Here is a 57,671-nt window from a genome sequence, read left to right as displayed (position 1 = left end):
TTACCAGCGCTATTCATAATTCCGGTATCTCAGCAAATGATATTGATGCCATAAACGGCCATCTTACTGCAACTACAAAAGATAGTCTTGAAATTGAAAACTGGACTAAAGCACTTGGAAGAACCGGAACTGATTTTCCGTATATCAACTCTTTAAAAAGTATGACTGGACATTGCCTTAGCGCCGCGGGAAGTATCGAAAGTATTGCTGCAGTTTTACAGCTTCATGAAGATTTTATATTTGGCAACATTAATTGCGAGGATCTTCATCCGGAAATTATTGCACTTGTTGATCCTTCAAAAATTCCTTTAAAAACAATAAGCATTACCTCTACTATAATTGCCAAAGCAAGTTTTGGATTTGGTGATGTAAATGCCTGTATCATCTTTAAAAAATTTCAAAAATAATACTATGAACAAAGAAGAACTTATAGCGCAATTAAAAGTACTTATAAAGCCGTACACAACAAATACAGAAGCTTATGACAATCTTACCGAAGATACTGACTTCATTAATGATCTTAGTATCAATTCAGCAAATCTCGTCGATATCGTACTTGATATCGAAGAGACTTTTAATATCGTAATTGATGATACTGACATGCAACGTATGCTTGATGTTAAAACTGCTGTAGAAATTATAGCAACTAAACTGGCCGCAAAATGATTGGCAATGATGTCATCGATATCATACAATCACGTGCTCAAAGCAATTGGCAGCGCAAAGGTTTCATACAAAAACTCTTTACTGCTAAGGAACAATTAATGATTTCAAATGCAACAGATCCTGAAATCATGGTCTGGTTATTTTGGAGCATGAAAGAAGCAGCTTATAAAATTTACCATCGGCAAACAAATCGAAGAGAATATATTCCTAAAAAGTTAACTTGTTCTGTACTCTCACAAGACAACAATTGCATTATTGGAAGAGTGAACTGTGCTCAAAATGTCTATTATACAAAAACAATTCTCTTGCAGGAATGTATTCATACGTTAGCGGTGAATTCTTTAGATGATTTAAAAAATGTAATTGAGATCGAGAACAAGGGTATTATTAAAGATAATAATGGAATTCCGTACTTAGCTAATACGTTTCAGGATGTTTCTATTAGTCATCACGGCAGGTTTGAAAAAGTAGTAACATTAAACCTTTGAGTTACTCACTAATTTGGAATAAAAAACCAATATTTACTAATAAGAAATGGCCTCCTGCTCTCCCTGTAAAAGTCCTAATGAAAATTAGTTTTTTTTTGCCCAAAATTCTAATTTCAGATTTCCCTTCAAAACGGATCAAAACGTAAAATTGGCAAAATCAGTTCCAAATATCATTACAATTTACCATCCATAATCAATGCTTAGTTTATTACTATTCAAATCTATAGCATAAAAATAAAAAAAATCGGAACACGATTACTCCTGTCCCGATTTAATTCACTTCTTTCTTGGCACTTCTGAAAAAACTGCAATCAGTGCCAAATGAGATTATGCTATAGTATATTTTTTTTCTGTTACAGTATTGGTGGTTTCAGTTGTTACATTATCTACAAATCGCCATTCAGCTTCAGAACCTGATGCTGTAAATTTAAGATAGGTATATCCTCGCTTGTATAAATTTGCATATTCTAAATCATCTATCAGCACTGTAAATGCCTGTGCTAATTCTATCGCTTTTGCAGGGTCAGATGTAATTCCGAGATAAGCTTCCAGTCCTGGTGATGAAACAGAACTGCAGGCTATTTCAGTACCTATAAATTTCCCCTGCATATCGGTAAGTTTCCCCATCCAGGCATTATGAGTATCGCCGGCCAGCACCACAACATTTTTTCCAGAAAGGATGGCATACAATTGTTCGCGTTCTGCAAAATAGCCATCCCAGGCATCCAGATTATAGGGCAAAGTCGTTGTAATTCTCGCAATTTCCTGAGCGGTTAAAGAAGGGTCATTTTGTTTATGTCTCATTTTAATAACGACAAGTTCAGAAATTGTATTTATAAGAGCCTGCATAGTGGCCGGCTGCGCACTTCCAAAATGATCTACCTCTGCTAAAATTTGGTTCAAAAGCAATAAAAGCTCTGCGGGAATCAGCATTTTTGTCATCAGGATCTGCTGGCCTAAAACTTTCCATTTAGCAGTATCTGCATTGATTTGCGATCCCAGCCATGTCATTTGTTCGCTTCCAATTAATTTTCTGCTGGTGCTTAACAAATCTGTTCTAAATTTTGTCTGGTCAAAATTTCCGCCAGTATCAATATAATCAGAATAACTCATCTGCTTATCTCTTGCTATAACTCGGGTATCCATCATATAAAGCGAAAGAATAGTACCGAAATTAAAACTTCTGTAAATTCTAAGATCTTTTCCTGTTTTAAGCGGAATATATTCGCTGTAGGCCTGAAAAGCCGCCATTTTTCTCATCTGAAAATCCCCTTCTGCAGGCTGATGATTGTCTGCACCGGATTTATAGGTATCGTTAGCAAACTCATGGTCATCCCAGACACATATAAAAGGTTTTTTCTGATGAAGAAGCTGAAGATTTTTATCTCCTCGATATTGTCTGTAGCGCTCTCTGTAATCGCTGAGACTTGTAATCTCCCTGGCTGGTTTATGTTCTCTGCCCAGCGGGTTGGTAAAAGGATTTGTTCCATACTGTCCCGGTGCATATTCGTAAATATAATCTCCAAGATGAACCACTACATCAGCATCTGAAGAAGCAATCGCTCCATACACATTGAAAAGGCCTGCCGGAAAATTAGAGCAGGAAACAACAGCCATTTTTACATCATTTACACTATCTGTTTTAGACGGCAGTGTGCGTGTTTCTCCGGTAACAGTGACCTGTTTGGTTTTGGCATTATAAAATCTGTAATAATATTTTGTATTGGATGTAATATTCTGAACATCTACCGCTATTGTAAAATCATTCATGGATGATGCCCCCGCCTGCCCATTTCTTAGTACTTCGGAAAATCCGGCATCCTTACTTAGCTCCCAGGTTATCTCAGCATCTGAACCTGCTGAATATCTTGTCCAGATAATCACTCCTGTTTCAGTCGGGTCAAAACTGGCTACTCCTGTCTCAAACCCTTCATTTTTCATTCCATCTGGTGCACCGCTGTTATCCGTTTTATCATCATCACTACAGCTTTCAATAAGCGGAGCGATGAAAACTCCTCCGGCAACCAATAAAGAATTTCTAAGAAACCTTCTTCTGCTTAAATCATTGTTATTTTCCATAAAAAAATTTTTCATCAAAAAAACAATGTAATATCAGAACAAAAGTTATGGCATTTTTAAAATTACCTTACATTAATATTAACAATCCATTTACTATAATAAATTATTTATCTGTTCAAGATTTCTAAACAAAAATTATTACTCAGAGCTCTGTCTGCACTAAAGCCAGATGACCGGTTTATTCCAAATCTAATGATCATATTAATAAAAAAAATGACCGATTTATCAGTTTTTTCCACCAACAAACAAGCAGCTTTTATCTGAAAAATCCGTAAATAACTACAATAAACTTATAAATTTTATAATAATAGCTTAACTTTAAAGACTCTAAATTTGATTTTTAACAACCTTATTTCTTAAAAAATGAAACACTTTTACCAAACGCGCCATCTCATGGCTTTTTTAAGTCTTTTTTGTTGCTTCTCAATGTCCTTATTTGCTCAGGGAACATCTCCGGTAGCTCAAAATTTGCCTTATGTACAAGATTTTTCTTTATTAGAACCTACCTCAACCACATATCCCTCAGGATTACAGGGTTGGACAGCAAGTACAGTTCCCGGAAGTTCATACAATACCAACGCCGTTTTAATAGGAGACAGAGCCCTGACAGCCAGCAGCTCTGCTTCTACTACCAGTGGTAATGTTCATAATTATAATGGGAAAATTGGATTTTTAAACTCTGGCTCGTTAGACTTAACCATTGGCTTAGCAATTAACACAGTAGCAAAGTCAGGTATTATAGTACAATATGATGCTATGGTAATTCGCAATCCTTATGACGGAACTGCCAACACCCGTATTAATGAAATGGTTTTGCAATATCGAATCGGTAATTCTTCTATTTTTACTACTTTGCCTACAACTTCGTATTTAAGCAATACCTTTAAACAAACGACTTCCGGGATTACTTCTCCTTTAAATCCCGTTACTATTTCTGTAATTTTACCACCTGAATGCGACAATCAGGAGGTTGTTCAATTAAGATGGATTTCTAAGCAAAATTCAGGATCAGGCTCCCGTCCTTCTTTTGCTATTGATAATATTACTATTCAAAATGATATTACGCCACCTGCTTACACTGATGGGTTTCCTAAAATAGAAAATATCCTATCCAATGGTTTTGATTTTTCGATTGGACTGAATGAAATTGGAAAATCTTATTTTGTATTATTAGCCTCAGGAAGTTCAAAACCAAGTGCTTCTCAAATAAAATCAGGTTTAGATGCCAATGGAAATACGGCCTTACAATCTGGTATTTTTGATGTTACGGACAGCGCTTTGACTTATACTAAAAGTATTTCGAATTTAACTCTTGGTACTGATTATGTTGTATATGCTATTTCGGAAGATTTTTATGGCAACCTGCAGACCGATAGTAATCAGCTGAATGTTACGACTTCTAGTGTTTTAGTGCCTTCAATATCAACAACAAAGACTGCATTGGATTTTGGCTTTGCAGAACAAAATTTTGCATCAAAAACAAGCAGTTATCAAATTCAGGGACAGCATCTTAGTGATGTAGTGACTGTTAGTGCTTCAAATAATTTTACAATTTCAAAAAATCCAAATGATAATTTTCAATCTTCTTTGGTCTTTGACGTGCAAGATTTTGATACTAATAATACTCCTACTGTTTATGTACGATTTACACCTGATGCAACGGGTAATTTTTCAGGACAAATAGAGCACCAAACTTTTGGGGCAAGTACTAAAACGATACTGGTATCCGGTGTAGGGATCAATCCTTATTCTCAAAATTTTAATGATGTAAACGTACTTACAAACAGTGGATGGACTGCTTATAGTGTAGCAGGCGATAAAATTAAATGGGCTAGTACAAGCAGCCGTTTTAATAGTTCACCAGCTGCAGTATTAATAAATGGCTACGCTGAAAACGGAGCAAGTAAAGATTGGTTAATTTCACCAAAATTACATTTAGATAGCTTCTATAAATTCCCATTGTTATCATTTTATTCCCGTAAATTCTACTCGGGTCCCAAATTGAAATTAATGGTTTCTGTTGATTACGACGGAATAAGCAGCCCTGAAACTGCTACCTGGACAGAACTTGAAGGTGATTTCCCTTCAACTACCGGAGTATTTAAGGCGTCGCAGTTCATCAATTTAGCTGCTTATAAAACCGATAATACGTATGTGGCCTGGGTATATGAAACTACCGCGTCAGGTGGAGATAATGCCGCTGAATGGACAATCGATGATGTTAGTATTACCAATGAAGCAACATTTTTAGCTTCTAATCCTAATTTGAATTTTAGCGAAACAAACGCAAATTCAACATCAGATAGTCAATCCTTTATTTTCATGGCTGGAGGTTATGGTGATTTTACGATCACAGCTCCTTCTAATTATCAATTAGCTCTTGATAATACCAATTTTCAATCCAGTCTTGTTATTTCTGCAAACGATGCATTAGTTGGTAAAACTATTTATGCGCGTTTTGCCCCTTCCGTAAAAGCATTAAATTTAGAAGGCTCCTTAACAGTTACCTCTACGGGACTAAATCAGCAAATAGGTCATTTTAGCGGTTCCTCTTTTCCAAAAGCTGAAACCTTCGATATTGTAAGTTACAATTTAGAGTTTTTTGGAAGTGATGTAGTTGGAACAAGTGGGGAATTTGGTCCAATTGACGATGCTTTGCAAGTTGATAATGTAGCCAAAGTAATGAATAAATTAAATGCCGATGTTTATGTAGTTCAGGAAGTATCTGATGAAGCTGCCTTGGAAACTTTGATTCAAAAAATAAGCATCAATGGTAAAACATTCGACAAGAGCATTTCTCCAGCCTGGTCTTATTCCTTTTCGCCACCAGATCCTTTATTCCCTCCTCAAAAACTAGTCGTTATTTACAATACACAAACCACCAAAGTAAACAAAACCCGTGTTATGTTTAACGATTTGTACGATAATATTCGTGCAGGAAATACCACTTTGCCTAATTATCCGGGAGGTAACAGTTCTAGTTTCTTTGCCTCAGGACGTTTGCCTTATTTAGTGAATATCGAAACTAACATTAACGGGGTTAAAAAAGAAATGAACATTATTGATCTTCATGGTCGTGCCAACAGTGGAACTGATATTTCGAAATACAATATGCGTAAATACGACGCTGAACTTTTAAAGGACAGTTTAGATGCAGAATATCCCAATGCAAACTTTATGATTCTGGGAGATTATAATGATGATGTCGATGTATCTGTTATTACTCCTAATCCTTCGTCGTATCAAAAAATGGTAGAAGACACTGATCGTTATAATGCTTTAACTTTAGAAATCAGTAAATTAGGAGCCTATAGCTATTTATCTTCCGGCGGCTTTTTAGATCACATTATTATTTCTAATGAACTGACAAACGAGTATATCCCAAATTCTGTTGCCGTTTATGACCCCCGTTTGGATATTGCCAATTATGTAAATACAACATCGGATCACGGACCTGTTATTGCACGTTTTGATCTTAAAAAAGCAGCACAAAGCATCAACTTCCCTCCCATTACTATTACAGAGGCTACCTCTTATGATCTGAATGCTACGGCCACCTCTGGTTTAGCGATTACTTATGTAAGTTCCAATGAAGCTATTGCAAAAATTATTCACGGGAAAATCCAAATAATAAGCGCCGGAACCGTAACCATTACGGCTTCTCAATTAGGAAATGAATATTATTTAGCCGCTGCTGCTGTTAATCAGTCGCTAACCATAACTGATAAAGAATTACCTGTTATTATAGCACCGGCAACAATAACGCAAAGTAATGATACAGGAATATGCGGAGCAAAAATTACGTATGTAGCCCCAATAGGAACTGACAATTTCCCAGGAGCAACTACTGTTCAGACAGCAGGATTAGCTTCAGGGAATGTATTCCCAGTTGGAGTAACAACCAATACATTTGAAGTAACGGATGCATCTGGCAATACAGCAACATCTTCATTTAATATCATTGTAACGGACACTGAAATGCCAATATTAAGCTGTCCGGAAAACATTATCCAGAAAAAAGAGGGTAAATTACATGGAGCGATCGTAACCTATTCTACTCCTATAGCAACTGACAACTGCTCCGGTATTACTATTACACAAACATCAGGACTGGCATCAGGAAGTGTTTTTCCATTAGGTACTACTACCAATACTTTCAAAGTAGTTGATGCGGCAGGAAATACAACGAGCTGTTCTTTTACCGTAGATATTGTAAAAGCTTTACCGCCAGATCATGGAACAAACGGAGGATTTTCAATAAAAGCATATCCTAACCCTGCAACTGATTTTGTCAATTTTACCATAAAAACGGATAAACCAAAAAATATGTCGTTAAAATTGTATGACCTCTTAGGCTTTTTAGTTGCAGCACCTGTAGAAATAACAGGAAACGCAACTCAAAACACAGTGCAAATCGATGTAAGTCGTCTTAGAAAAGGTATTTATATATATACTTTAAGTACAGGCAACAAAATACTATTTATTGATAAAATAATCAAAAAATAAAAGAACTTCCCTTATAGCAAAAATGCCAGATTCCTTTACAGGATCTGGCATTTTTTTGTAAACTAAAATTTTGGGGTTCTCCTCAACTTGACTGCAAAGCTGTTTACAGAATTACTTTGTAAAAAGGGCCTCTACTATTTTACTATAAATAGCTGTATTTTGGTAGACACCCATAAAATTTTGAGCTCCAGGGCCGTAAGCAAAAACAGGAACCGGAACTGCGGTGTGGTCGTTTGTGCTAAAACTTCCGTGCACATATCCTTTTTCTATATTTCCGTCAATTAAAGAAAGTCCTCCTGTTTCGTGGTCAGCAGTAACAATTAAAAGTGTTTCCGGGTTTTTGTCTACAAATTCCATTGCCTGTCCAACCAATTTATCAAAATCCAGCATTTCACGCACTACATATTCGACATTATTCTGATGTCCGCCATAATCGATTTGAGCACCTTCGGCCATTATAAAAAACGGATTCTTTGACTGTGAGAAAGTGTTGGTTGCTTTAGCCAGAGATTGGGTCAAAAACGCACCTCTTCCTGCTTTCATTGAAACTACTGAAGCATCGTCTAAAACTACAAATCGATTATTTTTAATAGTATCCAGACTGCTGAACTTGTCCGAAAAAGTATATCCCTTTTCTATCAATACCTTAGATAAATCTTTTCCATCTTTTCTTGAATAAAACTCCTTTGGTCCTCCTCCAATCAAAATATCGGAAGGATTGGATAAAAAATCCTGAGCTATAGGTTCACTATAACTTCTTTCGGGTTGATGGGCATAAAAAGCGGCCGGTGTCGCATCTGTAATATTTCCTGCTGAAATAATAGCGGTTTTATAATTTTTCTTAGCCAGTTGTTGTGTGATTACCTCCAGAGACCTTCCGTTTTCATCGACACTAATAAATCTGTTATTGGTTTTATGTCCTGTTGCCATTGCTGTTGCTCCGGCAGCTGAATCTGTGATATAACTATCTGAAGATTTGGTTATAGAAAGTCCCTGAGTAGGAATATTAAACAAACTTAATTGCCCTTTATTTGCTGTATAACCGGCATAAATCTGAGTCAATCCCATTCCGTCACCAATTAATAGAATTACATTCTTAGGCTTCTTTTTAGAAAATGCCAATCCATTTTTAGGAATATAGGCCTCATGAAACTCGGTATTTTGATAAAAAGTAGTTTTAATATTTTTAATGAATTGTGTCAAAGTCGGAACGTTATCAGTTGCAATATAATCGACATTTAAATTCATCAGAGTCATCCAGGTATTCACATTATCCTGCGTACCCCAAAACCTGATTTTTTTATTTTGATCGTGCACCTTCTTAATGATCGCTTGCACTTTTTCAGCATCTGCCTGTGTCATTACACCTTTGCCGTTCCAAATCGTGATTTCTTTTAAATCTTCACTAATCATTTCGACACGTGACAATTGTTCCGGAGCATAATTTTCGTTCAGTCTTCCGTCAAAATAGATAAACTCAGGATATTCTTTCCAATTCGCAACAGATGGTCTGTTTCCGGAAATAACTACTTTTAGATTTTTATTCGAAATCAGATCCGGATATAACTTAAGCTGCTGAACAATTACTTTTAAAGTTGCATCGGCCTCTGATTTTACATCGATCATTAAAATTAAAGGCTTACTACTTTGATATGCCTTTCCTGCTAAAGTCTTTAATTTATTGGATAAAGGATCCAAATACATACTTTTAAGCGTGTTATAAGTCGTAATTTCTTTTGAAGTATGGGCAACGGGCAATTCGTTATTTACTAAAAAAACATCGGCTTCGATAACACCGGCTTCATTCGAATAAGCTTCGTAAAAAGGAAGTTTATCTGCATAATCATTATGCGAATGAATATTGCTGGAGCTATACTGCTGCGCTTGAGCAAATGTGAAGAAATGGAGGCAAAAAAGGGCTATTATTTTTTTCATTGAAAATTTATTTTGATTGCTATTTAAAGTTGTAGGTAACTTTATAACGAAAGTAATTTGTTGCAGTTACATCGTTTTTATGAATCTATTAAGGTTGTATTACTAAATAAACCAGCCTTTTTTTTTAAAGACTGGCCAATTTTATATAAAATCATTTGTTGCTTTCTTTACAACTGCAAGCTCCACAACAAGCTTGCAGCGTAAAAAAACAAAACAAACTAACTGAAACTACAAACTACCAGCCTTTATTTTGAGTAAGCGCTCCTTTACTCACTGCAATTTCATCTGGTGGTATTGGCCAAACATGGTGAATAGCAGGATTAAAATTACGGGCAGGATAAATAACACTTCCATTATAATGGTGCAGAGGTTTTGCGTACGTAGTCTGAGCATCTCCCCAACGCACTAAATCAAAATGACGATCTGTCCATTCTCCCGCTAATTCGCAGCGTCTTTCTCTTTTTAAATCTGTTAATGTTGCACCCGAGATACTTGCTAAACCTGCACGGTTTCTTATCATGTTTATTTCGGTATCGGCACTTAAACCTTTCATTAATTTAGCTTCTGCTAACATCAAAATTACATCAGCATAACGTAAAAGAGGTACATTTAAAGCTGTTGAAGGCTTATCTCCGTTTGCATTTACATAACGAATATCAATTCCACCCGAAGTTGTTTTTGGATAACCGAACGGTTCCATATACTTTTTGAACTGATAGCCAGTTCTGTTACTGGAACTTACAACATATTTTCCTTCGTTAAAAGTTACTAATTCACCAAAATACATGAACGTGTCTCCTTTTTGTAAAATTGTAGCGCTGCGTCTTTTATCAGTAGGATCATAAGTATCAAATAATTCTTTGGTGGGATAAAAATTTCCCCAACCGTTGTAAACTCCCCAACCTTTATCTTCCAGACATACTCCCGGAAAAATAGAACCCAATCCTGTGTTTTCAGCACTTGATGTTACAGACCAAATATATTCTGCAGACCAGTTGTTTTTTATTTTAAACACATCTTCAAAATTATCAAGCAACTTATGTTTTCCGCTGCTTACAATCAGGTTTGCGTACTTAATTGCATTGTCCCAGTCTTTTGCATACAAATAGGTACGCACTAAATATCCCCAGGCCGCTGTTTTATGAGCACGTCCGTAATTATCGGGTGTAAGCTCGTTAAAATACGGTAACAAATCGGCTGCTTTTACTAAATCTGCTGCAATGTATGCGTAGTTTTCTGCCACATTTTTAGCGCGTGGTACATATACATTTGTTGGATCTTCCCTGTCCTGAATTGGGATCCCGGCGCGATCATCCCCATAATGATACGCTAATTCTAAATGCATTACAGCATGATTAAAATAAGCTTCTCCCAGCATCATGTTTTTCGTTTTTTCGTCTAAGGAAATTTTAGGAATATTGCGAAGCACATCATTACAACGTTTCATTACTTCATAGTGCAATCTCCAGATATCTTTGGTATCAGACTCCGCTCCGTCAACAATAAAATTCTTGATACGTTCTGCATTTTGTCTTGGTTTGGTTCCTATATCATCACTGGCATTATTGAGCCAGAAAAAACCACGGCCGTACATATTGTCATCCGAATATAAGGCATAAATCGCATTTACTCCCGCTTTTGCATCAGCTGGCGTTTTCCAGAAATTTCCGCTTGACGGCGCTCCTTGCGGAATCACATCAAGTTCACTTTCGCAAGCCGAAGTGCCTAGTAAAAGCACAAAACTCAATAATAAAAGACTTAAATTTTTCATTTTATTTGTTTTATATTTTTTTAAAAAGTAGCATTTACACCCGTCATATAAATACGGGAAAGTGGATATTTACCCAAGTCAAGACCAAAGTTGCTTAGACCAACTTCAGGGTCCATTCCGGAATAATTCGTAATTGTAAATAAATTTTGTCCCGAAATAAAAAATCTAAGTTTCGCTTTTCCGTTCAGCCAATTTTCTTTAACCGTATAACCAATCGAAACATTTTTTAATCTTATGAATGAAGCATCTTCGATATAAAAATCAGAGATTCTCCCGAAGTTATTGTTGTTATCTGTTGAAGAAAGAACCGGAATATTGGTATCTGTATTTGTTGGCGACCATGCGTTTTTAGAATCCGCCAATAAATTATATCCTGGGAAAGAAGCGTTCAGACCTGTATATTTTACAGCATTAAACATCTTGTTTCCTGCTACTGCGTTAAAGAAGATATTCATATCAAAACCTTTATATCTAAAGTTCGCATTTAAGCTGTAAGTTGTTTTTGGAAACGGATTTCCAAGTACTACTCTGTCACTGTTATTGATAACACCATCTGCGTTTACATCTTTAAATTTAATATCTCCTGCAACTGCATTTGGCTGATATACTGTACCAGAACTGTTTACATATGCTTTTGCATCGGCATTACTTTGAAATAATCCGTCTGTAGCATATCCGTAATAAGCACCAACCGGGCTTCCAACCTGATAAATATTGGCTAAAGGCAAACTACGAACGCGACTACTATTTAAAGGTTCAAGAGAAGTTAAATCATCTTTAATAGAAACAATTTTATTGCTTAAAAATGCAGCATTTGCCGTTACATCAAACTTAAATTCTCCGCGCGTTTTTTGATACGTCAAACTAGCTTCAATACCTTTATTTTCAACATCTCCAGAATTTACAATTCTACCTTGTGGAGTTCCTGAAACACCCGGAAGCTGATCCCGAACCAACATGTCTTTGTTCTTTTTTACGTATGCATCTACAGATCCGATCAGGCTATTGTTTAACATTGCAAAATCCAAACCAATGTTTGTCTGCTCTGAGCTTTCCCATTTTAAGTTAGGATTTGATAATTCACCTTCGGCATAACCGTAATTAATTACCGGAGTTGAACCAATTAAAGCCTGAGTCTGATTCAATGGTACACTAAATTGGTAAGGTCCAAGATTTCCTAAATTTCCTATTTGTCCCCAACTTGCTCGCAGTTTTAAATTGCTTACGATTGGGTTAATGTTTTTCATAAATTCTTCTTCAGAAATTAACCATCCTGCAGAAACAGAAGGATAAACTTTCCAGCGATTCTCTGATAAAAGTTTTGAAGTTCCGTCACGGCGAACAATTCCTGAGAATAAATATTTTTGATTAAAATCGTAATTTAACCTTCCAACATAAGATGAAATAATTTCATCAGAAAATCCTGCTGCGGTTTGCTGAATTAATTTTGCATTTAGCAAATAACGCTGCGATGGATCTTCGTTATCAAAACCTGTTCCTTCGACCGTATAAAATTCTCTCTTTGTTTCCTGATAGGTATATCCGGCTAAAGCTTTGAAATTGTGTTTTCCAAAAGATTTTTCGTAAGAAATTGTTTGTTCCCCTAATAAATCAGTGGTTGTAATTGACTTTTGCGTTAATCTGTTAAAGTCAAATATTTTTCCCGGCTCTGTTATTTTTACTGCAAAGTCTTTTGCATTATCCTGAATCCTGGTGTAACCCCAATTTGTTTTTACTTTTAAACCTTTGATGATTTCCCATTCTGCATAAGGATTGATCAAAATGGTCGATACAGGATTTCTGTTATCCAATCTTTTCAAATAGGCAACTGGATTGATAACATCTCCATAAGAACCAATATATTTCTCCGGAACTCCGCCAAATTGTCCTGAACCATCTTCTCTGTATATTGTTGCATTTGGCGGATAAAAAATGGCTGCCAAAATTGCACCTGTATAACCGCTTGATGTATTGGCACTCTGACCGTTAGTTAACGAATAAGATAAATTTTCTCCAATGGTGAAATTTGGCGCTAATTTAAAAGAGGAGTTTGCTCTTGCTGTATAACGCTCACCAAAAGTATTTAATAAAATCCCTTCATTTTTTCTATAACTTCCTGAAACAAAGAAATTAGATTTTTCTGTTTTACCATTTATAGAAAGGGACAAATCCTGAATTTCACCAGTATGAAAAATTTCATCCATCCAGTTTGTTTTTGTAGTTCTCGCAGTTGGTTCAAATGCAGGATCAAAAGCCGGAATTCTTGGCATACCTGCATTATCTCTGGCTAAGTTCATAGCATCGGCATATTCAGCTGCATTAAGAACATCAAGCTTTTTGGCTACGTTTTGAAAACCTCCCTGATAATTTACATTTAGATTAATACGCTCCGAAACTCCTTTTTTAGAAGTAATTAAAATTACACCACCAGAAGCCCTTGCACCGTAAATTGCCGCAGAAGCAGCATCTTTCAAAACACTTATTGAAGCAATGTCATTTGGATTTAAGGTATTCAAAGAACCACTGTAGATAATTCCGTCCAGAACAATCAAAGGCGTTTCGGCATTCAAAGAACCAATTCCTCGAATATTAATTGTAGGTTCAGCCGTTGGGTCACCACCATTACTAAGCACCGTAACACCCGCAACTGTACCTTGTAGTAATTCTGCAGCACTGTTGTATGTTCTGCTTGAAGTTTCTTTCATAGAAACAGATCCTACGGACCCTAAAACTTCACTCTTTTTTACACTTCCATACCCCATAACTACAACTTCTTGCAGTTGTTTCACGTCGGCTACTAATTTGATCGTGATGTTTTTATCGGCCGCTGTCACTTTCACCTCCTGATCAACATATCCAACATACGAAAAAATAAGAATGGCTTCAGATGCATTTATTTCAATTTTAAAAGTCCCATCAAAATCTGTCGTTGCCGCTGCATCAGAACCTTTATCTTTAATACCAACACCTGGCAGTGGCATTCCATCATTACTGCCGTAAACCGTTCCTGAAATGCTGATTTTATTTTGACCAGCATCAGAAATTTTGTGGCTTTTTTTGATGACTATATTATTGCTTACAATTTCATATTTGAGCGAAAAATTGCTGCATATTTTATCTAATGCCTGCTCTATTGTGACATTATTCAGTTTTAAACTAATCTTTTGATTGGTATTAACCTGATTGGTTTCATACATAAAATGTACATCTGCCTGCTTTTCTATTTTCTGAAAAACATTTTTGATACTTTCATTCTCTACTCTTAAAGTAACTCTCTTACCGATATCTACGCTGGCTGCTTTTGCTGTTAATCCGATAAAGAATAAAACCACAAAAAGAAGTGCTTTGATCAATACAGATTTTTTAACGCTCTTACAGTTTACGACAAACCGCATTTGCTTTTTAGTCATGTTTTTAATTTTTAATTGTTCTTGATTATTGATTGGTTTTCTACGTAGATTGTTTCTTTTGATTCTTAAAAGTTATCGTATGATGTAAGTTCCCGATTCCTGTTTATAATCAGCGTTTATGATATTGCACACTAAAGCAACAACCTCATCAACAGGTAGTTCTTTGAAATAGGCGCTTATTTTTAAATTGTTTAAATTCTTGTTTCCAATTTCGACCGTTACATTATAATTGCGATTAATTGTTGCAATGACTTCTGGCAAAGGAGCATCTTCAAAAACAATGATGTTTTTTCGCCATAGCGAAATGGAATTCACCGGAATATCTGTAAAGGCTTTCAGTTTATTATTTTGCGATTTAAAAACCACTTTCTGACCGGGAGTTACATACACATTCTCTTGGGTAACAATCGATTTTACATTTACTCTTCCGGTTAAAACAGAAACCTCTTGTGTCGTATGATCCGGATATGCCTGAACGTTAAAGCTGGTTCCTAAAACTTTGGTATCCATTTTATCTGTATGAATAATAAAAGGATGTTTTTTATCCTTGGCAACATCAAAAAAAGCTTCACCGGTTAAATAAACTTCTCTTGTATCTCCTTTAAATTGGGCAGGATATTTTAAAAGACTTCCTGCATTTAGCCAAATTTTAGTTCCGTCACTTAACATTATTTTAGCGTGTTCTCCAGGCTTTGTAGCATATTGTTTGGTAATTGTGCTTACAGATGATTGATAAACAAGAAAGGAAAGCCCCATTAATAATAACAGAGAAGCTGCTATAGCCCAATTTTTATTCTGAAGAAAAAACACCTTCTTTGATTTTTTTATTTTTCTGATTTCCATTTTTAATTTTGAACGATCAGATTCAATAATTACAGTGGGATCAAAAAAATCTTTCTGGTTATCGTACCAGTTATTCCATATTTCTTCTCCTTTTAAGGAAGGTTTACCTTCTAAAAAAAGCTTTATATCTTGATGTAAATTTTTAAGCATTATAAGTTGTTTAACTCTTTATTAGTATGTCTCGGAAATGTTGATTTCGGGTAGGTTGATAAGGTTACGCTTTTGTTAAGAAAAAAAGCGCAAACCTTAAATTTGTAAATCTGTTGTTAGTTGAATTCGCCCAAATAGCTTCGCATAAATTTTAACGCATAAGCAATATGATACTTTACGGTTTCGTGCGAAACATTAAGTTCTTGGGCTATCTCTTTATTAGTGTAGTGTTTAATGCGACTCAGAATAAAAACTTCTTTGGATTTTTTGGGAAGTAAGGAAGTGGCTTTATCTACCGCTTCTTGTAGCTCTTCATAGTAGATAGAAGCTTCAGTTGTACTAGTACTGCTATACTCATTATTGCTTCTCTGGACAACCTCCTTGATATATTGGTCGGTAATAGTATGTGACTTTATATAATCTAAAGTCATATATCGAACTGAAGTGTAGATATAAGCTGAAAAATTCTTTTGAATAACTAAAGTCTTTCGACGTTCCCAAATCGTAGTAAAAACCTCCTGAACAATTTCTTCAGAAACCGGAACAGATTTCATTCGCATATAAACAAAGCGAACCAATACATCCCGATAACGAAAGTACAATTCATCAAACGCTTTGTCCTTCCCTTGTCGTAATAATTCAACAAGTTCTTCATCAGTAAACTTCTTATACATAACACATTTGTTTTGCATTATTTACTGAATGTACGAGGGTAGTAAAAGCACCAACTCTCATTATTTTTTTTTGATGTATTCTTAATTTTAAAAATGACATATAGTACAGTGTGTTGTTTTATAATATGTCTTCAAAATTAGAAATCAGGGTAGGTCGATAAGGTTACGGTTACATTAATAAAATGTTCCGATTATAAAACATTGTATTAACATTACGTCTCTGAGATGTTATGAAGTCATTTAGAGAACACAAAATAAAACACTCAGCAAAATCAGGGAATTCAAGTTTTTTAATAACTTTCTTTTTCCTTCAAAAAGTTAATACCCTCTGCTTGTTGAAAATCGCTGCAATAGGAAAGTTTTTTGGACATGGAAACTAAAAACGCACTAATACGATCCTGCAGCACCTTTTGCACATAGCGCCTAAAAAGAAAATCCCATAATGGAGTACGGACCAAAAATGCATACTCACATCGCATCAGGGTGTGGCCGGGACTCAGGACGAAAAAGCAAAACTGATAATCCAGACTGCGAAGCCCGTAAAGACGCAGCAGTTTAAAATCAGTAAGACGCATCAAAAAAGTACTACCGAGAGCAGTTGCTGCTTTACTGTAAACATGCCCTCAAAGTAAATCAGACGCTGAGAGCCCTCCCCATGGGAATTGCGGTCAAAAGCAGGGTGAACAAGACCTTTATTTGATCTCTACAATCATCTCTACTTCGACAGCCATCTGCTGCGGTAATGAAGCCACTCCAACCGAAGTGCGTGCATGTTTGCCCTTCTCGGCAAATATTGTGGTCATGAGATCCGAAAAACCATTGATAACCCTGGATTGTTCGCTAAAGGAAGGCGCCGCATTGACATAGCCGTTAACTTTGACAATTCGCTTGATTTTGTCCAGACTCCCCAGGTTTTTTTTAAGTACTGCCAATTGATTAATGGCTGTAAGCCTTGCTGCCTGATAGCCCTGATCGGTGGTTAGATCTTGCCCTACTTTTCCCTTGATGTAAGTACCATCGGCTTTAAGGGGGCCTTTTCCTGAGAGATAAATTATCTTTCCTACCTGAACCATATCCACATAACTCCCTAGCGCATCAGGAAGCTCTGGCAATTGAATCTCCAATTGCTTGATTCTTTGATCGGCAGTCTGTGCCGAGAGACTAAAGTTTGCCACACAAAGCAGTAGCAGTAATATATTTTTCATTTGAATTAAAATTAAGGTTATAAAAAAGTTGCACAAACTAAAAAAGGCTATCTTTTCAAAGACAGCCTTTTTTGATTATATAGTGCTTATTGAATGAATTTGATTAATTCTGAATTGAATTTAGGAAGCTCTTCAATAAATAAGGCATGACCGCTTTTCTCAAAAGGCACTAAAGTTGAATTGGCAATTGATTTATGCATCTGCTCTGCTAGTTCATAAGAACATATTTTGTCCTGAGTACCATGTAAAATAAGAGTCGGTATTTTGATCTTTTTCAAATCTTCTCTCAAATCAGAATCACGAAGTGCTTTTAGAGATTCTCCCATAGCAAAAGGAGAAGCCTGTGCCTGAATTGTACCCAACCATGCACCTAAACCAGGAGATACACTGCTTTCATTGGCTGGAAAAATCTTTCCGAAACTCTCAAATAACTGTGGTCTGTTGGTATTGTTTAGTGCGATTAAACCGTTTACATCTTCCTTAGTCCAGAATCCATAATTGAAATCCGCTCTTTTAGTCCATAGTGGAGCTGCTGCACCAAACAAAGCCAATTTTGAAACATGGGCACCATTGTATTTGGCTACATAATGAATCACAGTGGCACCTCCCATAGAGAATCCGCCGATAGTTGCATTCTCAATTTTAAGTTTGTCTAAAATTACTTTGATGTCATCTGCATATACATCATAATTGTAAGCACCACCCGGTTTGTCTGAAAGACCAAAACCTCTCAATGTAATTCCGATCACGCGATACCCTTTTTCAAGAAGCGCTGCATACTGGTATTCATACATTGCATCACTTAGAGGCCATCCATGAATCAAGACCACCGGTTTACCTACTCCCAAATCTGTTACGTGCAATTTTACATTTTTTTCTACTTCAATAAATTCTTCTCTTTCTAAACCTCCGGGTTTTCTTTGGCTTTGAGAAAATGCAGTTGCTATTACTACTAAGAACACTGCAAGACTTGTTACGATTGTTTTTAAATTGGTTTTCATTTTTTTTACGTTTTAATTGTTAAATTTTAATTTTCTAATTGGTTACTAATATTATGATGTCAATTCTATAAAGCAAAGATCTTTTAAAGCTTTTCGCGATGAAATGGCAAATTTTCGCTTTATGATGGATATTTTTTTCAACGTCTAAGTTTTACTTCTTATTGACAGGACAAAATTGCTTAATCTTGTAATATAAATCAAATTAATAATTTTTATACCTTATAAATAACACTTATAAGATAGAAAAACAGTATGTTAAAAAAGCTTAAAAACAAACTAAAATAAAAGAAGCTGCCTCAATTTTGAGACAGCTTCTTTCATTTTAATTGTAGCAAAATTATCATCCTTTATTTACAATTATTTAACAATCAACAAATTAAAACAGGTATTTTTACGCTAAATTCTTACATTAATTGTTTTTAATTTTACTACTGAAAAAATTACCCTTATAAGCTCCTCTATTGTACAACTCTTTCTGTACACCATAAAATTCCCAATTCAAGCCTTAAAAAAAAGTGGAGTCCTGAATCCACTTCAAAAAACAGGGGCGACTTCTGAAAAGCCATACGAGTAGGACTAACACAAAAAATAAACTAATATTATGGAAACCAAAAACACAAACGAGCAAGAGGATGTTGCTGTTATCAATGAAGCAAACAGCAATTTTCAATTTAGAACACCAGCTGGTATTCAGGATTTTTACGGTGATTCTTCAAAGCAAACTGCGTTGAATGAACTGTGGAGTGCAAATCTGGATGAATTTACGCAACAGGGAATGTTAAGCAACCCGTGGAATTCTACCAATACTCCAGCTGTTACAAATTACTACAATCCGGTAAAAAACAATCCAAAAAGTACTGTCCACAATGTTACCTGGTTTGCTTTTCCGGGAAGACTAGCTTTTAATTTCCCGGATGCTTCGCAAGATCAATTAAACCAAATGGCAGATACCGGTAACATGATAAATTTAATTAATAACAATCCATGCACCACACCTACCAAAACTATACCTTACTTTCCTTATGGTCCAAGAGGCTGGCAGGATGAGTATTGTGAATGGGCAGTAACCCGTAATTCCCAAAATAAAATTACACGTATTGATTTTACCTGTGAAAATCCGGAATACTGGAATAGTCTTTGGCTTATTGATCCCAACAAGGTATTAACGCTTTATCAGTCTATATTAAATAAGCCGCAAATCACCTTAGAAGATTTAAGTTTGCCGGGTGCCGTAAACCCTGTTACAGGGGGACCAATTTATAATCCATTAAATAAATGGAACAGCGGACCGGTATCAAACGATAATTTGGGAGGTGCCATACATTTAACCAGCACACCTAACACTTTGCAAACAGAAATTGGGCTGGCTACTGCAGCAACCGTACAGCGTAATAATCCGTCAGGTACAACAGGGAATACGGCCTGGCCTTCTAGGTTATATAATAACTTACTATGTGATGCCCAATACGGACAAAAAAATCGAAATAGTGATCCCAATATTGGAGGTACTGTAAACAATCTTGTTACTGGTCATACAATAATCCCAAATTTACCTTCACAGGTAGTTACTCTTGCAGATCCACCGGGGCTTTATATCCAAATGCCTGATTTCACAAATTATAGTACTCCCGATGGTACAGATGCTGCTACATTCTGGAATATTGTACGCGGATCTAAAAACCTGAATGATCAGTATGGTAACCAAATGCCGGGTAATTTTATATTACACGCTGTATTTGAAGTTCCGGCAGGTAAAAACTACACTATCAGCGATATATATATAAATAAAGAAAAAATTCAATGGGGATCTCAAGTCGCGTCAACTTTTAAAATGCAAATTGTTGCCAGTGGTTATGATAGTCCAACAGTTCCACAAGGTTATGATGCTGTGGGTACGCCCGATGTCACTTTTGCCCAGCCTTTACAACTTTTTTATCAGGATTATTTTAATGCTATGTACAATACAAGTGTACCAAATCCTGTGAATAATCCTATTTCTCTTTTGAGTAACAGTACCTTCATTCCGCCAACAATCTTTAATTCAGCAAACGGAGTCAATATGGTGTTGATTTGCGATACTTGTACTGCCAGTGCTGGTAATCCTTCTACTTATCCAACGGTAAGTTTTGACGATCCTAACATTACAGCAATTGTAAATTCTGTCCAAAGTGATATTACCTATGCTGTACCGGGAAACAGTATGCCCAACACCTATACTGCATTATTTATTAGTGTAAGTGTAGGTCTGAATGCCGCTGCGGGTCCTCATGGAGTTTTTATTACCAATCCCGGGCAACAGCAAAGTCCCGCAATGCCCGCATTGCTTACTGTATCGCCTACAAAAATACAAGCCAATGTTAAATGGCAAAATACAGGTGTAATTGTACAACCTGAAACTCCGGTCAATGTTGCTTATCAAGATGGTCTTTGGACAGCAAATCCATATGACAATGGTGGACAATTGTATAATGCTTCGGGAAATCCATACTTTATTGCTGCTCAGGCAGGCTATACAATGCCGGGTCAAAATGAAGGCTCTCTAATTGGAAAAGTAAACGGAACCATCTTTTTTATTGGTATGGGCGCTACTGTACCCGCAAACCTTCAGGGTGAATTGCAGTTGTGCATTAATGATGATTTAAATGGTATCTACGGAGCAGGCTTTGCAGATAACATTGGCTATATAACAGTAAAAATTACAGTTGGATAATCTTTACCAGATCTACTATTATGGGGGAAATGCAGGTCAGAAGAAATACTTTAAGCCTTATAATTTTCCCCTTTTTATTTCATTTAATACTAAAAACAATGAATTTAAAAACTACATTTTCTAAAAAAATATTCTGGATAGGTCTTGCCATAATTCCATTGGCAGTTATTGCTGCAAAAACAGAATTTGGAAATAAAAAATCTGCCTACACATCTATCCCTGCATCACAAACTAATACTTGTAATTGTTATTCTACAAGTTTACCAAGCACTATTATCCCTATCAATTTCAATAATACAGTTCCAGGTGATTTATTTTCATTTACGGTTCAGCCACAGGCAGATTGTTTTGCCTGGCAGGAGTTCATTGCCTTAAACTGGCCTACTGATCCTAATGCCAGTTTTGGTGCACCAAAAGATCTTAACTTTGTACAATGGGAAACTTATATGCCACGAGAAGTATTATTTCCTGATGATGGCTCAAAACCACCTGCATGGGGAACTTTAGTCTCAAATGAATATAGCAGTCTTTTCAAATCACAAAAACTTTTGCTTAAGAAAACACAAACCAAGCTCCTTACATTTGTCAGTAAAATTGAAGAAAATGATGCCGAAGTAAATTTTAGCCCAAATCAGGCAGAGCCATTTAATAAACCAAGTTGGCTGGGTGCACAAAACAGTACCAATGTATGGTACGAAATTATGCTGAACAAAGACTATTATGATTTTATTGTCCAAAAAGGATTTTATAACGCACAAGTACAACATGACACCGTTAAACTAAACCAGCCCATTAATTTTCCTCAGGGTCAATATGGTACTAAAATTGTTGGTGCAATTGAATTAAAAGCAGCGTGGATGGAAGTTACAGATATAAAATCTCCCAAATGGCAAAGGTATAAACTATCAAATGCCACTGTATTGGATCCTATTACAAAAAAACTAAGAACTACTGTGGTAGCACTTGTAGGGCTTCATATATTGCATAAAACCCAAAATCAGCCTACATGGGTATGGGCTACTTTTGAACAGATCGACAATGCTCCAGATCAAAGCAACTTAAGCGGTACACCACCATCTCAATATGGTTATAATTTTTACAATCCTAGTTGTACAAATCAAAATGTAACTATTAAAACTGCTACCGGAGATTCAACTAAAGTGGTCAGCTGCAAACCAAATACACCTCCCCCCTATTATCTTAATCAGGCTGGCCCTGTACCCACACAAACTACACGGATAAATAAAATCGATCCAATCGACGCGGCTCCTATCAATGCTCTGATGCAACAAAACATCCAAAAATTTTATCCTAATTCAGTTTGGCAATATTATCAGTTAGTAGATGTGATCTGGTCACAACAACCTGAGCCAGATCCACAAAAACCTATTCCTATACCAAGAAAAATAAATCAATCATCAATGTCAAGCGGGGCGTCTATAGTAGCTAATTCAACAATGGAAACCTACGTACAATCAAGTAAAACCTGCTTTAACTGCCATGTTTATAGCTCCATAGCTCCTTATCCACCAGATAGTACAAACAATAATAAATTTGGTGATTTTAGTTTCGCCCTCTCTTTTGCAAAATATCCCTCGGCACAAAGCAATCAAAAGAAAAAGTCGATAAAAAAATAACGGGCTGTATCTATACCTACCTTTAAAAAGAAGCTGCCTCAATTTTGAGACAGCTTCCATTTTGCTTAACCGGCGCAAAATAATTTTATTTTTTATCAGAGATTTGAAAGTAGCTTGTTTTGATATTAAATATTTTATTCTGAAAGGTTTTAAAGCGATATTATGTTTTTTCCCCAGTGCCCCGTTCCTTTTTGTTTCATCAAATGCCCTAGTGAAATCAATCCATAATTATGCCTGTTTTTTTCTTAAAGATTAATGAGACCATTTTTGACTCGACTTTTCATCTACCACCATTTTTATAAGTCCTCCTTTTTTAATGTCCTCCAGGCTTATTTTTAAATTCTTTAAATCCGAATCGTTAAACCTTACTTCTTGCAGATAAACATTCTTTTTAGAATTATTAGCTACCTGAATTGTAAAGTCTTTTCTGTTCAATGATTTCGGTAATTTTATGGTTACTTTATCAAACAGTGGACTACTTATCTGGTAAGACGGATTTATCTCGGTTAGGCCTTTTACATCAAATAAACCAATAGACGACATTACATACCATGAACCTAATTGTCCCTGATCTTCATCTTGCCCATAACCATAGCCATGAATTCCTTCAGTTCCATAAAATTCATCACAAATAGCATGTACCCATTTTTGAGTTAAATAGGGTTTTCCAGAAAAATTGAATAACCATGAAATATGCAAATTAGGCTGATTTCCATGATTATAGAGTCCTGATAATCCTGCAAACGCATCAATTTTAGTACCGCCACCGAATACATTTTTTTGAGAAGCTTCGAAAATCTTTTCTAATCGGTCATTAAAAGTGTCTTTACCAAGCGTTTCTACCAATTCTTCTATATCGTGAGGAACGTAAAAAGTATACTGCCACGCATTTCCTTCCTGAAAACCTCGCCACGGTTGTGCAGGATCAAAATTATCGACAAATTTTCCGTCGGCATATTTAGGACGTATAAATTTACTTTCTTTATCATACAATAATTTCCAGCCTTTGGACAATTTTATTAATTGCTCGTAGTCCTTAGTTTTTCCTAATGATTTTGCAAATTGTGCCACTGCAAAAGCACTATAGGAATATTCTAATGTATGCGAAGCTGAAAATCCAGAACCTGCAGTAATAGTATTAAAACCGATATCGTCTATTTGTGGTGAGTAGCCCTGTTCTATAAATTGCTTCACATCCATTTTTCCAGCACCTTCAATCCTGTCTTTCCATGTAATTTCATTTTTTAATGCCGCTTCATAACCTAGCGCGACATCAAAATTTTGAATACCTGAATTATAAGCAGAAGCGATTGCTAATCCTGTAAAATTTGTACCAACACCCGAAACATATTTACTATTTGCAAGTCCGTCTCCAAGCCAGCCAGCATCCTTATAAACAAGTAGCTGACCTTGTACCCAATCAGCATAGTAATCCGGATACGCCAAGGCCCATAATTGGGTTAAATTCCAGAATCCTCCCCAAATTGCATCTGTATTATAACAATTGTGTTTAGGAGTCCCGTTGTTGTCTAACGGTATTTGTCCAATAGCTCCATTGTTCATTGGGTAAGCTCCATTGACATCGTTGTATAGTCCTCTTCCCAATAGGGCATGATATAAGCCTGTATAGAATTTAATTTTATCTGTTTCATTTTTCCCTTCAACAGTAATTCTTCCCAAATATTCATTCCATGTGGATAATGCTTCTTTTTTTGCCTGATCAAAATTGGTGTTTTTAGCTTCGGAATTTAAGTTTAGGCGGGCATTAGCTATTGAAGTATAAGAGAGTCCTACTTTTACCGTAATTGCTTCATTCTCTTTGGTATCAAAAGTTAGATATAAACCAGCTCCAACTCCGGAAATCTCCTTTTTGTCGGCTTGTGTCTCTTTCTTGTTGAATACTCCAAAAACTTTCGGTTTTTTATCCAGAACAGCAGAAAAATACATAGCAACTTCGGCACCAGCCTGATATTTTTTTACATATTCTGGATTGGTAATTACATATCCTTCAATACGACCATCTTCGGTCATCATTACCTTTGATTCTTTTACTGCACCGCTTTCTCCCTGTCTGTTTCCTATATCAAAAATAATATGAGATTCACTTGATTTTGGGAAAGTGTAACGCTGAAAACCTACTCTTTTTGTAGCAGTCAGTTCTGCTTTTATCGCATAATCTTTTAATAAAACTGAATAATATCCGGAAGTTGCGTATTCATCTTTTCTGTCAAATCGGGAACGGTAACCTTCATCTGGATTTTCAAGCTTTCCGGGAATTGTTTGTAATTTACCGACAGAAGGCGCCAGGACTATTCCTCCAACCTGAAATTCATGCAGACAGGCAAAGCCCTCAATAGAAGTATCACGATCATCATACCCTGTCGCTTCCCAACCTTGCTCATTACCATAGTGGGCATTAGTAGAAGGTCCTAATTTTGCCAATCCAAATGGCACGGCAGCCGGAGTATAAAAAAACCATCGGCTATGAGCTGTACCTATATTTGGATTTACATAATCGGAAAGTTTTTTTTGCTCTTTTTGGCAATAAGCCGCATTGAATATACAACTTAAGCTTATAATTAATATGCTTAAAAACTTTTTCATAATAGAAATTTAAGTGATTTATTTTTATTTATGTGACACGGTACAATTCCATTATACCTGCCTGATTTTAAATGCCTCTTTACTTCCTAACAATAAACTTGTAAATAGTCTGAGAAGTAAAAGTTTCCTGAGGTCCCACAACAGTATTTGGAAAAGCTGGCGTATTAATGGAATTTGGATAATGTTGTGTTTCGAGACAGAAGGCACCATTTTTAGTATAAGCCACACCGTTTCGTCCTTTTACTTTTTCAGTCAGCCAATTTCCAGAATAAAACACCACGCCCGGTTCAGTGGTGTAAACTTCTAATTCTCTTCCGCTTACTGGCTCGTAAGCTTTTGCTGCTAAAGCTAATTTGCCTGTTTGGTTTCGTAAAGCAAAAGTTACATCGTAACCGTGCGTATATTGCTGTACTTTTTCTATATCCTTTCCGATCGTTTTGGCTGAAGTAAAATCAAATGGAGTACCTTTCACATCCAGAATCTTTCCGGTTGGCATACTACCATCTCCGTATTCCAAAAATTGATCCGCCAGAACGGTTAATTCTGTATTTAGAGCTTTGCTGTCCTGTCCGCCAGAAAGATTGAAATAAGTGTGATTCGTGAGCACAAGCGGAGTTGCTTTATCAGTAGTTGCTTTGTAATCAATAACCAAATCATTATTGTTTTTGAGTGTAAAAGTCACCACAACCAATAAGTTACCAGGAAAACCTTCTTCTCCATCTTTGCTTAAATAAGTCATTTCAACGGCAGGTTCATTCTTTTTCGATATCTCTTTGCCTTCCCAAACGCGTTTATCAAAACCATTTACACCGCCGTGAATGTCAGAAGACAACCTATATTCTTGTCCGTCAAGTGTGAATTTTTTATTTGAAATTCGATTAGCAACACGGCCAACGGTAGACCCCATTAGGGAATTATCATTACCTGCATATTGAGAAAGTGAATCGAAACCCAGTACCACACTGCTCATTTTACCGTTTTTATCTGGTGTTACGATATTGGTAATTGCTGCTCCATACGTAATTAACTGAACTTGCATCCCCGTTTTATTTTGCAAGGTATATTGAAAAACATCATGTCCCTCAACCTGTCCAATTTGCTCTTTGCTGATAAAAGATTTTTTAGCAGCATTCGAATTTTGAGAAAATACATTCTCACTTACTAAACACGTCAACGATAAAAAAGACAGGCAAACAATCAATTGCAATTTATTCATGATATTTTATATTGTATAGAACGTCTATAAATTATTTTTTAGCAGCTAAATTATAGTGGTCTTGAAGATAAGCGAATCGGGCTAAAATTTCAAGCATTCCGCCGTGTTCTACTAAATTATATACACCATCATTTCCTGTAAACAGTCCTTTTTCATTTTTGTTTTCCTTCAGGGTATTGTCAAGACACTTTTTAAATCCGGAGATGTATTTTAAATCTTTATTATATTTTAAAAGATGCTGATATCCACGCAATAACACGGCGTTAAACCAGTAACCATCTCTAAATTTATCATCTGAATAAAAATAAAGCAACGAACTGTCTGCTATTTTATTGGCTCTTTCCAGATACTTTTTGTCACCTGTGATTTCATATAAATAAACGTTTGACTGAAGCATTGTCCCTGAATTATAAGAAAACACAACTTCTCCAATACTACCATCTTTTACTTTTATATTATCGTAAAATAAGCCTGTAGGTGTTTGTAGTTTTTCATACGTCCAGTCATATATTTTTACAGCATTTTCAAGGTAAACTTTGTCTTTTGTTGCTTTGTACATTTTAAGTGCAACAATAATTCCAGGTCCGTTTGAACAGGTATTTTTCGTTTCAAAATCATTTTCTCTCCAGTACAATCCGCCTCCAAGCGCATTGTCTGATGCTGTCATCATAAAATCATACATCGACTTTCCTAAATCAAAATAAGCTTTATTTCCAGTTCGTTCATAAATTTCCAAACTTGTTATTCCAATCCATTGATTATCATCATAGTACCGTTGTCCTTTGCTCAGATTTACGATGTATTCTCCATATCCCGGTTTTGGCGGAGCCGGATCGTAATAAGGCTGCATACTTTTAAAAATATTATCAACTAAAGCCGCTTTCTTATCTATTTTTTCAATTTCATTTGTGGCTTCAAACATAGCGCAAAGTGCCCATAACCAGCTATACTCTCTTTTATGCCCAAATTTTGTTTCTCTTTTTGCAGGATCTAAATCGACGAAATAATAACCAGAAACGCTATCGTGAAAATTACTTTCAATTGCAGTATGGAGTTTTTCCATCTCACTTTTATAATAATTATTCTTTGAATTATCACTTTTTCTTATCACTGCAAAACTCGAAAAAAGCGCCGCTGCCACAATAAGTATTATACTCCTATTTAGTTTATTCATCTGTAAAATATTTTAATTTCAGTTTTTGGTTTTATTCTTTTGACTTAAAATATATAAGTCCGCTTTTATTTTTAAGTTGCTGTACAAACTTACTAAATCGTTTTACTAATTAGAATTAAAATTATAAATTTGATATAATTTTTATTATAAATTTTAAATAAATTTATTTTTATCTATAATTTTATAACTAAACAATATCTTACGACCGTGTAATTGCATATTTTGTAATGAAATGAGATATTTCATTCTTACGACATAAATACGAAATCAATCTTCTTTTTATACTTAAATTAAAGTGGTAAAAAGACATATTTTATAAAGATTAATAATTTATGTTTTTACATGATTATTATCTCAGGACAGGGCATTTTTATTTGGAAGATTTTTGGATTATTTTTTAAGAGTAATTGCATTGTTTTTCTTCAAACACAGCACAAACATTCCATTTATTTTAAAATAACAAGAATTTTTTGATTAAAAAACCGCACTTAGAAATTTAATTTAAAAAATTAAATCTTAAAATTTTGCATTTTCCTAACTTATTACAACAAGATTGAATTTGCATTAAAAAAATATTTACTAAAACGTTTTATTAAATGACAATTATAAATTTTTACTATTTATTTAATACATACAATATTGATACATCAGTTTTTTCACTATTATTGTAATTGATTGATAATTAAATTATCTTCAATAATTAATCATCCTTTTTAATATTTTGTAATGGAAAGAAGAGAAGCACTTAAAAAGTTTGCTTATTTGTTGGGAGGAGCACTTTCTGCCACAACGATGGGCGTTTTATTTGAAAGTTTTACTGTATTTGATCCCCTAAACAACACTTATTCGTTTTCAGCCACTGATGAAGAAATCTTAGCTGAATTTTCAGAAATAATTTTACCAACAACAACAAACTCTCCCGGAGCGAAAGCAGCTGGAGTTGGTGCCTTTATTCCATTAGTTATAAAAGATTGTTATCCTCCGGAATTACAACAAGTTTTTAAAAATGGATTTGACAATATGCTGGCAAAAAGTAAAACTAAATTCAACAAAGAATTCTTAAGCCTTAGTAGTGAAGAAAAAAAATCATTAGTGACTGATCTAAGGCAAGAGTCTATCGATAACAATAAAGAACCTTCATTCTTTTTGATTGCGAGAGACTTAACCCTACTAGGCTATTTTTCTTCAGAAATTGGCTGTACAATCGCCAGAGAGTATTTACCAATACCAGGCAAATATGATGGTAATGTCGATTACGTTCCGGGACAAAAAGCCTGGGCAATATAAAGACAAGCCCTTTTAATTAATTACTAAAAAGACATTCGTGAATATCAATACTGATCTAAAGAAACAAAATACCTATGACGCAATTGTTATAGGTTCAGGAATAAGTGGTGGATGGGCGGCCAAAGAATTAACTCAAAAAGGTTTAAAAGTGTTAATGCTGGAACGTGGAAAAAACATCGAGCACATTAAAGATTATGACTCTGCAATGAAAGCGCCCTGGGAAATTGCCTACTGCGGAAAATTAACCGAAGAACAAAAAAAAACACATCCGGTCCAAACCAGAGATTATCCTTATACTCAGGCAAATGAAAGCTGGTGGGTAAACGATTTAGAGTGCCCTTATACAGAAGACAAACGTTTTGATTGGTACAGAGGTTTTCACGTTGGTGGAAAATCTTTAATGTGGGGACGCCAGAGCTACCGTTTTAGTGATCACAATTTTGAAGATAACCTCAAAGATGGTCATGGAAATGACTGGCCAATCCGATACAAAGATATTGCTCCCTGGTACGATTATGTGGAAAAATTTGCTGGAATAAGTGGTCAAAACGAAGGTTGGGATTTACTGCCAGACGGTCAATTTTTGCCTCCAATGGATATGAACTGTGTTGAAAAATCTGTAAAAGAACGTATTGAGAAGCACTATAACAAATCCCGTATTTTAACCATTGGCCGTACTGCAAACCTGACTGTACCTCATGAAGGCAGAGGAAGCTGCCAATACAGAAATTTATGCAGCAGAGGCTGTCCCTTTGGCGCTTATTTCAGTACACAGTCTTCTACATTGCCGGCTGCTATGGCTACAAAAAAACTAACTGTTCGACCTTATTCAATTGTCAATCATATCATTTATGATAAGGATACAAAAAAAGCTAAGGGCGTAATGGTTATTGATTCTCAGACTAACGAAACCATGGAATTTTATGCCAAAATTGTTTTTGTAAACGGTTCCACTCTAGGTTCAACATTTGTTTTATTGAATTCGACTTCTGAGGCTCATCCTAATGGTTTAGGCAATGGAAGCGGACAACTTGGACACAATTTAATGGACCACCATTTTAGATGTGGTGCTGAAGGAACAGTTGAAGGCTTTGAAGATAAATATACTTATGGACGAAGAGCCAACGGTATTTACATTCCAAGATACCAAAATTTTAAAGACGATAAAAGAGATTACTTACGTGGTTTTGGCTATCAGGGTGCAGCAAGCAGAGGCCACTGGCATAAAGAAGTAGCTGAACTAGACTTTGGTGGTGATTTCAAAGAAATTTTATCGAGACCTGCTGATTCATGGACTATGGGACTGGGCGGTTTTGGAGAAATGCTTCCGTATTACGAAAACAAAGTATATATCGATCATACTAAAAAAGACAAATGGGGACAACCTGTATTGGCAATCGACTGTGAATACAAAGAGAATGAAGCGAAAATGCGTGAGGATATGATGTATGATGCAGCTGAAATGCTCGAAGCTGCAGGTGTCAAAAATGTAAAAGCTTACGATAATGGCTGTTATCCGGGAATGACAATCCATGAAATGGGAACAGCTCGTATGGGGAATGACCCTAAAGACTCTGTACTGAATAAATGGAACCAAATGCATGAAGTAAGTAATGTATTTGTTACTGACGGTTCCTGTATGCCTTCAAGTGCCTGCCAGAATCCTTCGTTAACCTATATGGCGCTAACTGCCAGAGCTTGCGATTATGCTGTAAAAGAATTGAAAAAGAAAAATATTTAGATCCAAGGATATTCAATTATGAGAAAATTAAAAATGGGAATGATTGGCGGTGGTAAAAATGCTTTTATCGGAGCAGTTCATCGTATCGCTGCCAATATGGATGGATTAATCGAATTGCACTGCGGTGCTTTTAGTTCTAATCCTGAAATATCCCTAGAATCGGGTAAAGAATTGGGTTTATCGGAAGATAAATGCTACGAGTCTTACACCCAAATGATAGAAACGGAAGCAAAACTCGCTCCTGAACAAAGAATGGATTTCGTTTCAATAGTAACCCCAAATCATGCCCACTTTGCTCCTGCAATGCTGGCATTAGAAAATGGTTTTCATGTTGTTCTAGACAAACCAATGACTTTGAGTCTGGCTGAAGCAAAATTGTTAGAACAAAAAGTAAAAGAAACAGGATTATACCTCTGCTTAACCCATACGTATGCCGGATATCCGATGGTAAAGCAAGCCAGAAGCCTGGTAGCTGAAAATCATTTAGGAAAGATTCGAAAAATAATGGTCGAATATCCTCAGGGCTGGTTGAGTACCGACTTTGAAAACGACGGAAATAAGCAAGCCGCCTGGAGAACTGACCCTTCTAAAAGTGGTATTAGCGGTTGTATGGGAGACATTGGAACTCATGCTGCCCATTTAGCGGAATACATTTCAGGATTGAAAATCACTCAAATTTGTGCCGATATTAATACTGTTGTCACGAACAGAAGATTAGATGATGACGGAAATGTATTGCTGAAGTTTGATAATGGTGCCAACGGAATTTTAGTTGCCAGCCAAATTGCCGCCGGTGAAGAAAATAGCTTAAAAATTAAGGTCTATGGAGAAAAAGGTGGTCTGGAATGGCATCAAATGGAACCTAACACTTTAATTGTAAAATGGCTGGACTCCCCTGCTCAGTTATACCGAACCGGAAACGGTTATTTGTCGCCTGTCGCGGCTTTTAATACCCGAATTCCAAGTGGGCATCCTGAAGGATATTTAGAAGCATTTGGAAATTTATATAAAAATTTTGCGCTGACTTTACAATCAAAATTAGACGGTAAAGAACCAACAGCATTAATGCTGGATTTTCCAACCGTACAAGATGGTGTTCGCGGAATGGCTTTTATAGAAAATGTAATCGCTTCTGGAAAATCATCTGAAAAATGGATTTCATTTAGTCTCTAAAATTCTAAGTTGCTAAGCTACTAAGAGAATAAGATAATTTCTAACTTAGAAACTTAGAAGCTCAGGATCTTAGCTACTTAGAAACTTAATTAAAAAAAACAATAAATGACCACAATGCAAGGACCTGCCGTTTTTTTGGCACAATTTATTTCTGATGAGGCACCTTTTAATTCTTTGGAAGGAATTTGTCAATGGGCTGCCAATCTCGATTTTAAAGGAATACAAATACCTACGCTGGATTCCCGTTTTATTGATTTACAAAAAGCCGCAGAAAGCAAAACCTACGCTGATGAACTCACCGGAATTGTTGCTTCTTATGGATTAAAAATATCTGAACTTTCTACTCATTTACAAGGTCAGTTAGTTGCTGTTCATCCTGCTTACGATGATTTTTTTGATGGATTTGCTCCGCAGGCTTTGCGAGGAAATCCAAAAGCAAGACAAGAATGGGCGGTACAGCAATTGCATTATGCAGCAAAAGCTTCTCAAAATTTAGGACTTAATGCACATGCTACTTTTAGCGGTTCATTATTATGGCAATATTTTCATCCATGGCCTCAAAGACCACCGGGCTTAATTGAAGAAGGTTTCAAAGAATTGGCTAATCGCTGGCTCCCAATCCTGAATGAATTTGATAAAAACGGTGTGGATGTTTGTTACGAAATTCATCCGGGAGAAGATTTATTTGACGGTGAAACCTATGAAATGTTTCTGAAAGCAGTAAATAATCACGACCGTGCCTGTATCCTTTATGATCCTTCCCATTTTGTGTTGCAACAGTTGGATTATATTCAGTATATCGATTTTTATCACGAACGAATCAAAGCTTTCCATGTGAAAGATGCCGAGTTTAATCCGACAGGAAAACAAGGCACTTTTGGAGGATATCAAAGTTGGGTAAATCGTGCAGGGCGTTATCGTTCGCCAGGTGATGGCCAAATTGATTTTAAAACCATTTTCAGCAAATTAGCCCAATACGATTACAAAGGCTGGGCTGTAATGGAATGGGAATGCTGTTTGAAAAATCAGGAAGATGGTGCTCGCGAAGGTGCTGAATTTATAAAAAAACACATTATCAAAGTGACGGATAAAGCCTTTGATGATTTTGCAGCGGTAGAAACAAACACACAGCTGAATAGAAAAAATTTAGGAATATAAGACAAATACATAACGATAATGAAAATTAAAATTTTAACCGCCATTGTAACCCTGGCTAGCTTAAGCTCATTTACAAACTATGAATCAGCTTCAGGATATAGCGCCATAAAAGAAATCCAGTCATCTGAAGGGGAGGCACTAATAAAGAAAGAAGATTGCGCTACCTGCCATAAAATAGACAAGAAAGTAGTCGGACCATCTTATCTGGATATTGCTAAAAAATATCCAATGAATGATAAAAACATCAAATATTTATCTGAAAAAATTACAAAAGGAGGTTCAGGAGTCTGGGGAGCAATACCCATGTCTGCTCATACTGCAATGAAAAAAGACGATGCCAAAAAGATTGCAACTTACATTCTATCATTGAAAAAATAAATAACCTATGGATAAAGACTTTAATAAAAATAAAGAACCAGAATCTAATGTTCGAAGGGATTTCCTGAAAAAAGGAGTATTAGCTACTGCTGCTTTTATGATTATTCCAAGACACGTCATGGGAAGAGGTTTTACAGCACCAAGCGACAAATTAATAATTGCCGGTATTGGAGTTGGTGGAAAAGGAAGCTCAGACCTTTCAGCATTTCATAATAGCGGCATCGCCAATATAGCGTACTTATGTGATGTTGATACCAGAAGAGCTGCTAATAGTGTAAAAGCGTATCCTAAAGCAAAATTCTACAAAGACTGGCGTGAAATGCTGGACAAAGAGCATAAAAATTTCGATGCTGTTTCTGTTTCTACACCCGATCATAATCATGCTATTCAGGCATTTGCAGCTATGCAGTTGGGTAAACATGTGTACGTGCAAAAACCTTTGGCGCATGATATTTACGAAGCACATATGATGACGCAGGCCGCGGCAAGATATAAAGTGGTAACACAAATGGGAAATCAGGGATCGTCTAATGATGGTACGCGAATTCTAAAAGAATGGTACGATGCCGATTTAATTGGTGATGTACATACGGTATATGCCTGGACGGACAGGCCTGTTTGGCCACAGGGAATTCCGTGGCCTACAGCAAAAACAGAAATTCCTAAAGAATTAGATTGGGATTTATGGCTTGGAACAGCTCCTAATAAAAACTATGTTGACAAGTTAGTGCCATTCAACTGGCGCGGCTGGTGGGATTATGGAACCGGTGCTTTAGGAGATATGGGATGCCATTTGATGGAAGCTCCATTTTCGGTTTTAAATCTAAAATATGCCAAAGATGTACAATGCAGTGTTGGTTCCGTTTATGTAGATGAGTTCAAAAAAGGATATTTTCCAGATAGCTGCCCTCCTTCAAGCCATGTAACTTTAACATTCCCGAAAACGAATAAAACGAAGGGTGATGTCAAAGTGCATTGGATGGATGGTGGTATTCAGCCTGACCGCCCGGAAGAATTAGGTGCCAACGAAATTTTTGGTGATGGTGGAAATGGTACACTATTCATTGGAACAAAAGGAAAAATGCTATGTGATACCTATAGTGAAAATCCAAGATTATTGCCTTTAAGCCGTAATGAAAATCTAAAAATAGCCGAGAAATATCCTCGTGTAAAAGATGGCGCCAACGGACATTACAAACAATGGATAGAAGGCTGTATTGCCGGCTACGGTAAAAAAGAATTAAGTTCTCCTTTTGAAATTGCCGGTCCTTTAACTGAAGCTTTGTTAATGGCTAATCTTGCCGTAAGAGGTTATGATCTGCATAAAGAAGTTCTTGGCGAAGATGTATATCCGGGACGTTCAGTTAAATTACTTTGGGATAATGATGCCAAAAAAGTAACCAATGTCGATGATGTAAATCAATTTGTAAAACGCAATTATAGAGAAGGCTGGAAAAACCTAAGTTTTTAAATTATAAAATTAAACAGAAAATCATGAAAAAAATAATCACAATAGTAGCAGTATTCGCATTTTTACAAACCATAAACGCTCAGAAAGGTTTCAAACCTATTTTTGATGGAAAAACTACAACAGGCTGGCATACTTATGGCAAAACTTCGGCTAGTTCAGCGTGGAAGGTAGAAGATGGAGTATTGCATTTTGATCCCGAAGCAGCTAAAAATGGTCAGGGAGGCGATTTAGTGACCGATGCTGAATATGAAAACTTCCATTTAAAATTAGATTGGAAAGTGGCTCCAAATGCTAATAGTGGAATCATTTTTTATGTTAATGACAATCCAACAAAATATAAAAACACTTACGAAACGGGTCTTGAAATGCAGGTTTTAGACAATGATGGTCACCCTGATGGAAAAATAACCAAACACCGTGCAGGAGATTTATATGATTTAATCCAAAGCAAATCAGAACCCGTTAAGCCTGTTGGCGAATGGAATACTGCTGAAGTTGTTTGTAAAAACGGAAAACTGACTTTAGTTTTAAACGGCGTTATTATCGTTGAAACGGTACTTTGGGACGATAACTTTAAAGCACTAGTTGCAGGAAGTAAATTTGCAGGATGGCCAGGTTTTGGAACTTTCAAAAAAGGTCATATTGCTTTACAGGATCACGGTAACAGTGTATGGTACCGCAACATTTCCATCAAAGAATGGAATACCATGGAAACTACAACAGGCTGTAAATAATTGCTCCTAAAATCTATATAACCAAAAACCAACCACATTTTATGAATACAACAATCCGCATTAAATTATCTCTAATGATGTTTCTCGAATTTTTTATCTGGGGGGCATGGTTTGTCACGCTGGGTACTTTTTTAGGAAACAATTTAAAGGCCTCAGGATCTGAAACTGCAGCCGTTTTTTCTACGCAATCCTGGGGAGCTATCATCGCACCTTTTATCATTGGTTTAATTGCAGACCGTTATTTTAATGCAGAGAAAATTTTAGGTATTCTGCATATAGCAGGTGCTTTTTTAATGTATCAAATGTATCAGTCAACTGATATTGGATTGTTTTATATCTATGTATTGAGTTATATGGTTTTGTATATGCCAACACTGGCTTTGGTGAATTCAGTTGCTTTTAACCAAATGAAAGATCCGGAAAAAGAGTTTGCCAACATTAGAGTTTGGGGAACAATCGGATGGATTCTGGCTGGTTTAGCAATCAGCTTTTTGTTTCATTGGGATTCTGCAGAAGCTGTTTCTACCGGATTACTTAAAAACACCTTTCTTTTGGCTGGAATTGCGGCTTTGGTTTTAGGCGTACTGAGCTTTACATTACCGAAAACACCACCAAAAGTTAGTGAGGAAAAAATTAAAATTGGGGATATTATTGGCCTTGATGCCTTAAAGCTTTTAAAGGACAAAAACTTCCTTATCTTTTTTATTTCCTCCATTTTGATATGCATTCCATTGGCTTTTTATTACCAAAATGCACATCCTTTTCTGACTGCTGCCGGAGTTGAAAACCCGACAGGAAAAATGGCTATTGGACAAATATCCGAAGCCTTATTTTTATTATTTATTCCGGTCTTTTTTGCCCGTTTTGGGTTTAAGAAAACCATTTTGGTCGGAATGCTGGCCTGGGCCGTTCGTTATGTTTTATTTGCCTACGGAAATGGTGGCGATTTGAGTTTTATGCTTATTACCGGAATTGCTTTGCACGGAATATGTTATGATTTTTTCTTTGTTTCAGGACAAATTTATACGAATTCAAAGGCAGGAGAAAAATACAAAAGTGCTGCTCAGGGTTTGATAACATTAGCGACCTATGGTATCGGAATGTTAATCGGTTTTGCAGTGGCAGGCTGGATTACCGATAATTACAAAACTGTTGAAGGAGCAATCAACTGGTTAATGGTATGGATCATTCCAGCGGGAATCGCCTTTGCGGTATTCTTAATTTTTGCACTTTTATTTAAGGATAAAAATAAGCTGGCAAATGAAATTTAAGTACTTAAAAAAACAAAGAAAATGAGTACAACTTTTGATAGAAGAACGGCCATAAAAGGTATTCTTGCAGGAACAGTAACTTTTGGAATTCCATCCGATTTATTGGCTTTCGCTGATTCCCCGGAAGCACTTAAATTAAATTTGAATACATTGAAAGGAAAAATTAATCATTCAGTAGCCCGTTGGTGCTTTAGCGATTTTGATGTTGAAACACTTTGTGTGGAAGCTAAAAAAATTGGCATTACCGGTATTGATCTGGTTGGTCCAAAAGAGTGGCCAATACTAAAGAAACACAATCTTGTTTCGACTATGTGCAATGGTGCCGAATTAAATCTAGTGGATGGTTTCAATGATCAAAAATTTCATGAGCAGCTGATTAAAAATTATACAGAAATGATTCCCCTTGTTGCAAAAGCAGGCTACAAAAACCTGATTTGCTTTAGTGGAAACAAAAGGGGAAAAACAGATGAAGAAGGCTGGAACAATTGTGTACTTGGTTTGCAAAAACTAATTCCGCTGGCCGAAAAACATCAGGTAACCTTGGTTATGGAATTGCTAAACAGCAAGATTGATCACAAAGATTATCAATGTGATAAAACATCCTGGGGAGTTGAATTAGCCAAACGAATCAATTCGGAAAATTTTAAACTGCTTTATGATATTTACCATATGCAAATTGATGAAGGTGATGTAATCAGAACAATCAGAGAAAATCACAAATACATTGCACATTATCATACTGGCGGAGTTCCCGGACGCAATGAAATTGATGAAACGCAGGAACTCAATTACAGCACTATAATGAAAGCGATTGCTGCTACGGGTTTTACTGGTTTTGTTGGTCAGGAATTTATTCCGAAACAAAAAGACAAAATAGCATCCTTAAAAAAGGCAATTGAGATTTGTGATATTTAATAAAAAATAAAAATTATGATAAAGAGAAGAGATTTTATAATAAGTAGCGGTTTGGCATTAGGTGCATTGGCAATTGCTCCTTCCCTTGCCTTTTCGGCTAAGCCAAAAAATATTGGCCTCCAATTGTATACGTTAAGAGATGAATTTTCTAAAAACGTAAAGGGCGTTTTAGAGCATGTGGCTAAGACAGGCTACAAAGATGTTGAAACGTATGGATATTCAGCAGAAAAAGGCTTTTTTGGTACCTCAGCAAAAGATTTTAAAAAAATACTTAGCGATAATGGCCTAAAAGCCTCAAGTGGACATTATGATTTTAATTCTTTTATAAAAGACAACAATGCCGATTTTCTAAAATCTGCTATTGAATGTGCCAATCAATTGGGAAGCGAATATATTACTGTTCCTTATTTAGATGAAAAATTAAGAAGTGATTTGGATGCCTTTAAAAGAATCGCTCAAAAAATAAATGAAGCAGCGGTTTTATGCCAAAAGTCAGGTTTGAAATTGGCTTATCATAATCACGATTTTGAATTTAAAAAAATTGGAAATCAAACAGGCTATGACATTCTATTGCAGGAAACCGATAAAAAATTAGTCGATTTTGAATTGGATTTATATTGGGCAGTACGCTCTGGAAACGATCCGTTAGCATTATTTAAAGCAAATCCGGGTAGATTCACGATGTGGCATGTAAAAGATATGGATAAAGCTAAGGCAGAATGGAACACCGAAATTGGTGAAGGAAGCATCGATTTCAAATCTATTTTTGCAGAAGCTAAACTTTCCGGCATGAAACATTTCTTTGTAGAGCAGGAAACCAATTACTCTCCAAATCCAATGGAATCTATTAAAACAAGCTGGGATTTTGTCTCTAAACAATTAATTTAATATATCACCATTACTAAGTGAATTAAGTGCTGCTGTTTTTAATAAAAAAAGCTCCAAAATCAATTGATTTTGGAGCTTTTACTTTAAGATACAATAAGCTAATGTTATTGATATTGTTATTGTTTTTTAAATATAGTGTCCTGCAGTTCTTCTAAAGATTTTTCTTTTGTTTCAGGCATTATAAAAATTACAAAAAGTAATTGAAACACCATCATTACAGCAAAAACCAAAAATACAACGCCGGGACCAATTGTAGAAAACAGAAACGGAATCATTGATGGAATAATAGCAGCCAGCACCCAATGTGTGGAAGAACCGAAAGCCTGACCACTGGCTCTTAAATGATTCGGGAAAATTTCTGAAATAAAAACCCAGATCACGGCACCCTGCCCTATTGCATGTGAGGCTATAAACAAGAATAAAAAAATAGGAACCTGCATGCCTTCCCATTTTAGGAAAAAAGCTGCTGATACAAGTCCTAATGAAATAATATAACCAATTGAACCAATATACATCAAAATTTTTCTTCCCAGAACATCAATTAAAAACACACCAAAAAGCGTAAATACCAGATTAGTTATCCCAATTCCTACACTGCTCATTAAGGCCGCACTTTCGCCTAATCCGGCTTCAGCAAAAATTCTTGGCGCATAATACAAAAAAGCATTGATTCCCGAAAATTGATTGAATAACGCAATTAAAAAAGCGAGCATTAAAGGAAATCTATACTTTTTCAAAAATATGGTTTCTCCTTTTTTATCTTCATTTTCACCTGCTCCTAAATGCATTTCCTGCATTAGATCCTCAATTTTTGCCTGTGGATCTATTTTTTCTAAAACCGTTTTAGCTTCCGCTATTCTTGCTTTTGATAATAGCCATCTGGGACTTTCCGGAATCGTAAAGACGATAATGATGTAAAAAAATGCCGGAAAAGCCATTATGCCAATCATCCATCTCCAGGCGTTTTCACCTGCATCTCTCAACAAATAATTCGATAAAAAAGCAATCAAAATTCCTAAAACAATATTAAACTGATAAAGGGAAACCAATCTTCCACGGTCTTTTGCGGGAGCAATTTCAGATACATAAGCCGGCGCAGCTATAGTTGAGGCACCAATTCCGAGTCCGCCTAGAAAACGAAAAAAGGCAAACGTCAATGGACCTTCAGCCAATGCGGAACCAATAGCAGATCCTAAAAACAAAACACCAATCCAAATAAGCGTTTTTTTCCTCCCTAAGGCATTCGTTGGAATTCCTCCAAAAATGGCTCCTACAACAGTTCCCCACAAAGCCATCGCCATTACGACCGATCCATGAAAAACATCAGATGTATGCCATATTTCCTGTAATTTTTTATCGGCACCAGAAATTACGACAGTGTCAAATCCAAATAAAAACCCGGCCAGCGCAGCAGTAACAGACCATAATAATATTTTATTCATAATACGTTTTTTAAAAGTTAAGTAATAGAACGCTTTGGCCAAGCAGAACCAGGAAAATTATTCTGAAGCAATGTTGAATGAATACGTACCTGATTTAAGTTGAACCACTTTATATAATCCTTCTTCACTAGTCCCGTTTATAGCATCGAAATTATAACTAACAGTACTATTCTTTTCTAGATACAGCGTTGCAGTAGCATTTGGCGGAACAGTTACTTTGTAAATTATACTTTTCTTTTCTCGTTTCCAGTTGGATACAATTTTTCCGTAAGGAGATGTATGTTCTGATTCAAAATAAGCAAGTCTTTTTACAAAATTTGGTTTTAAAATAATGTGTTTAAAGCCCGGTACATTTTCGTCAGGAAAAATCCCTCCAATTCCTTTATACATCCATGCGCCTATTTCTCCAAACATGATATGATTCATCGAAGCGTCATTTTTCTCTACGTTCAGTGGCCAATTTTCATATAAGGTAGTGGCTCCATTTTTTATCCAATAACCCCAGGACGGAAAATCTTCCTGTGAAGCCATTTTATAAGCGGCATCTGCATAGCCGTTTTCGCTTAATGCATTCAGTATCGCTTTAGTTCCGAGTAAACCAACGTCAAGATGAAAATTAGTTTCCTGTACCTTTTTATATAAATTATCGGCTACTTTTTGTTTAAATTCATCCGGAACCAATCCCCAATAAAGGGGACCGGACAATTCTGTTTGAGTGCCGCTGCAATATAAATATGTCGTTTTATTCAAAAACTGCTCGTTGAATATGTTTTTGATTTTTTCTGCCAACTTAAAATAGTGATCTGCATCGCTTGTTTTTCCTAACAGTTTTGCTGTTTTGGCCAAAATCATTACATCTGTATAATAATACATGGTAGAAGTAAGCGGTTTAGAACTTGTGCTTTTTACAGGAACCCAATCTCCTAATCCCCAGTCGGTGATTCCGGTTGGATAACGTTTATCAATCAAATCTACATATTGCTTTATATTCGGATACATTTTAGATAAAAGGCTGGCATCTCCATAAAACTCATATATTTTCCATGGAATAATAGCAATAGAACTAGTCCAATCCGGACCTGTCGCAAATTCATAACCAAATGCTCCGGGATTCGGAATAATATTTGAAATTCCACCATCACTTTGCTGCTCATCCTGATGATCCGCAAGCCATTTTTCATAAATGGTAATTCCGTCAAAATTATACAATCCTGTTTCAACATTCGTATGCGCGTCTCCTGTCCATCCGTTCTTTTCGCGTTGCGGGCAATCGGTCGGATAACCAAATAAATTGGCGAGGTAGCTGCTGTTTGTCGCTTCCCAAATTTTATTAAAAACGATGTTAGACGTTTTAACTTTCCCCACAGCCGGAACGTCACTGTGCATTTCTAAAGCCAATAGATTATCATCATCCAATTTAAAAGGCTTGCTTGACGTTACTTCTACAAATTGAAATCCTTTGTAATTAAACTTTGGAGAGAAGCTCTCGTTATCATTTCCTTTTGCAATAAAAATATCCGTTTGAAAAGGATCTGAATTGTCGGTAGGTCGATAATGTAAATCGATATTGGAAAGGTCGACCATACCGTTTTTATACAAACGTTCTGCGTGTTTTATTCTGAAAACGGTTCCAGGAGGCGCCTTTTTTATCGAAAATTCAACCGTTCCTGCAATATTTCGTGGGAATGTAAAAACACTTAAAGTATCGTTTATTCTGTTTATTTTAATGGGGTTTAACTTCGCAACAACCCGAATAGGATACAATTGTTGTGACACTAATTTGGAGGAAGGAGCTTTCACCAATATCGCTTTGTTCCAATTGTGATCATCAAAATCAGGCTTGTTCCAATCCTTTATTTCTTTTCGGGCATCATAATGCTCGCCCGTATAAATGCTATTGAAAATTACAGGGCTATCTGCTGTTTTCCATGTTTCATCTGTTACTATCGTTTCAGTAGTGTTATCCAAATAGGTAATTCTGATATTGACCAAACAGCGTGGACGGTTTCTCCAATTTGTTTTATCAAAATTCCAAACCGCGGTCGATTGATGATTGTACCAACCATTTCCTAATAACATTCCAAAAGCGTTTTTTCCTTTTTGCAAATAAGCCGTAATATCTAAAGAAGCATACAAATTTCGACGATCATACCTTGTAAACATTGGATCCAGCATTCGATTTCCTACTTTTTTTCCATTGACATAAAACTCATATAATCCACCTGCCGTGACATACACGCGAGCCTTTTTAATCGTTTTTGCGGTCGTGATTTCCTTTCTGAAATACGGCGCCGGCTTATAATGCTTATCATGAGAATCTGATATCCAGCTTCCTTTCCAGTCACTAGATTGCAACATAGCCGTTTCAAAACGATTTATTTTTGAAACCTCCATCTTGTTTTTATTGCTCCATGATTTTACTCTCCAGAAATAAGTTGTAAAAGACTGAAGATCTGCTCCATTATACGAAACTAACATAGCTTCTGAAGCTACTTTTCCAGAAGTCCAAACCAATTCTTTTTCTTTAACTAAAGCGATCGAATCAGTTGCTATTTCTATTTGATAGGCCGTTTGCAATACGTCATGGATATTGCTTTTTAATTGCCATGAAAATCTTGGTTGTGGCACATCAATTCCCAAAGGATTTACAAGATGTTCGCAATTGAGATTTACAGGCGTTTGCGAATAGCCTACTAAATTCAGTAATAGAAAAAGGAAAAATATAGTGCGTTTCTGTTGTATCATTATTATTTTTTTTCTTTTGAACTGTAATGAAATATTTCCGTTTAAATCTACTCTAAAACAGCCGCCCAACCGCCATTTTTTACCATTTTTACTTCAATAACATCGTTGTTAGTGACATTGAAACTCTTTTTTCTGTAATCCATAGCCTGATATCCTGCATTGATACCATCTTCAAATGAAGTTACTTTATACGATTTTCCCGTTTTTAAGAAGTTTAGATTTAATTTAAAAGTTCTCTCTTTTTCAGCGTTGTTGGTTATTCCGCCAATAAACCATTTTGAGCCTTTTCTTTTGGCTACAATGGCATATTGCCCGGCTTGAGCTTCCAGCGCTACCGTTTCATCCCAGGTTGTTGGAACTGAGGTGATAAATTCAGTACATTCTTTTTCGCGGTAATAATTGGTTGGATTATCAGCAAGCATTTGCAAACCACTTTCAAAAACTACAAATAAAGCAAGCTGATAGGCACGTGTTCCAATACTTGCAGAGTTAGGTCGTTCCGATCTGTAAACCTCAGGCTGCATGCTGATCATTGCTCCGGGCGTATAATCCATCGGTCCAACGGCGTTGCGCATAAAAGGAAGATATACACTATTATCTGGTTTACAGCCTCCCATTTGCTCCATTCCTCTTACTCCTTCATATGATATCAGGTTTGGATATTTATATTCCAGACCAGCTGGTTTAAACGCACCATGAAAATCAACCAATATTTGATATTTTGCAGCTTCTTTAGCTACCTTTTCATAATAATTAACCATAACCTGATCACTGCGATCCATGAAGTCAATTTTTACTCCGGCTACTCCCCATTCTTTAAAAGTTTTAAAAAGTTCCATGTTTTTTTCTACTGTCAGCCATGTTAACCATAGTACGATTCCAACCTTTTTTTCTTTCCCATAACGAATCAATTCCTGAACATCAACATTTGGATTAGGCGAATAAGGATCTTCTGTACTTTTAGCCCAGCCTTCATCCATAATGATGTATTCAATACCAAATTTTGAAGCAAAATCAATAAAATATTTATACGTATTTAGGTTATAACCAGATACAAAATTCACATCAGGACCGTATGGAGTTGCACCGTTCCACCATTCCCAACTCGCCTGACCCGGTTTTATCCAGGATGGATCCTGAACCTGACTTTTTGGAGCCAATTTCAAGGTCATCGTATTTTCAATAAGTTGTTTGTCATTTTTAGTTATGACAAAATAACGCCACGGAAAACTTCTTGTTCCGGCAGTTTTTGCAATATAATCTGCTTCTTTTAAAATTTTGAGGCTTCTGTCTCCGTCTGGCCCAAAATCCAAGGGTGCTTTTGGAAATGTAGATACAACGCCGCTTCCCGTTCCTTTTAAAAACATTCCCGGATAATCAGACAAATCAGATTCGCTGATTAATATTTTGTATTGTTTTTTTGAATCTGCCAAAACAGGAAGTGTTGACATTTTATCAGAAGATTTCCAGTCACTGGCATTTAAATGTGAATATTCCTCTTCATAAGAGGTTTTAAAACTTTCGGCCTGTTGCAAATGAAGTTGATAATCCGTTGGGAAATTAACCGAAAAATCTTCATTTAGTATTTCAATTTCTCCTTTTTTGGCTGTTATAAATCGGTAAGCAACACCTTCATCAAAAGCACGGAATTCAACTGAATATCCTCCTTTAAAATTCAGCAGCAAATAATTATAAACATTAGCTACCGTTGAAAATTTAAGCGGAATGACCGGTTTTATAACTTCGTTTACTTTTCCGGTTTTACTTCCTGCTACTTTCGGATTTAGTCCTAAAGTTTCATTTTTAAGGACTAAACCTAAATGATTTTTTGCCGCTAATTCGTCATTTCCTGCTAAAATCGAATAATAGATCTTATCGCCTAAAGTGATTGCTATTTTTAATTCACCATTGGGCGATGCTACTTCAAAATTTGTTTTTTGAGAATAGGCATTTGAAATTCCCAAAAGCAATAAGAGACAAGCAAATAATTTTATTTTTTTCATCAGAACATTTTTATATGAATAACGTCCCACGAAAAATGGGACGTTATTTTATTACTATCTATTACTTCGTTATGACTTGTATTTCGCCACCATTTTTAAACAAATCGTGCGAAATGAAATAGCCATCAATTTTAGCGTTGTTTACTTTAATGGCTTCTAAATCTCTTTTCCCGTTAGGATTTTTTATCGTTACTTTTTTTCCTGCCGGAGTTGTCCAGGCTACTTCTTTAAAAATAGGAACAGTGACAATATATTCAGGATCAGCAGGTGATAGCGGATAAAGTCCTAATGCACCAAACACATACCACGAGGACATTTCACCCGCATCATCCATACCACTCATAGCCAGTTTTTCTGGCCCAATTCCATACATTGTATCTAAAATTTCGTCTATTCTTTTTTGCGATTTTTCAGGTTTGTTTACAAAATAATAAGAAAACGGTGCTTCATGATCCGGCTGGTTTCCGTGGCAATATTGTCCAATAAATCCAGAGATATTCCACGCAATATAACTTGGATTCCAAGGTTTTGTAAAGAACTCGTCTAATTTTGCATCAAAAGGTTTTGCCCCACCATAAAGCTGAACTAAGCCTGGCATATCATGAGGAACAAAAAAGGAAAGCTGCCATGCATTTGCTTCCCTGTACATATATTCATAATAAGGAAACTCAGGATTAAAAGGCGTTATCCATGAACCATCTGCCAATCTTCCTCTCATAAAAGTGGTAGATTTGTCAAAAACGTTTGCATAATTTTTAGAACGCTTAACCAAATCATTATAATGTTCTGTATCATTCATTTCTTTTGCTAACAATGCAAGCGCGTGATCGTCATAAGCATATTCTAAGGTTTTAGTAACAGCGGCATTTGCTACTGTTTCTACTTTTGGATCTTTAATATCTTGTTCCGGAACATAACCTTTAGCAATATATTCCGCAATATGTGGTCTTGTTCCGCCTTCCTTGTAAGCGTTGTTCAATAATAATTGGTACGCTTTTTTTACATCATAATTTCGGATTCCTCTCAAATAAGATCCTGCAATAAAAGAGGCTGCGTGATCTCCGTGAAAAAATGTCGGAATAAAACCTTTTATTTCACCTTCGTTAATAATCGAACTGATCACATCAGCGGTAACATCCGGAGAAAAAATGCTTAACAGAACCAGTTTATTTCTGTAATCATCCCATAAGGAGGGCAGTGTGTAATAGTGGTAGTTTTCTTTACGTACTTTTCCGGCTTCATCAATAAATTGCCCGTTTACATCACTTCGTAAAGCAGGCCATAAAAACGATCTGTACAACATGCTGTAAAACATAACATTTTGTTGTTCTGTTCCGCCTTTTACCTGAATTTTAGACAACATGTTTTCCCACTTTGTACTTCCCTCATCAAAAACTTTTGACAGCGTTTTATCTCCTACCTCAGCTTTTAGATTTTCAGCTGCATTTTCTACACTTACAAATGAAAGTGCGATTTTAACCGTAACGGGTTTAGTATCGCCGTCTTTAATATTTACTAAAGTATAACCGCCGCTTTTTGCGATATCTTTGGTATCTAATTTTTCAATTGGACTGCTCAAAGTCGCATAAAAGTATATTTTTTCGCCTCCGGTTCTTTGAAAACCGCTAACTGCATTGGCGCCTTCGAGCTTAATTTGCCAGTCGTCTACACGATTGTTTGCTTTACCGAGATCAAAAAGTACTTTTCTGCCTTTGTTGTTTTTAAAAGTATATTCGTGTACACCGCAGCGTAAAGTTGAAGTCAGTTTTACCTGCACGTCATATTCTTTTAAATACACTTCGTAATACGCCGGACTCGCTTTTTCCTGATCATGGCTAAATGATGATTTGTACGGAAAAGAAGCGCCATCCGAAACTGGTAAAAGCGGAATATGACACAAATTCCAATGTCCTTTGTTGGTATGTGTAAAACCTAAAATTTCTGTATCTTCATATTCGTAGCCCGCACCTGATCTGTATTTTGTCATCGGACTTAACTGCACCAGTGCGTTTGGAACAGAGGATCCCGGAAATACCAAACCTGCCCAGACACGCATATTGGCTGGCGGTGTATAACCAATTATTTTAGTGTCCAGTAAAGGCGCAGTTCCAATAAACGGGTTTACCAAAGCTGTGTATTTACCTTTTGAAAGACCGCCACCAGATTTCTGAGCTGCCGCAGTAAAGCCAAAAATTGACATAGACAGGGCCGCAAGAACTATATTCTTGTTAAATTTTATCATTTTATAAAAAATTAAAATCGGTTAAAAACTATAACTCAAGTAATTTTGGATTCTTTTTATAGGTATCCCACAACAATTCTCCAAACAAGGTATTTGTCCATGCAAACCAGGATCTGGTGAAATTTTTAGGATCATCTTTGTGAAAAGATTCATGCATAAAACCAGTATCTCCATGTGAGCCTTTAAGCATTCTGATACATTCTTTTATTTCATTTTGATCAGAAGTGGTATAGGCTCTCATGACAAGCGACATTGGCCAAATCATATCCATACCAACGTGTGGTCCACCAACTCCCTCGGCTGCTTTTCCTTTAAAGAAAAACGGATTATCTTCTGAAAGAATAAATTTTCGGGTATTTTGATACGTTGGGTCATTAACATCAATCGCATCTAAATATGGCAAACTCAATAAACTCGGCACATTAGAATCATCCATTAATAAATGACCTCCAAAACCATCTACTTCAAATGCAAAAATATCTCCGTATTTAAGGTGTTTAACCACTGCATGTTCTTTTATGGCATTTGCTACCTCTGCTCCTAAATCTCTTAATTCTTTTGCGGTTGCATTGTCTTTTTTAATGGTCTCCAACATTTCTGCAGCCTGATTCATACTGGCTACAATAAAAAAGTTAGACGGAATCAGGAAAGAAAAAACAGTTGCGTCATCACTCGGCCTGAAAGCCGAACAAACAAGGCCAACCGGTTTAACCGGATATCCATAACCTTTTAAAGGTCGTGTATCAGTAGCGAACTGTGTCGTTCTTTGAAATGTATAAGGATTCTTACCGTTCTTTTGTTGTTGATCTCTGAAAACCTTCAGCGTTGCTTTAATTGCTTTAACCCAGTTTTCATCAAAAGGAGCAACATCTCCCGTATTTTTCCAATAATTGTAAGCTAATCTGATTGGGTAGCAAAGCGAATCGATTTCGTATTTTCTTTCGTGAACACCCGGTTTCATATCGGTATGATCTGTTGTCCACTCCCCTTTTTTATTTGGATCGTTATAAAATGCATTCGCATACGGATCTTTCAAAATGTATTCTGTCTGTCTGTTTATCACACCGGCGATAAGGTTTTTCAGTTTTGCATCTTTTCCGGCGAAAGCCATATAAGGCCAAACCTGAGCAGAACTATCCCTTAGCCACATGGCATCAATATCGCCCGTTATAACGTAGGTGTCTGGTCTCCCATTTTTTTGTGAATACGTTACAGTAGTGTCAAGGGTATTTGGAAAACAGTTGTTGAATAACCATCCTAACTCTTTGTCTTTTACATTTTTTTGAAACTCAGCGATTGTCTTTTCAATAAAATCACTCTCAAAATTTCTTTTGTCTTTAGCAACTCTCACAATCGGGAACTCTTTAATCGCTTTTGTACCAGCAACTATTTCCATAGGATCTATGAGCGCTAAACTGCTAAATAAAACGGTGTTTTGGATAAATTTTCTTCTTTGCATTTTGTATATTTTAAAATTGTAAAAGATTAGTTTACTGTTAAACCTGTATATTCAATACATATAGAGCAACAAAGGTTAATAACACAAAATCTTAAAACAATGGTGTACTATTATAAAATTCAATTATTTAATAGAATTAATTACTTCTTGGTTTATTTTATTTACTTCAGAAAAATTCATTTTATCTACCTTACGGTCGTAGGTCATAAAGCCGTTTACTTCTCCTTCAACATCAGTTGTTTGTGTATACACAGCTGCCGAAAATCCCACTTTAGCCAATTTAATTAACTGATCGGCATATTCTTTATATTTCGCTGTAGTTTCGTCGGTATTTTTAAACTGCGTATATCCCCAATTTTTATCGGTTTGCCAAAGATGATCTTTTACAGGAAGGCCTATACCGCCATATTCTCCCAAAACCGTAATTCTGCGGGCATCGTATAATTTTAATTCCGGTCCAGGATAATGATGAATGTCTAAGATATCTCCGGTTTGAAAGTGATTTCCTCCACTTGAAGAATTGACTAATCTGCTTGGATCATGATTTTTTGTCCATTCCGTAATTTCAACCGTTTTGAACTGTCCCCAAGCTTCATTAAATGGAACCCAAACGACAATACTTGGATAAGAATATAAATTATCCATAATCTCGCGCCATTCTTTTTTGTATGTCTCCTCAGATTGAGCTGTTCTTTTTAGTTCAGTACCTTCAAAATATTTATGCATTTGCCAAATTGGACCTTCATCACCGCTTGGCATATCCTGCCAAACCATAATTCCAAGTTTATCACAGTGTGTATACCATCTTGCTGGCTCTACTTTTACGTGCTTGCGTATCATGTTAAAACCTAGCTCTTTCGTTCGAACTATGTCATATTTTAAAGCTTCATCAGTCGGTGCAGTGTATAATCCGTCAGGCCACCAACCCTGGTCAAGAGGCCCAAACTGAAAACAGTCTTTATTGTTAAGCTGCATTCTCACAATGCCATTGGCATCACGTTTAGCAGATATCTTACGCATTGCAAAATAGCTTTTCACCTCGTCCACTATTATTCCTTTGCTGCTAAATTTCACTTTAACATCATATAAAAACGGACTATCTGGCGACCATAATTTTGGATTGTCCAGGACAATATCCAAAGTTTGGCCTGCAACCGCCTTTTCAGAAGCAACTACATTTGTTCCATCCAATACTGTAACTTCAACGATATCTCCGGCTGTATTTCCTTCCAATTCTGCTTTAATACTAATCGTATTACGATCAATATCCGGAGTAGTTCTTAAATTGGTGATATGTTTTTTATTTACGGGCTCTAACCAGACTGTTTGCCAGATACCTGTAACGGGAGTGTACCAAATTGATTCCGGATTTTTAACTTGTTTCCCTCTTGGCTGTGTCCCGTCACTTGTTGGATCCCAGACTTTAACAACCAGTTTTTGAGATTTTCCAGTTAAAAATGGCGTTATATTAAATGTAAAAGGTGTAAAACCGCCCGTATGCGTACCAATTTTTACATTATTGATCCATACTTCTGTTTTCCAGTCTACTGCACCAAAATGCAATAAAATATCCTGATTTTTCCAATTCCTATCAATTGTGAAATTGGTTTCATACCAAACTTCTTTTTCTGATCCTACAGATTTCATTACCCCGGAAAGGCTTGATTCAACAGCAAACGGAACGAGTATTTTTCCATCGTATCCTTTTGGTGCCGTTTGTCCTACTGGCTGTATTGAATAATTCCATAGACCATTAAGATTTTTCCATTGATTCCTTACCATTATGGGTCTTGGATATTCAGGCAACGTATGATTTGGGTCTACTTGTTCTGCCCATTTGGTTTTTATTTTATCTCCCTGTGGTTTCCATTGTGCAAAAGAGGTAAATCCAACAAAAATAAAAAGTATGACGGTTAATTTATTCTTCATCATGAAATTATGTTTTTTGAATTTTTAGTAGTAACCTAAAAATGTGTTTTTATTAGCAAATACTAAGAGAAAATAATATAAAACCTGAAGGAGGTTTATTTCCTTCAGGTGTTACAAAAATTACTAAACAAACAAACTTACTTAATCAAAATATCCATCTTTATCAAGCTTAGCTGCAGCTTCGATAAGCATTACGCCGCTTAATTGAGTGGTAAGATCTACATTTGCACCAGCGGCAGGCGCTACTTTCCAGTTATTTCCTGAAAGCATAGCTGGTCTTAAAATTCCTTTTTTATAAAATGTTTCAGCATTAAACTTCATGAAATCAGCAAATTTTTCTTTATCGGTAGAGTTTATAGTTTGCTGTTGTGTCAACTCAGTAAAATATCTTACCAGAATACCTTTAAACAAACCACCATCTCCTTGTCCTTCATCTCTTAAAATACCTTCTGAAACTAATTTTGGGCTGGTTAAAACGGATCTTCCTGATTTAACTGCATCATCAAGATAGGTCTGATCATTTGTTGCTTTATACAATCTTAATCCAGCACCAATCCAGGTTCCCATATTGTAGGTAAATACCCAGTCTTTATTAGTGGTAATTACACCATTAGTTTCTGAAATATTATCCCAAACCAACCCAGAAACAGGATCGACAAGATTCTTTTTCTGCCATGCATAAATTTTCTTGGCCCATTCTAAATCTTCAGGATCTTTGTCAATTTCATACAGTCTCATGGCAAGAATAGCAGCAGGACCATTAGAAACTGCATTTTTTTGCATTGGAGTATCTTGTTTCCAGGTGATACCACCTCCAAAAACATCGCTCCAGCTTAATTTTATTCTTTCCCATAAAAAATCAGCAACTTCTTTATATTCTGCGTCTTTTGTTGCATCATAGGCACGAAGGCTAGAATTAGCAAGCCACAGCATATCATCGTTAAAAACGTTATTATAAGTGTTTCCGTTTTTTACTTTAATTCCTTGTAACAAAGCTTTCATTTTAGGAATATAACTTTCATTACCAGTTCTTAAATATCCATCAACAAGAACATCCAGTACGTGTGCATTAGGCCAGTAATGGAAAGTACTGTTTCCAGTATTATTCTGAATATACGTTCCGTTAGAACCTAAATAAGTATTAGTGGTAGCAAGCTGCAAAGAATCTGCTGTTTGTGCCCAGGTGTATTTAAATTCCTGACCACCTGTGTTATTTGGATCACGTAACGGAATTGGATCATCATCACAAGATGCAGTCAATAACCCCAATCCGGCAATAGATAAAAACAGGATACTATAACTTTTTGAAAAAAATCTTTTCATACTATTATTATTTAAAAACGTCTCTCAAAGACACTCCCTGAGAGACGCCTTGATTATTTATAAAATTGTAAAACTGTGTGTGTATGCTGTTGCAGCTGCGCTAAAATTAATTTCTGCATTTACATTACTATTATCAATTGCAGTAGCAAACTTGAAACAGTTGTTCCAGAAATCATTAGTAACCGGTACCATATACCAATATGATGCAGCAGTACTAGCATCTGGTCTGTTATTGTCTCCATTGACGCTGCCATACCATTCTTCCGATGTTGTTTCACCGTTTACAACTGTAAATTTAAATTTGTAACGCTCATCTTTACCCCATGATTCTACTTTGAAATCAATGTGCTTGTTAGCTGCTTTCCAAATACCTCCACCAGAATAAGTATATTCAAATAAATAAGAACTAAGTGGCGGGAACCACAATTCAATCTTTTTAATTTCAGTCATAGTCGTAGAACCATCGCTGAAATCAACTTTTATTTTATACACTTTACTTTCTCCTGCATACGTTGTAGCTCCATCTTGTTTTAATTTAGCTTCGCTGATATAAAATACTTCAGGTGTTCCATTTTTTCTGGTGATAAATTTGTAGGTACCTGCCTTTAGCTTTGTGTAAATTTCAAATGAAGTAGCGCCAGTTTTTTTGAAAGCCTGTGCATCTGCAACAGTTTCTCCATTTTCAGAAGCAGTACCTGTAATAAACAACTGATCCGGAGTTGGGAAACCACCTGGTCTTTGAACTTCGAAAATACCTGATACTGAAGATTTCTGAACATTTAGTCCTTTAGTAGAATAAACCGTCCATTTTAATTTCCCAATACTTTCAGATTGAATTCCAGCCATTTCAGCAATTTTGTTCAGCTCAGTAAAAGAAATGTTCAATTTGTTTTGAAATCCTTTTCCATCTGATGGAATTGTGTAAACCGGTTTAGAGAAATCGCCGCTTTCACGATCAAAAACTACATCGTAAAGTACCGCTCCATTATCTTCTGCTTTAGCTGCTTCCCACTCAAAAATAGCAGAACTTTGCGCTCCAAGATCAAAAAATTTGTTATCAGCTGGTGAATAAAGAGCATTAACTGCACTTACATTCGTGTGGCTCATTGTTTCGTCGTTGTCGCAGCTTACAAGAAATATTGCGCAAATAACTATTAATAATTTTGAATATATATTTTTCATGTTATTGTTTTTTTAGATTGATTTTATTTTACCAGTTTGGATTTTGAGATAAATTTGGATTAATCAAGCGTTCGTCTCTTGGTATTGGCCATAAATAATGTTTATTTGGATCAAAAGTTCTTAAATTAACTCTTAAATAGCCATTGTCGACAGAGGATACACCAAATTGTGCTCCATGCGCATAACCATTTAAAACATCTTCTGCTATTTTCCATCTTCTGATATCAAATATTCTCAGTCCTTCCATTCCAAATTCTGTACGGCGTTCATTTCTAATTACCTCGCGAAGTCCTGTTTGTCCTAATGAACTGTTATAAGCTAATGCGGCACCATCTGTAAATCCTGCTCGCGTTCTTAAAGCCTTAATTGTTCGATCCCAAACTGTACTGTTCATTTGGTTCAACTCATTTTTAGCTTCGGCATGCATCAACAAAATATCAGCATAACGGAAAAGCATTAAGTTTAAACCAGAATTTAAAGAGGTTGTATGCTGTACATCATAGTACTTACGTGTGTAATATCCTGTAGCAGTTTTTGATGATCCTTGTGCATATTCATCAGGAGCACTAGCATTTGGATCAGATCCTGGTTTTATATAAATAGTTTTAGAGCTTCCATCCGCTTCTTTCCAGTTGTATTGATCATACACCACTGTTCCGGTAAGTCTTGGATCTCTGTTTGCATAAGGATTATTTTCATCATAACCTGAACCGGCTTCATTGATTCTTTTTCCGTTAGTCATTATATAACTATCTACTAATTCCTGAGTTGGAGCTAAGCCATTTAATCTTGCCCCTGCAGAAATTGGTGCCATATCAAAAAACTCTCCCCACATTCTGTCAACAGGCACATATTGCAAACTCAAAATATCCTCACTGCTGTATTCGTTTTGTGTTGCAAACAAACCTTCATAAGAACCAAAAAGGGAATATTGGCCATAAGTGTTCGCCATAAACTGTTCTGTTACCTGAGCCACTTCTGCCCATCTGCTTTCATACAAAAGAACTCTTGCTTTTAAGGCCGCCGCAGCTCCTACAGTAATTCTTCCTCTTTCAGCCGGAACTAACTGCGTATTTTTAGGAAGCGCTGGAATTGCAGCATCAAGTTCATCTAATATAAACTCAACCACTTCAGCATGTGGCGTTCTGCTAATAGTTGAGGCCTCTTCAAGAGAAGGATCTTTCTTTACTAACGGAATATCTCCAAACCACGTAGTTAACTGAAAATGTTGAAATGCTCTTATAAAACGTGCTTCAGCAGTCATTCTCGCAATTACAGCCGGATCTGCATCTGGTACGCGTCCGATATTTTCCAAAATCAGATTACAGGTTTTAATTCCTGAATATCGATCATTCCATTCACCTTTTATTCTTCCCAAAGAAGGATCATAAATTCCTGCCGCAATAGATGCCGCTCCTTCGTTATCTCCTCTTCCGTTATAAGCATTATCAGAAAGTGCTTCATTGTAAAAGAATCTCGAACTGTTCTGCATTTGTGAATAAGCCGTATTCAAAAAAGTCTGAGCCTTGTTTACACTTGTCCAATAATTAGAATCTGTAAATCTATCCTCTGGTGCAAGATCCAGGCTTTCACAACTTACCAGCAATAATAATACAGCCGGTATAAATTTTATGTGTTTAAGTATATTTTTCATTTTCGTTTTTTTTTAAAAGCTAATATCAAGACCCATTCCGTAATAAGCCTGTGTTGGAAAGGCTCTTCCACTGTTAGCCCCCGAAGGCGACATATTGCTATTGAACTCAGAAAGTTCAGGATCAACAAATTTCACTTTAGATAACGTAAGAAGATTTTGCCCTGATATATACATACGGAATCTGCTCATACCTAATTTTTCTGCAACATCATTTGGCAATGAATATCCTACCTGTACATTTTTAAGTCTGGCGTAAGCACCATCATATAAATACATATCTGAACCTCTTCTAAAGTTATTCGTATTAGACTGGGTACCATTATTTGCCAAACGCGGGTAACGTGCATCAGGATTTTGAGGTGTCCAGTAATCAAGCTGATGTGTATACATCGTCATACCATAATTATAATGAAATGGTTCTACCAGCTCTCCTCTAATCATCATGGTTCTTTTTCCAACACCTTGTATAAAAATACTCAGATCGAAATTTTTGTAATCTGCCGTGTAGGTCGCTCCAAATGTATATCGAGGAAAAGGGTTACCAAAAATAAATTTATCATTATCGTCAATCTTACCATCTTTATTGGCATCTACATAGCGGTTGTCACCAGGCTGTACACTTAAGCCTTCAGGAACAGCAGCTCCTTCAATTTCCTGCCAATTTTGAAAGTATCCGTCTCTTTTTAAACCAACATAAGAATTAAATGGCATACCTTCTCTAAGCAAAACTTGTAACTCTTCTACTCCAGATAATTTTTCAGCACCACCGCTATACTCTAGTACTTTGTTTTTAGAGTCTCCAACATTTACTGTTAAACTTTGGGTTAAATCTTTGCCTTTATGTGTATAAGTCGCACTTATTTCCCATCCTCTATTACCCACTTTACCATCATTAAAATCAGGAAGATCCGTTCCAAATACGCCTGGAACTTGCGGTGGAATAAGAATATCTGAAGTTACTTTATCAAAGTAATCAAATGAGAAATTTAAAGCTCCTTTAAAGAAATCTGCTTCAAGACCAATATTAAAAGTTGCCGCTTTTTCCCATTGAAGCTCAGCATTTGCAAAATCATACCCCGTTCCGCTAACACCAGAATTATTAAATCCGTATCCATTCTGGAAAGTAAAGTAAGTAGTCTGATATTGAAAATTATTAACGTTTTGATTTCCTACAATTCCATAAGATGCCTTAAATTTCAGATTACCCACTTTATCCCTGTAATTTTCCATAAAATTTTCTTTGGTAAGCGCATAACCGATGTTTCCTGAAGGAAAGAATCCCCATCTGATTTCTTTTCTGAATTTGGATGAACCATCATATCTAAAAGTAAATTCAGCAAAATATTTATCATTATAATCGTATGTTGCACGTCCTAAAACAGAATTTAAACTATTCTTACCCGCCCCGCTATTCGAATTATATGTGTTATCTCCTATTACCGTTTCACTCGTCGGAGTTCCTAAATCAGGATCAGTAAATTTCTTGTATACACCGACTCCTCTATCTGAATGATTTTCATTTGTGACACCAACCATTGCACCAACGTTATGAACTCCTGCAAAAGTTTTATTAAACTCAACCAAAAATTGCGTATTTAAGTCAAGAGCTTTTCTGGTTTCGTCATTGGTATCACGATCAGCTCCATAAACGCCTTGTGGCAGGAAGTTGACTTGTTTTGTTCTGCTGTACATGCTTCCGTTCCACAAACGTCCTCCAAAAATACCTTTTAGTTTTAGGAAACTAGTAAGCTTGAATTCAGCATTTATAGATCCAAAAAGATCATCATTATCATACTTTCTAAAACCTCCCTGCTCTAAAATTCCTAAAGAATTAAATTGCTGTAAGACATCATTTGTCAGGTAATTGCCATTTTCATCTTTTTGTTTATAATAAAGTGGAACCCTAAAAGCATCTACCATTAATGTACCGGTACTTGAAGAATGGTCTGAAATTTTTTGTTTTGCATAAGCAAGACTGGAAGTCAATTTTAATTTACCGTATTCATTGGTAAGATTAATTCTGAAATTGTAACGCTCCAGACCTTTTTTTGGTCCTACAAAATTACTTTCCTGATCTAAATACCCTAATGAAACCAAATAAGTCGAGTTTTCATTACCACCGGAAACAGAAAGATTCTGATTTAATTGCAGTGCCGGCCTTACAATTTCTTCTGCAAACCATTCCGTATCTCCATCTGCTTTTAATTTAGCAATTTGTTCTGCAGTAAAAACTGCGTTTGCTTCGCCTGAATTATAGGCTGCTTCATTTCTTAGCATTGCATTTTCATAACCATGTACAGGTTTAGTAAAGAAAAATGGATTGTTGTATCCCACCAAACTGCTGTATTGTACAGTCATCGGTTTTCCTTTACTTCCTTTTTTAGTTGTAATTAAAACAACACCGTTATTAGCTCGCGAACCGTAAATAGCGGCACTACCCGCATCTTTAAGTACGGAAACACTTTCGATATCAGCAGGGTTTAAGGTATTAATATCTCCTCCTATAATTCCATCAATAACAATCAATGGACTATTATTGCCCAATGTGCTTATTCCTCTAATATTAAGATTTATACCAGCACCTGGCTCAGAATTGTTTTGCTGAAT

Annotated in this window: 37 protein-coding genes (2 of these 37 cut by a window edge); 16 read left to right on the top strand and 21 right to left on the bottom strand. The window is 36.1% G+C overall.

The window, feature by feature from the left end; all coding sequences use genetic code 11:
- The 3 genes in view from Q7C23_RS14490 to Q7C23_RS14480 are tightly spaced (at most 4 nt apart) and all read left to right on the top strand, a layout consistent with a single transcriptional unit that may run on beyond the window.
- Window positions 1-407 carry the 3' end of a beta-ketoacyl-[acyl-carrier-protein] synthase family protein gene (locus Q7C23_RS14490; RefSeq protein WP_375033205.1) on the top strand. Its footprint begins 868 nt before the window's first position, so the window shows 407 of its 1,275 coding nt (coding positions 869-1,275); its start codon lies beyond the left edge, outside the window; it ends in the stop codon at window positions 405-407.
- A 4-nt stretch (window positions 408-411) separates the two neighbouring features.
- Complete coding sequence (locus Q7C23_RS14485) at window positions 412-666, top strand: acyl carrier protein (protein ID WP_375033204.1); 255 nt, start codon at window positions 412-414, stop codon at window positions 664-666.
- Window positions 663-1,154 (top strand): 4'-phosphopantetheinyl transferase superfamily protein, encoded by a 492-nt coding sequence (locus Q7C23_RS14480; protein WP_375033203.1) that lies wholly within the window; start codon window positions 663-665, stop codon window positions 1,152-1,154. The genes Q7C23_RS14485 and Q7C23_RS14480 overlap by 4 nt, the downstream gene beginning before the upstream one ends.
- A 327-nt stretch (window positions 1,155-1,481) precedes the next feature.
- On the opposite strand, the gene Q7C23_RS14475 is transcribed toward Q7C23_RS14480, so the two are convergent.
- Complete coding sequence (locus tag Q7C23_RS14475; protein ID WP_375033202.1) at window positions 1,482-3,233, bottom strand: alkaline phosphatase D family protein; 1,752 nt, start codon at window positions 3,231-3,233, stop codon at window positions 1,482-1,484.
- Window positions 3,234-3,596: 363 nt separating this feature from the next.
- On the opposite strand from Q7C23_RS14475, the gene Q7C23_RS14470 reads away from it, so the two are divergent.
- Complete coding sequence (locus tag Q7C23_RS14470) at window positions 3,597-7,739, top strand: HYR domain-containing protein (protein WP_375033201.1); 4,143 nt, start codon at window positions 3,597-3,599, stop codon at window positions 7,737-7,739.
- Window positions 7,740-7,850: 111 nt separating this feature from the next.
- On the opposite strand, the gene Q7C23_RS14465 is transcribed toward Q7C23_RS14470, so the two are convergent.
- The 7 genes from Q7C23_RS14465 to Q7C23_RS14435 all read right to left on the bottom strand — a co-directional run bounded on the left by Q7C23_RS14465 (window position 7,851) and on the right by Q7C23_RS14435 (window position 18,728).
- Window positions 7,851-9,674, bottom strand: a complete 1,824-nt coding sequence (locus tag Q7C23_RS14465) for an alkaline phosphatase (protein WP_375033200.1) — start codon at window positions 9,672-9,674, stop codon at window positions 7,851-7,853.
- 235 nt (window positions 9,675-9,909) lie between these two features.
- Window positions 9,910-11,445 carry a RagB/SusD family nutrient uptake outer membrane protein gene (locus Q7C23_RS14460; protein WP_375033199.1) on the bottom strand — a complete coding sequence of 512 codons (1,536 nt, stop codon included), beginning with the start codon at window positions 11,443-11,445 and terminating at the stop codon, window positions 9,910-9,912.
- Window positions 11,446-11,465: 20 nt separating this feature from the next.
- Window positions 11,466-14,855: a SusC/RagA family TonB-linked outer membrane protein gene (locus tag Q7C23_RS14455; RefSeq protein ID WP_375033197.1), complete on the bottom strand. Its 3,390-nt coding sequence runs from the start codon at window positions 14,853-14,855 to the stop codon at window positions 11,466-11,468.
- 72 nt (window positions 14,856-14,927) lie between these two features.
- Window positions 14,928-15,848, bottom strand: a complete 921-nt coding sequence (locus Q7C23_RS14450) for a FecR family protein (protein ID WP_375033196.1) — start codon at window positions 15,846-15,848, stop codon at window positions 14,928-14,930.
- Window positions 15,849-15,964: 116 nt separating this feature from the next.
- Window positions 15,965-16,522, bottom strand: coding sequence for an RNA polymerase sigma-70 factor (locus Q7C23_RS14445; RefSeq protein ID WP_375033195.1), 558 nt, complete (start codon window positions 16,520-16,522; stop codon window positions 15,965-15,967).
- Window positions 16,523-17,214: 692 nt separating this feature from the next.
- On the bottom strand, window positions 17,215-17,727 hold the full coding sequence (locus tag Q7C23_RS14440; RefSeq protein WP_375033194.1) for a RidA family protein: 513 nt from the start codon (window positions 17,725-17,727) through the stop codon (window positions 17,215-17,217).
- 86 nt (window positions 17,728-17,813) lie between these two features.
- Window positions 17,814-18,728: an alpha/beta fold hydrolase gene (locus tag Q7C23_RS14435; protein WP_375033193.1), complete on the bottom strand. Its 915-nt coding sequence runs from the start codon at window positions 18,726-18,728 to the stop codon at window positions 17,814-17,816.
- 601 nt (window positions 18,729-19,329) lie between these two features.
- Between Q7C23_RS14435 and Q7C23_RS14430 the strand changes: the two genes are divergently transcribed.
- Window positions 19,330-21,438, top strand: coding sequence for a hypothetical protein (locus Q7C23_RS14430; RefSeq protein WP_375033192.1), 2,109 nt, complete (start codon window positions 19,330-19,332; stop codon window positions 21,436-21,438).
- A gap of 98 nt (window positions 21,439-21,536) precedes the next feature.
- Complete coding sequence (locus Q7C23_RS14425) at window positions 21,537-23,075, top strand: hypothetical protein (RefSeq protein WP_375033191.1); 1,539 nt, start codon at window positions 21,537-21,539, stop codon at window positions 23,073-23,075.
- 252 nt (window positions 23,076-23,327) lie between these two features.
- Here the strand turns inward: Q7C23_RS14425 and Q7C23_RS14420 are convergent, their stop codons facing one another.
- The 3 genes from Q7C23_RS14420 to Q7C23_RS14410 all read right to left on the bottom strand — a co-directional run bounded on the left by Q7C23_RS14420 (window position 23,328) and on the right by Q7C23_RS14410 (window position 28,069).
- On the bottom strand, window positions 23,328-25,679 hold the full coding sequence (locus Q7C23_RS14420; RefSeq protein ID WP_375033190.1) for a GH92 family glycosyl hydrolase: 2,352 nt from the start codon (window positions 25,677-25,679) through the stop codon (window positions 23,328-23,330).
- Window positions 25,680-25,758: 79 nt separating this feature from the next.
- Complete coding sequence (locus Q7C23_RS14415) at window positions 25,759-26,895, bottom strand: aldose epimerase family protein (protein WP_375033189.1); 1,137 nt, start codon at window positions 26,893-26,895, stop codon at window positions 25,759-25,761.
- Between the two features lie 31 nt (window positions 26,896-26,926).
- Window positions 26,927-28,069 carry a glycoside hydrolase family 76 protein gene (locus tag Q7C23_RS14410; protein ID WP_375033188.1) on the bottom strand — a complete coding sequence of 381 codons (1,143 nt, stop codon included), beginning with the start codon at window positions 28,067-28,069 and terminating at the stop codon, window positions 26,927-26,929.
- Between the two features lie 726 nt (window positions 28,070-28,795).
- Here Q7C23_RS14410 and Q7C23_RS14405 point away from each other — a divergent pair.
- From Q7C23_RS14405 to Q7C23_RS14360, 10 genes are all read left to right on the top strand, one after another.
- On the top strand, window positions 28,796-29,356 hold the full coding sequence (locus Q7C23_RS14405) for a gluconate 2-dehydrogenase subunit 3 family protein (protein WP_375033187.1): 561 nt from the start codon (window positions 28,796-28,798) through the stop codon (window positions 29,354-29,356).
- Window positions 29,357-29,393: 37 nt separating this feature from the next.
- Window positions 29,394-31,097, top strand: a complete 1,704-nt coding sequence (locus Q7C23_RS14400; protein ID WP_375033186.1) for a GMC oxidoreductase — start codon at window positions 29,394-29,396, stop codon at window positions 31,095-31,097.
- A gap of 18 nt (window positions 31,098-31,115) precedes the next feature.
- Entirely contained in the window at window positions 31,116-32,270 is a 1,155-nt protein-coding gene (locus Q7C23_RS14395; protein WP_375033185.1) for a Gfo/Idh/MocA family protein, read from the top strand.
- 105 nt (window positions 32,271-32,375) lie between these two features.
- A complete protein-coding gene (locus Q7C23_RS14390) occupies window positions 32,376-33,428 on the top strand; it encodes a sugar phosphate isomerase/epimerase family protein (RefSeq protein WP_375033184.1) in 1,053 nt (350 codons plus the stop codon).
- 18 nt (window positions 33,429-33,446) lie between these two features.
- Complete coding sequence (locus tag Q7C23_RS14385; RefSeq protein WP_375033183.1) at window positions 33,447-33,806, top strand: c-type cytochrome; 360 nt, start codon at window positions 33,447-33,449, stop codon at window positions 33,804-33,806.
- A gap of 7 nt (window positions 33,807-33,813) precedes the next feature.
- Window positions 33,814-35,277, top strand: a complete 1,464-nt coding sequence (locus Q7C23_RS14380; RefSeq protein WP_375033182.1) for a Gfo/Idh/MocA family protein — start codon at window positions 33,814-33,816, stop codon at window positions 35,275-35,277.
- Between the two features lie 23 nt (window positions 35,278-35,300).
- Window positions 35,301-36,011 carry a DUF1080 domain-containing protein gene (locus tag Q7C23_RS14375; protein ID WP_375033181.1) on the top strand — a complete coding sequence of 237 codons (711 nt, stop codon included), beginning with the start codon at window positions 35,301-35,303 and terminating at the stop codon, window positions 36,009-36,011.
- 41 nt (window positions 36,012-36,052) lie between these two features.
- Window positions 36,053-37,282: a nucleoside permease gene (locus Q7C23_RS14370; protein WP_375033180.1), complete on the top strand. Its 1,230-nt coding sequence runs from the start codon at window positions 36,053-36,055 to the stop codon at window positions 37,280-37,282.
- A 21-nt stretch (window positions 37,283-37,303) separates the two neighbouring features.
- Entirely contained in the window at window positions 37,304-38,197 is an 894-nt protein-coding gene (locus Q7C23_RS14365; RefSeq protein WP_375033179.1) for a hydroxypyruvate isomerase family protein, read from the top strand.
- Between the two features lie 15 nt (window positions 38,198-38,212).
- On the top strand, window positions 38,213-39,085 hold the full coding sequence (locus Q7C23_RS14360) for a sugar phosphate isomerase/epimerase family protein (RefSeq protein WP_375033178.1): 873 nt from the start codon (window positions 38,213-38,215) through the stop codon (window positions 39,083-39,085).
- A 116-nt stretch (window positions 39,086-39,201) separates the two neighbouring features.
- Here the strand turns inward: Q7C23_RS14360 and Q7C23_RS14355 are convergent, their stop codons facing one another.
- The 10 genes from Q7C23_RS14355 to Q7C23_RS14310 all read right to left on the bottom strand — a co-directional run.
- Window positions 39,202-40,527: a sugar porter family MFS transporter gene (locus Q7C23_RS14355; protein ID WP_375033177.1), complete on the bottom strand. Its 1,326-nt coding sequence runs from the start codon at window positions 40,525-40,527 to the stop codon at window positions 39,202-39,204.
- Window positions 40,528-40,584: 57 nt separating this feature from the next.
- Entirely contained in the window at window positions 40,585-43,272 is a 2,688-nt protein-coding gene (locus tag Q7C23_RS14350; protein ID WP_375033176.1) for a glycoside hydrolase family 78 protein, read from the bottom strand.
- Between the two features lie 47 nt (window positions 43,273-43,319).
- On the bottom strand, window positions 43,320-45,275 hold the full coding sequence (locus Q7C23_RS14345; RefSeq protein WP_375033175.1) for a glycoside hydrolase family 97 protein: 1,956 nt from the start codon (window positions 45,273-45,275) through the stop codon (window positions 43,320-43,322).
- Between the two features lie 61 nt (window positions 45,276-45,336).
- Window positions 45,337-47,517 carry a GH92 family glycosyl hydrolase gene (locus Q7C23_RS14340; RefSeq protein ID WP_375033174.1) on the bottom strand — a complete coding sequence of 727 codons (2,181 nt, stop codon included), beginning with the start codon at window positions 47,515-47,517 and terminating at the stop codon, window positions 45,337-45,339.
- A gap of 28 nt (window positions 47,518-47,545) precedes the next feature.
- Entirely contained in the window at window positions 47,546-48,976 is a 1,431-nt protein-coding gene (locus Q7C23_RS14335) for a glycoside hydrolase family 125 protein (protein WP_375033173.1), read from the bottom strand.
- A gap of 123 nt (window positions 48,977-49,099) precedes the next feature.
- Window positions 49,100-50,908 carry a glycoside hydrolase family 2 protein gene (locus tag Q7C23_RS14330; RefSeq protein WP_375033172.1) on the bottom strand — a complete coding sequence of 603 codons (1,809 nt, stop codon included), beginning with the start codon at window positions 50,906-50,908 and terminating at the stop codon, window positions 49,100-49,102.
- 138 nt (window positions 50,909-51,046) lie between these two features.
- On the bottom strand, window positions 51,047-52,228 hold the full coding sequence (locus tag Q7C23_RS14325; RefSeq protein WP_375033171.1) for a glycoside hydrolase family 76 protein: 1,182 nt from the start codon (window positions 52,226-52,228) through the stop codon (window positions 51,047-51,049).
- 57 nt (window positions 52,229-52,285) lie between these two features.
- A complete protein-coding gene (locus tag Q7C23_RS14320) occupies window positions 52,286-53,410 on the bottom strand; it encodes a SusE domain-containing protein (RefSeq protein WP_375033170.1) in 1,125 nt (374 codons plus the stop codon).
- A gap of 28 nt (window positions 53,411-53,438) precedes the next feature.
- Entirely contained in the window at window positions 53,439-55,064 is a 1,626-nt protein-coding gene (locus Q7C23_RS14315) for a RagB/SusD family nutrient uptake outer membrane protein (RefSeq protein WP_375033169.1), read from the bottom strand.
- A gap of 12 nt (window positions 55,065-55,076) precedes the next feature.
- A protein-coding gene (locus Q7C23_RS14310) for a SusC/RagA family TonB-linked outer membrane protein (RefSeq protein ID WP_375033168.1) crosses the window boundary here: on the bottom strand, window positions 55,077-57,671 show its 3' portion. The gene runs 495 nt beyond the window's last position; the window shows 2,595 of its 3,090 coding nt (coding positions 496-3,090); the start codon falls outside the window, past its right edge; the stop codon is at window positions 55,077-55,079.

The organism is Flavobacterium sp. LAR06 (assembly GCF_041946075.1).
Classification (GTDB): Bacteria; Bacteroidota; Bacteroidia; order Flavobacteriales; family Flavobacteriaceae; genus Flavobacterium.
Note: the sequence above shows the minus strand (reverse complement) of the source record. Positions and strands in the feature narration are given on the sequence as shown.

Excerpts from the sequence above, each read along its gene's own strand:
- Q7C23_RS14425 (WP_375033191.1), top strand. The coding sequence starts at position 21,537 with ATGAATTTAAAAACTACATTTTCTAAAAAAATATTCTGGATAGGTCTT.
- Q7C23_RS14335 (WP_375033173.1), bottom strand. The coding sequence starts at position 48,976 with ATGCAAAGAAGAAAATTTATCCAAAACACCGTTTTATTTAGCAGTTTA.
- Q7C23_RS14340 (WP_375033174.1), bottom strand. The coding sequence starts at position 47,517 with ATGATAAAATTTAACAAGAATATAGTTCTTGCGGCCCTGTCTATGTCA.
- Q7C23_RS14415 (WP_375033189.1), bottom strand. The coding sequence starts at position 26,895 with ATGAATAAATTGCAATTGATTGTTTGCCTGTCTTTTTTATCGTTGACG.
- Q7C23_RS14480 (WP_375033203.1), top strand. The coding sequence starts at position 663 with ATGATTGGCAATGATGTCATCGATATCATACAATCACGTGCTCAAAGC.
- Q7C23_RS14370 (WP_375033180.1), top strand. The coding sequence starts at position 36,053 with ATGAATACAACAATCCGCATTAAATTATCTCTAATGATGTTTCTCGAA.
- Q7C23_RS14410 (WP_375033188.1), bottom strand. The coding sequence starts at position 28,069 with ATGAATAAACTAAATAGGAGTATAATACTTATTGTGGCAGCGGCGCTT.
- Q7C23_RS14470 (WP_375033201.1), top strand. The coding sequence starts at position 3,597 with ATGAAACACTTTTACCAAACGCGCCATCTCATGGCTTTTTTAAGTCTT.
- Q7C23_RS14445 (WP_375033195.1), bottom strand. The coding sequence starts at position 16,522 with ATGTATAAGAAGTTTACTGATGAAGAACTTGTTGAATTATTACGACAA.
- Q7C23_RS14360 (WP_375033178.1), top strand. The coding sequence starts at position 38,213 with ATGATAAAGAGAAGAGATTTTATAATAAGTAGCGGTTTGGCATTAGGT.
- Q7C23_RS14485 (WP_375033204.1), top strand. The coding sequence starts at position 412 with ATGAACAAAGAAGAACTTATAGCGCAATTAAAAGTACTTATAAAGCCG.
- Q7C23_RS14375 (WP_375033181.1), top strand. The coding sequence starts at position 35,301 with ATGAAAAAAATAATCACAATAGTAGCAGTATTCGCATTTTTACAAACC.
- Q7C23_RS14315 (WP_375033169.1), bottom strand. The coding sequence starts at position 55,064 with ATGAAAAATATACTTAAACACATAAAATTTATACCGGCTGTATTATTA.
- Q7C23_RS14365 (WP_375033179.1), top strand. The coding sequence starts at position 37,304 with ATGAGTACAACTTTTGATAGAAGAACGGCCATAAAAGGTATTCTTGCA.
- Q7C23_RS14390 (WP_375033184.1), top strand. The coding sequence starts at position 32,376 with ATGACCACAATGCAAGGACCTGCCGTTTTTTTGGCACAATTTATTTCT.
- Q7C23_RS14420 (WP_375033190.1), bottom strand. The coding sequence starts at position 25,679 with ATGAAAAAGTTTTTAAGCATATTAATTATAAGCTTAAGTTGTATATTC.
- Q7C23_RS14430 (WP_375033192.1), top strand. The coding sequence starts at position 19,330 with ATGGAAACCAAAAACACAAACGAGCAAGAGGATGTTGCTGTTATCAAT.
- Q7C23_RS14350 (WP_375033176.1), bottom strand. The coding sequence starts at position 43,272 with ATGATACAACAGAAACGCACTATATTTTTCCTTTTTCTATTACTGAAT.
- Q7C23_RS14395 (WP_375033185.1), top strand. The coding sequence starts at position 31,116 with ATGAGAAAATTAAAAATGGGAATGATTGGCGGTGGTAAAAATGCTTTT.
- Q7C23_RS14455 (WP_375033197.1), bottom strand. The coding sequence starts at position 14,855 with ATGACTAAAAAGCAAATGCGGTTTGTCGTAAACTGTAAGAGCGTTAAA.
- Q7C23_RS14345 (WP_375033175.1), bottom strand. The coding sequence starts at position 45,275 with ATGAAAAAAATAAAATTATTTGCTTGTCTCTTATTGCTTTTGGGAATT.
- Q7C23_RS14405 (WP_375033187.1), top strand. The coding sequence starts at position 28,796 with ATGGAAAGAAGAGAAGCACTTAAAAAGTTTGCTTATTTGTTGGGAGGA.
- Q7C23_RS14450 (WP_375033196.1), bottom strand. The coding sequence starts at position 15,848 with ATGCTTAAAAATTTACATCAAGATATAAAGCTTTTTTTAGAAGGTAAA.
- Q7C23_RS14325 (WP_375033171.1), bottom strand. The coding sequence starts at position 52,228 with ATGAAAAGATTTTTTTCAAAAAGTTATAGTATCCTGTTTTTATCTATT.
- Q7C23_RS14380 (WP_375033182.1), top strand. The coding sequence starts at position 33,814 with ATGGATAAAGACTTTAATAAAAATAAAGAACCAGAATCTAATGTTCGA.
- Q7C23_RS14320 (WP_375033170.1), bottom strand. The coding sequence starts at position 53,410 with ATGAAAAATATATATTCAAAATTATTAATAGTTATTTGCGCAATATTT.
- Q7C23_RS14330 (WP_375033172.1), bottom strand. The coding sequence starts at position 50,908 with ATGATGAAGAATAAATTAACCGTCATACTTTTTATTTTTGTTGGATTT.
- Q7C23_RS14435 (WP_375033193.1), bottom strand. The coding sequence starts at position 18,728 with ATGAAAACCAATTTAAAAACAATCGTAACAAGTCTTGCAGTGTTCTTA.
- Q7C23_RS14475 (WP_375033202.1), bottom strand. The coding sequence starts at position 3,233 with ATGGAAAATAACAATGATTTAAGCAGAAGAAGGTTTCTTAGAAATTCT.
- Q7C23_RS14385 (WP_375033183.1), top strand. The coding sequence starts at position 33,447 with ATGAAAATTAAAATTTTAACCGCCATTGTAACCCTGGCTAGCTTAAGC.
- Q7C23_RS14460 (WP_375033199.1), bottom strand. The coding sequence starts at position 11,445 with ATGAAAAATTTAAGTCTTTTATTATTGAGTTTTGTGCTTTTACTAGGC.
- Q7C23_RS14465 (WP_375033200.1), bottom strand. The coding sequence starts at position 9,674 with ATGAAAAAAATAATAGCCCTTTTTTGCCTCCATTTCTTCACATTTGCT.
- Q7C23_RS14355 (WP_375033177.1), bottom strand. The coding sequence starts at position 40,527 with ATGAATAAAATATTATTATGGTCTGTTACTGCTGCGCTGGCCGGGTTT.
- Q7C23_RS14440 (WP_375033194.1), bottom strand. The coding sequence starts at position 17,727 with ATGAAAAATATATTACTGCTACTGCTTTGTGTGGCAAACTTTAGTCTC.